The sequence below is a fragment of the Pseudomonas sp. GW821-FHT01A09 genome, from assembly GCF_058986725.1.
The window spans coordinates 1-44,240 of the sequence record NZ_JBYSWB010000036.1 but is presented as its reverse complement, the minus strand read 5'-3'; the positions used below and the strand labels follow the sequence as shown (position 1 = coordinate 44,240).

The 44,240-nt window shown below is 62.8% G+C and carries 30 protein-coding genes, 1 rRNA gene and 1 pseudogene; 14 read left to right on the top strand and 18 right to left on the bottom strand.

Annotated features, from left to right (window positions below):
• The first annotated feature begins 273 nt into the window (after positions 1-273).
• The 3 genes and pseudogenes from AC3WJP_RS26605 (at position 274) to AC3WJP_RS26595 (ending at position 1,291) form a co-directional block, all read left to right on the top strand.
• Positions 274-741 carry a helix-turn-helix domain-containing protein gene (locus AC3WJP_RS26605; RefSeq protein WP_493724284.1) on the top strand — a complete coding sequence of 156 codons (468 nt, stop codon included), beginning with the start codon at positions 274-276 and terminating at the stop codon, positions 739-741.
• Positions 738-971 (top strand): annotated as a pseudogene (locus AC3WJP_RS26600) (PIN domain-containing protein); the annotation flags it as partial. The gene AC3WJP_RS26605 and the pseudogene AC3WJP_RS26600, both read left to right, overlap by 4 nt.
• A gap of 38 nt (positions 972-1,009) precedes the next feature.
• Complete coding sequence (locus AC3WJP_RS26595; protein WP_493724285.1) at positions 1,010-1,291, top strand: addiction module antidote protein; 282 nt, start codon at positions 1,010-1,012, stop codon at positions 1,289-1,291.
• 63 nt (positions 1,292-1,354) lie between these two features.
• Here AC3WJP_RS26595 and AC3WJP_RS26590 read toward each other — a convergent pair whose 3' ends face one another.
• Positions 1,355-2,431 carry an aldo/keto reductase gene (locus AC3WJP_RS26590; RefSeq protein ID WP_493724286.1) on the bottom strand — a complete coding sequence of 359 codons (1,077 nt, stop codon included), beginning with the start codon at positions 2,429-2,431 and terminating at the stop codon, positions 1,355-1,357.
• A gap of 471 nt (positions 2,432-2,902) precedes the next feature.
• Between AC3WJP_RS26590 and AC3WJP_RS26585 the strand changes: the two genes are divergently transcribed.
• Both AC3WJP_RS26585 and AC3WJP_RS26580 read left to right on the top strand, forming a co-directional pair.
• On the top strand, positions 2,903-3,748 hold the full coding sequence (locus tag AC3WJP_RS26585; protein WP_493724287.1) for a GNAT family N-acetyltransferase: 846 nt from the start codon (positions 2,903-2,905) through the stop codon (positions 3,746-3,748).
• 161 nt (positions 3,749-3,909) lie between these two features.
• Entirely contained in the window at positions 3,910-4,185 is a 276-nt protein-coding gene (locus tag AC3WJP_RS26580; protein ID WP_493724288.1) for a hypothetical protein, read from the top strand.
• A gap of 209 nt (positions 4,186-4,394) precedes the next feature.
• Here AC3WJP_RS26580 and metC read toward each other — a convergent pair whose 3' ends face one another.
• The 6 genes from metC to cydP all read right to left on the bottom strand — a co-directional run bounded on the left by metC (position 4,395) and on the right by cydP (position 9,066).
• Positions 4,395-5,582: a cystathionine beta-lyase gene (gene metC / locus AC3WJP_RS26575; protein ID WP_493724289.1), complete on the bottom strand. Its 1,188-nt coding sequence runs from the start codon at positions 5,580-5,582 to the stop codon at positions 4,395-4,397.
• Positions 5,583-5,732: 150 nt separating this feature from the next.
• Positions 5,733-6,020: a cyd operon YbgE family protein gene (locus AC3WJP_RS26570; RefSeq protein WP_493724290.1), complete on the bottom strand. Its 288-nt coding sequence runs from the start codon at positions 6,018-6,020 to the stop codon at positions 5,733-5,735.
• Positions 6,010-6,126 (bottom strand): cytochrome bd-I oxidase subunit CydX, encoded by a 117-nt coding sequence (gene cydX, locus AC3WJP_RS26565; protein WP_493724291.1) that lies wholly within the window; start codon positions 6,124-6,126, stop codon positions 6,010-6,012. Before cydX ends, AC3WJP_RS26570 begins: the two co-directional genes overlap by 11 nt.
• 12 nt (positions 6,127-6,138) lie before the next feature.
• Entirely contained in the window at positions 6,139-7,281 is a 1,143-nt protein-coding gene (gene cydB / locus AC3WJP_RS26560) for a cytochrome d ubiquinol oxidase subunit II (RefSeq protein ID WP_493724292.1), read from the bottom strand.
• The gene (locus tag AC3WJP_RS26555; protein ID WP_493724293.1) at positions 7,274-8,872 is read right to left on the bottom strand and encodes a cytochrome ubiquinol oxidase subunit I; all 1,599 of its coding nucleotides are present in this window, start codon (positions 8,870-8,872) and stop codon (positions 7,274-7,276) included. Before AC3WJP_RS26555 ends, cydB begins: the two co-directional genes overlap by 8 nt.
• Positions 8,869-9,066, bottom strand: coding sequence for a cytochrome oxidase putative small subunit CydP (gene cydP / locus AC3WJP_RS26550; RefSeq protein ID WP_493724294.1), 198 nt, complete (start codon positions 9,064-9,066; stop codon positions 8,869-8,871). Before cydP ends, AC3WJP_RS26555 begins: the two co-directional genes overlap by 4 nt.
• Before the next feature lie 173 nt (positions 9,067-9,239).
• Here cydP and AC3WJP_RS26545 point away from each other — a divergent pair, with 173 nt between their 5' ends.
• Both AC3WJP_RS26545 and AC3WJP_RS26540 read left to right on the top strand, forming a co-directional pair.
• The gene (locus AC3WJP_RS26545) at positions 9,240-10,376 is read left to right on the top strand and encodes a YcjF family protein (protein WP_493724295.1); all 1,137 of its coding nucleotides are present in this window, start codon (positions 9,240-9,242) and stop codon (positions 10,374-10,376) included.
• On the top strand, positions 10,373-11,872 hold the full coding sequence (locus tag AC3WJP_RS26540) for a GTPase family protein (protein WP_493724296.1): 1,500 nt from the start codon (positions 10,373-10,375) through the stop codon (positions 11,870-11,872). Before AC3WJP_RS26545 ends, AC3WJP_RS26540 begins: the two co-directional genes overlap by 4 nt.
• Positions 11,873-11,990: 118 nt before the next feature.
• Here AC3WJP_RS26540 and AC3WJP_RS26535 read toward each other — a convergent pair whose 3' ends face one another.
• The 8 genes from AC3WJP_RS26535 to AC3WJP_RS26500 form a co-directional block, all read right to left on the bottom strand.
• Complete coding sequence (locus tag AC3WJP_RS26535) at positions 11,991-13,418, bottom strand: efflux transporter outer membrane subunit (protein ID WP_493724297.1); 1,428 nt, start codon at positions 13,416-13,418, stop codon at positions 11,991-11,993.
• Complete coding sequence (locus AC3WJP_RS26530) at positions 13,415-14,323, bottom strand: efflux RND transporter periplasmic adaptor subunit (RefSeq protein ID WP_493724298.1); 909 nt, start codon at positions 14,321-14,323, stop codon at positions 13,415-13,417. The genes AC3WJP_RS26535 and AC3WJP_RS26530 overlap by 4 nt, the downstream gene beginning before the upstream one ends.
• On the bottom strand, positions 14,320-14,529 hold the full coding sequence (locus AC3WJP_RS26525) for a DUF1656 domain-containing protein (protein ID WP_493724299.1): 210 nt from the start codon (positions 14,527-14,529) through the stop codon (positions 14,320-14,322). Before AC3WJP_RS26525 ends, AC3WJP_RS26530 begins: the two co-directional genes overlap by 4 nt.
• On the bottom strand, positions 14,526-16,619 hold the full coding sequence (locus tag AC3WJP_RS26520; protein ID WP_493724300.1) for an FUSC family protein: 2,094 nt from the start codon (positions 16,617-16,619) through the stop codon (positions 14,526-14,528). Before AC3WJP_RS26520 ends, AC3WJP_RS26525 begins: the two co-directional genes overlap by 4 nt.
• Complete coding sequence (locus tag AC3WJP_RS26515) at positions 16,616-17,068, bottom strand: MarR family winged helix-turn-helix transcriptional regulator (RefSeq protein ID WP_493724301.1); 453 nt, start codon at positions 17,066-17,068, stop codon at positions 16,616-16,618. The genes AC3WJP_RS26520 and AC3WJP_RS26515 overlap by 4 nt, the downstream gene beginning before the upstream one ends.
• 150 nt (positions 17,069-17,218) lie before the next feature.
• A complete protein-coding gene (locus AC3WJP_RS26510; protein ID WP_493724302.1) occupies positions 17,219-18,532 on the bottom strand; it encodes an amidase in 1,314 nt (437 codons plus the stop codon).
• Between the two features lie 116 nt (positions 18,533-18,648).
• A complete protein-coding gene (locus AC3WJP_RS26505; protein WP_493724303.1) occupies positions 18,649-18,987 on the bottom strand; it encodes a tryptophan synthase subunit beta in 339 nt (112 codons plus the stop codon).
• Positions 18,988-19,184: 197 nt separating this feature from the next.
• Positions 19,185-31,988, bottom strand: a complete 12,804-nt coding sequence (locus tag AC3WJP_RS26500) for a retention module-containing protein (protein WP_493735699.1) — start codon at positions 31,986-31,988, stop codon at positions 19,185-19,187.
• Positions 31,989-32,331: 343 nt separating this feature from the next.
• Here AC3WJP_RS26500 and AC3WJP_RS26495 point away from each other — a divergent pair, with 343 nt between their 5' ends.
• The 7 genes from AC3WJP_RS26495 (at position 32,332) to AC3WJP_RS26465 (ending at position 41,210) form a co-directional block, all read left to right on the top strand.
• Complete coding sequence (locus tag AC3WJP_RS26495; RefSeq protein WP_493724422.1) at positions 32,332-33,684, top strand: TolC family outer membrane protein; 1,353 nt, start codon at positions 32,332-32,334, stop codon at positions 33,682-33,684.
• A 45-nt stretch (positions 33,685-33,729) separates the two neighbouring features.
• Positions 33,730-35,883 (top strand): type I secretion system permease/ATPase, encoded by a 2,154-nt coding sequence (locus AC3WJP_RS26490; protein WP_493724421.1) that lies wholly within the window; start codon positions 33,730-33,732, stop codon positions 35,881-35,883.
• On the top strand, positions 35,873-37,231 hold the full coding sequence (locus tag AC3WJP_RS26485) for an HlyD family type I secretion periplasmic adaptor subunit (protein WP_493724420.1): 1,359 nt from the start codon (positions 35,873-35,875) through the stop codon (positions 37,229-37,231). Before AC3WJP_RS26490 ends, AC3WJP_RS26485 begins: the two co-directional genes overlap by 11 nt.
• A gap of 239 nt (positions 37,232-37,470) precedes the next feature.
• Complete coding sequence (locus tag AC3WJP_RS26480) at positions 37,471-38,367, top strand: TauD/TfdA dioxygenase family protein (RefSeq protein ID WP_493724419.1); 897 nt, start codon at positions 37,471-37,473, stop codon at positions 38,365-38,367.
• A gap of 76 nt (positions 38,368-38,443) precedes the next feature.
• Positions 38,444-39,463 carry an ABC transporter substrate-binding protein gene (locus tag AC3WJP_RS26475; RefSeq protein ID WP_493724418.1) on the top strand — a complete coding sequence of 340 codons (1,020 nt, stop codon included), beginning with the start codon at positions 38,444-38,446 and terminating at the stop codon, positions 39,461-39,463.
• A gap of 6 nt (positions 39,464-39,469) precedes the next feature.
• Positions 39,470-40,333 carry an ABC transporter ATP-binding protein gene (locus tag AC3WJP_RS26470; RefSeq protein ID WP_493724417.1) on the top strand — a complete coding sequence of 288 codons (864 nt, stop codon included), beginning with the start codon at positions 39,470-39,472 and terminating at the stop codon, positions 40,331-40,333.
• A gap of 16 nt (positions 40,334-40,349) precedes the next feature.
• Complete coding sequence (locus AC3WJP_RS26465; protein ID WP_493724416.1) at positions 40,350-41,210, top strand: ABC transporter permease; 861 nt, start codon at positions 40,350-40,352, stop codon at positions 41,208-41,210.
• Positions 41,211-41,316: 106 nt separating this feature from the next.
• On the opposite strand, the gene lapD is transcribed toward AC3WJP_RS26465, so the two are convergent.
• The 3 genes from lapD to rrf all read right to left on the bottom strand — a co-directional run.
• Complete coding sequence (gene lapD, locus AC3WJP_RS26460) at positions 41,317-43,263, bottom strand: cyclic di-GMP receptor LapD (RefSeq protein ID WP_493724415.1); 1,947 nt, start codon at positions 43,261-43,263, stop codon at positions 41,317-41,319.
• Positions 43,264-43,275: 12 nt separating this feature from the next.
• Positions 43,276-43,941 carry a cysteine protease LapG gene (gene lapG, locus AC3WJP_RS26455; protein ID WP_493724424.1) on the bottom strand — a complete coding sequence of 222 codons (666 nt, stop codon included), beginning with the start codon at positions 43,939-43,941 and terminating at the stop codon, positions 43,276-43,278.
• Positions 43,942-44,165: 224 nt separating this feature from the next.
• Positions 44,166-44,240, bottom strand: a 5S ribosomal RNA gene (rrf, locus tag AC3WJP_RS26450); the annotation flags it as partial.

Sequence of the window (44,240 nt, the reverse complement as noted above, 5' to 3'; positions counted from 1 at the left end):
GTTGCTTGGTCATCAGACACCTCTCTATGGCGAGCATTCTCGCCTAAATGGGTGTCCGGTTTCATTAGACCACTACAAATCCCGCCTGGTGCACCAATGAATTGAGACGAAAAAGCCCTGGCTCATGAGAGTCGGGGCTTTTTTGTGGACGGCTGGTTTTGCTGATAGCATCGTTTCGTTTATTGCGATTATCTTTGATTTCGAATATAAAGGCCTCGTAGCTGGCGAACGTGCACTCGGTCACAGCTCAATACAGCCTTTATGGAGATGATCATGTCCACCGCCGACCTCACCCGCACTGCGCTTCCTGACGCGAAGGAAATTGCCGCCGCCGTGGAGTCAAGTCGCCAGTTGGCCGCGTTCCTGTCGACCAAGCGTGAAACTCAGCAGATTGAGCTGGTCGGTGAGAGCCAGCATCGCGAAATCGTCGAACTGCCGACCTTCGCTCTGCGCTTGCTCGGCGAAATCCTCAGCGAACTGGCGCTGGGCAATGCCGTCAAGGTCGTGCCGATTCATGCCGAGCTGACCACTCAAGAAGGCGCGGACATCCTTAATGTTTCCCGGCCACATCTGGTGAAGCTGCTGGATGAAGGTGCGTTGCCCCACACGAAGACGGGCCGCCACCGCAGGGTCAAATTCGCTGACTTGATGGCATATAAGGAAAGGCGCGATCACGCAAGTCGTTCGGCAATGGACGAGTTGGCGGCGCAAGCCCAAGAACTGGGGATGGGATACGAATGAGGTGCTCGCCGTTCACAGCGGTTTATGATGCGAACGTGCTTTACCCTGCCCCTCTGCGTGATTTCCTGATGCATCTGGCGCTAACCGGCGTGTATCGCGCACGATGGTCAGAGCATATCCATAATGAGTGGAAGCGTAATCTTTTAGTGAACCGCCCTGAGCTCACCCGGGAACAGTTGGACAGGACATCCTCACTGATGGATGCAGCTGTGCCTGACGGCTTGGTCACGAAATCCATCCTCGACGACATCGAGAAGGAAGACGGAAAATGAGCGAATTAAAGGTTTTCGGCGCTTCCGACTACCTGAACAACGACGCAGAAATTGCCGAGTTCTTGAGCATTTCCCTGGAGGACCCGAACCCTGATGTTTTCCTTCGTGCCCTTCAGGAAGTCGCTGAAGCGCGAGGAATGGCTCAGCTTGCCCGCGACTCAGGTATCAACCGTGAAAACCTGTACAAGGCTCTGGCACCTGGCGCGAAACCGCGGTACGACACGGTTTTGAAGGTGATGAGTGCGCTAGGCATCAAACTGACTGCCCAGCACGTATGATCCTTGGGCCTTGAGAAACTCAGAGTAACAACGGCATTGTGTCTCAAGGCCCCACACAACCCGCTATTTGTCCTTACGAGCATCCATCGTTCTCTTATGCTCGGCCAGAAATGGCTGCTCGGCCTCATCAAAACGGTCCATACCAGCCGTGAAGCGATGCCAGTACGGATAAAGAGGCTGCCGACGTGTGATCGCCTCAATGCGTGAAGTCTGTTCAGCGGTAAGCTTCAGGTCCACTGCAGCCAGGTTATCGCGCAGGTGCGCCTCAGTCCGAGCACCTACGATCAGCGACGTAATCCCTGGCCGATCCTTCAGCCAAGCGAGGCAAACCCGGGCAACCGACACACCGTGTTCATCGCCGACGGCTGCCAGCGTTTCGATGATGTCCAGTGCGCGCTCTTGATCATGAACATAAGGTTCCGGCCAATCAGTGCCTTGGCGATGCGCTTCGGATGGTTTCTGCCCGCGACGCGTCGTTCCCGTCAGCAGGCCCTCTCCCAACGGTGCCCAGACCAACGTGCCCACCGATTGATCCAGCGCCAGCGGCAGCAACTCATACTCGGCTTCGCGCGACTCGGGCGTGTAGTAGATCTGCTGAGTGATGGGTTTCAGAAAGCCGTTGAGCTCGGCTTTGCCCAAGGTCTTCATCATCTGCCAGCCGGTGAAATTGCTGGTGCCGAAATAGCGGATCTTTCCTGAACTGACCAGGTGAGTCAGAGCCTCGAGGGTTTCCTCGATCGGCGTCACGCCATCCCAGTTATGCAGCTGGTACAGATCCAGGTGGTCGGTGCGAAGACGCTTGAGGCTGGCCTCGCATGCGCGGATCAGGTGATAGCGCGATGACCCGGAATTGTTCGGGTTCTTGTCCACTGGACTACGTCCTTTGGAGGCCAAGAGGATGTCATTGCGTTTTTCACCGAGCGCCTGGCCCACGACTTCTTCCGCGAGTCCGTGGGAATAGAGGTCGGCGGTGTCGACCATGTTTACGCCGGCGTCGAAAGCGATGTCGAACATGCGCTTGGCCATCGGGACGTCCACGGCGCCGCACTTGGCGAACTCGGCGCGCCCGCCAAACGGGACAGTGCCGAGGACTATTTCGGATACGAGCAGGCCTGAGTCGCCTAGCTGTCGATATTGCATTTGAGCTTCTCCAGGGTCTGGTTTGGGCCATTGCGGCCAGAGCAACTCCGAGAGCAGCCAACCTCGGCGCCTTGGTAGTACAGGGCGGCGGGAAGCGCTTGAAGTCGTCAGTGTCTAAACCTTTACCTTGTCGTCCAGGGGATGAAAATACCTGTGCAGAGCGTCTAGAACAGGTCGTTACGCTAGACGATGGTTGGCAAAGTGGAGTTCCATCGGATGTGCCTGGATGGAACCCTGCGAGCGCCAAAGGTCTCGAAGACCCATTCGCCCGGTCAGGCGTCTAGATCAGCAGGTCAGCTACCGGAGGTCTCTATGGGTATCAGCGTAGTCACATGGACATTGGGCATCACCGACGCCGTCGAGCTGACCAAAAAGGCGATTGAGCTTGGTCTGGACGGTATTCAATACGCGGGTGATCCTCGATAGCTTCCACATGAACATCGATGAGCGCCCCCCCTTGGATAGCCGTTAATGCGCCAGACACCTCACTATCGCCCCATGACCACCGCCGATCTAGCCAACGCCCATGCCCTATCGGCAGCGCTCAGGTGGCCGCATCGATTGGAGGACTGGGCCATGCTGCAGCGGGTGGCGCAGGGTTTCGTCGCTGAAGCCAACGGCCGCGTGATCGGCAGCTCGTTCGCTTGCCATCAGGGCGACTTCACCAGCATCGGGCTGGTGATCGTCAGCGACGACTACCAAAGCCAAGGCATCGGCCGGCGGTTGATGGACCTGGCGCTCGAAGCCGCCGGCCCGCGCACTGCGGTGCTCAACGCCACCCTGGCCGGCGCGCCGCTGTACACGAAAATGGGCTTCAAGGACTTCGGCCTGATCGAGCAGCGCCAAGGGCAAGCAAGCGTGCGCCAGACCACTGCGCTGAAGGCCGGCGAACACTGCCGCACGCTGGAGGCCAGCGATGCGCCGCGGTTGATCGAGCTGGCCAATGCCGGGAGCGGCCTGGACCGTGCCGCGGTATTGAACGATCTGCTGCCCGACGCCAAGTACGGCGTGGGTATCGAATCGGCAGGCCTGCTGCAAGGCTTCGCCCTGTTACGCCCCTTCGGGCGTGGTCTGTGCCTCGGCCCGGTCATCGCTCAGGATGCCGAGCAGGCCAGGCATCTGATCGAAACGCTGCTGAACAAGGTGCCGGGCGCCTTCGTGCGCATCGATATTGCCGTCGCCAGCGGCCTGGCACCCTGGCTGCAAGCCGCCGGGCTCAAGCAGGTCGATACAGGCACGCAGATGAGCATGGGCGCAATTCCGAGGGCCGTTGAGGGTGTCCGGCAGTTTGCCCTGTTCACCCAGGCCATTGGCTGATTTCGTATCTGGAGAAGGCGCATGTCCCATCCGATCTCGGCGCGCCTGTACTGTCCGGGTCGAGGGATCGGTCCTGCAGTCTGGATGTCGCCAAGGTGTGTTGAACTAAGTTCCGCTCTTGGATATCAACAGGTTAGTTGATAACTCACAGGCATTTTTCGATGATTAAAGTACTTTCTCTACCTTTGCTTTTGACGGCGGCACTCGGCCTGGCCGGCTGTGACAAGACGTCTGAAGACCACACGCAAGATGCCAACAAGCACCAGCAGGCCGCCGAGCAGAAACAAGCCGAAGGCAAACCTGATCAAGCCGCCGATGAAAAGGCCCAGGCCGATAAGGACTATGCCCAAGCGCACGAGGCACGCGCCACTGAAGACCGCCATCAGGCGCCGTCCTCGGCCGTGCCGGGCTATATCAAGGCGCCTGAGAAGAACTGATAGGCCGCGTGCATCGGCGCTCGTCACCTTGGCAATAGGCATTACGGCCCTGGATGCAAGTACATCTGCGCTTCGGCGCCGCCGATGCATGCGGGGCAGGCGCTGGGCTCAAGCGCTCCGCTGAACTGTCAGGGGTTGCTTGACCTCATCCCGGGAAGTCGCCAGCCCTGCAGATGTGTATGCGGATCGAAACGCCGATATCGGCTATTTCATGACTCCAAAGCCGCAAACCCACCCCGCAGATCCGCGATCAATTCCTGCGGATTTTCCAGTCCGACATGCAACCTCAACATCAACCCGCCCTTCGACCAATCCGCCACCGACCGCGTGCCGTGCTGGTCCACCTGAGTCACCAGGCTTTCATAGCCACCCCACGAATACCCCACGCCAAACAATGTCAGCGCCTTGACGAAGGCATCCACCTGGCCCTGATCTGCGGCCTTGAATTCGAAACTCAACAAGCCGTTGCAGCCATGGCAATCACGCTTCCACAGCGCATGCCCAGGATCATCAGGCAGTGCCGGGTACATCACCCGCGCCACTTGGGGCTGTTGCTGCAGCCATAAGGCAACCTGCATGGCATTGACCTGGTGCATCGCCAGGCGTGCGGACAGGGAGCGGGCGCCGCGCAGGATGAGGTAGGCGTCGTCAGGGCTGACGGTGTTGCCGACGGCGGTGCACATTTTCTTCAGTGTCGGCCAATGGGCTTCAGTGACGCTAACGCTGCCCATCATCACGTCGGAGTGGCCACCGATGTATTTGGTCAGGGCCATGAGGGAGATGTCGGCGCCCAGTTCCAACGGGCGGTAGAGCACGCCCGAGCCCCAGGAATTGTCCACCGCCAGCAGCAGGCCGCGGGCCTTGCACAGGCGGGAGAGCGCAGGCAGGTCGCACATCTCGAAGGCCAGGGAGCCGGGCACTTCGGCGTAGATCATGCGGGTGTTGGGTTTGATCAGCGCTTCGATGTCGCTGCCGTCCGCCGCGTAGTAGTCGTATTCGATGTCGAAGGCGTCGAGCAGCGTACGCGCCAGGCGCCGCACCGGGGTGTAGACGGCGTCGGTGATCAGCACGTGTTGGCCGGGGCGCAGGAAGGACTGGAACATCTGCGCGACGGCGGCCAGGCCGGTGGCGTACAGGCAGGTGCCGTGGGCGCCCTCGAGGCGGTTGATCACGTCTTCGAGGGCGAAGGCGGTGGGGTTGCCGTTGGCGCCGTAGGTGAGCGAGCGGGTGGGACCGCCGACGGCACGCTCGGCCGCGCGTATGGCCTCGAGGTCCTTGAACAGCACGGTGCTGACGCGGGTGATCGGCGGGTTGACCGGCAGCCCTTCACCGCTGCCGGCATGGCGGCCTGCCTGGACGAGGTCGGTGGCGGCGCTGCGCGGTTTTTCCTGGGACATGGGGGCTCCTGGGGGTTGGAGAAAAGGGCGGACACCGCTATAGCATAACGGCCTTGTGCCCCCGAAGGTGTAGCGGGGGGGCTTGCCCCCGATTCGATCGGTCAGCCAGATTGCCGGTGCTGACACTATTTTCGGGGGCAAGCCCCCCCGCTACAAGGGCAACAGCAGGGTGTAACCGAAGATCATCAGGCACCAGCCGAGTATCGGCTGAAACGCCAACTTCCACGCCCACGCCAGCGGATCGAAGCCCACGCCGTGCACATAGCCGATCGACACGCCCCACAACACCAGCATCAAGCTGCCATGGCTGTAGCCACCCTGCGCATCCAGCAGCAACAGCGGATGCACCAGCAGCACTACGCTGAGCGGCACGCACAACAGCAGCGACAGCACTCGGCTGGCACCGCCGCGCCACCAACTGCGCGCCTCAGTCAGCATGGTCAGTTGCCGCGTCCAGGCAGTTGGACGCCTCCAGCCACAAGGCGTTGATGATGCCGAAGCTGCAGGCCAGCAACACGCCGAGAATCCAGGCGAAATACCACATGGCAGATGCTCCTCAATAAAGTCCGTAGGGGTTTTCTTCGATATGGGCGGTGGTGGTGCGGCCCCACATCTTCACGTAACACCAAGTGGTGTAGCAGAGGATGATCGGCACGAACACGGCCGCTACCACCAGCATGATGGTCAGGGTCATGCGGCTCGACACCGCGTCCCAAATGGTCAAGCTCGCGGCCGGGTTGAAGGTCGACGGCATGATGAACGGGAACAGCGCAAAGCCCGCAGTGCAGATCGCGCCGACGATCGCCAGGCTGCTGCCCAGAAACGCCAGCCGCGCTGAACGACCGCTGGCCGCCAGCAAGGCCAGCACAGCACCCAGTACGCCCAGCAGCGGCGCCACGGCGGTGATCGGGTAGCGCTGATAATTGCCCAGCCAGCCCGGATTGCCGGTCACCACGGTCTTGTCCAGCGGATTGAGCGCGGCGGAGGGGTCGAAGCTGGAGGTGATCACCATTCCGTCGATTCCGCCCAGCGCCAGCCACAGGCCTGCCGCCAGGAAGGCGATCAGGAACATCAGCGCCAACACCTGCACCGCCCGCCGCGCGCGCTGAGCGATAGCGCCTTCGGTACGTAGCATCAACCAGCTGCCGCCGTGCATCGCCAGCATGCTCAGGCTGACCACCCCACAAAGCAGCGCGAACGGCGTGAGCAACTGCCAGAAGCTGCCGTGATAGCTGGCGCGCAGGCTGTCGTCGAGCTCCAGCGGCACGCCCAGCAACAGGTTGCCGAAGGCCACACCAAACACCAGCGAGGGCACCAGGCCACCGACGAACAGGCCCCAGTCCCAGCTCTGGCGCCAACGGGTATTGCTCAATTTGCTGCGGTAGTCGAAGCCCACCGGCCGCACAAACAGCGCGAACAGCACCAGCAGCAACGCCCAGTAGAAGCCCGAGAACGCCGCGCCATACACCAGCGGCCAGGCCGCGAACAAACCGGCGCCAGCGGTGATCAGCCACACCTGATTGCCATCCCAGTGCGCAGCGATGGTGTTGATCACCACGCGGCGTTCATTGTCGCTCCGCCCCACCAGCGGCATCAGCACGGCGGCGCCCAGGTCGAAGCCATCGGTCACGGCGAAGCCGATCAGCAAGACGCCGACCAGCACCCACCAGATCAGCTTGAGGGTCTCGTAATCAAACATGTTGCGGCACTCCCTTGAGAATGACTGCCGGGTTGTGATCGGCGCGCTGCTCGAAGTGATAGCGGCCGGTGTGCAGGCTGCTCGGTCCCAGGCGCGCGAACTTGATCATCAGGTACATCTCGATCACCAGCAGCACGGTGTAGAACGCCACCAGCGCCAGCAGCGAGCCCCAGACATCCCCCGCCGACAAGCTGGAGGCGGACAGATGAGTGGGCAGCACTTCACCGATCGACCACGGTTGACGGCCATGCTCGGCCACGAACCAGCCGGTCTGGGTGGCGACCCACGGCAGCGGCAGGCTGATCAGCGCCCATTTGAGCAGCCAGCGCTTGCGATGCTCGTTCTTGCGCGCCGAGGCGTAGAAGGCACAAGCGAACAAAGCCAGCATCAACATGCCGCTCAGCACCATCAGCCGGAAGGTCCAAAAGATGGAGGCCACGCCCGGTATGGTATCCAGCGCTGCCTGCTTGATCTGCGCGTCGCTGGCGTCCACCACCTTGTCGGTGTACTTCTTCAGCAGCAGGCCGTAGCCCAGGTCCTTCTTCACCGCATCGAACGCCGCCACGGTCGGGCCGCTATGGTCGCCGCCGCGCAGTTGGGTCAGCAGCGCATAAGCCTGCATGCCGGTGCGCACGCGTTGCTCGTGCTCGACCACCAGGTCCTTGATGCCGGTGACCTGCTTGTCCACCGAGCGGGTGGCAATGATGCCCATCACGTAGGGGATCTTCACCGCATAGTCGGTGCGCTGCTCGGCCTGATTGGGCAAGCCGAACAAGGTAAACGCGGCGGGTGCCGGCTCGGTGTCCCACTCCGCCTCTATGGCCGCCAGCTTGGTTTTCTGCACGTCGCCGATCTCGTAGCCGGACTCGTCACCGAGAATGATCACTGACAGGATCGAGGCCATGCCGAACGCCGAAGCGATGGCGAACGAGCGCCGCGCGAAGCCGACGTCACGCCCGCGCAGCAGGTAGAAGCTGGAGATGGCGAGCACGAACACCGCGCCGGTCACGTAGCCCGAGGCCACGGTGTGGACGAACTTGACCTGGGCCACCGGGTTGAAGATCAGCGCGCTGAAACTGCTGAGCTCCATGCGCAGCGTCACGAAGTTGAATTCGGCGCCTACCGGGTTCTGCATCCAGCCGTTGGCGATCAGGATCCACAGCGCCGACAGGTTCGAGCCCAGCGCCACCAGCCAGGTGACGCCCAGGTGCTGCACCTTGCTCAGGCGCTCCCAGCCAAAGAAGAACAGGCCGATGAAAGTCGACTCCAGGAAGAACGCCATCATCCCTTCGATGGCCAGCGGCGCGCCGAAGATGTCGCCCACGTAGTGGCTGTAATAGGCCCAGTTGGTGCCGAACTGGAACTCCATGGTCAGCCCGGTGGTGACCCCGAGGGCAAAGTTGATGCCGAACAGTTTGCCCCAGAATTGGGTCATGTCCTTGTACACCTGCTTGCCAGTCATGACGTAGACCGACTCCATGATCGCCAGCAGAAACGCCATGCCGATGGTCAAGGGCACAAACAGGAAGTGATAGAGCGCAGTCATGGCGAATTGCAGCCGAGACAGGTCGACGACTGATTCAGAGATCATTGCGGATTCTTCTCAGGTAAGACGGTGGGAACGCCCAGCAAGTGCTGAGCAACAGAAGCGCGTTCGTCCATGAGCGGTGCCGGGGTGGCGAACCACAGCGCGTGAATCCCCATCAGCAGTGCCAGCTTGATCAGCAGGATCACGGCGATTTCGCGAGCCAGAGGTGTTTTTAGAAAGGCGAAATGGCTGGCCATGACAGATACTCGATGAGGTGGTTGCATCTTCGAGCAACCCTTGGGCGCTTCCGTTGATCCAAGTCAAAAGGCCGCTGCACACCCCACTGCGGCATGACGCCACAGGCATCACCAATACCGGGGTCGCCACGCGCTAGAATGCCCCACGATCGCCGAGACAGGACCGCCCCTTGATGAGCTTGTTCGACCGCCTCTACCGGACCCTCAACCCCACCCAGGACCCGAACCTGGGTGCGGCTTTCGCCCATAGCGACGAACACCTGCCGACCCTGTGGCTGCTGGGCAAGACCGGCGCCGGCAAGTCCTCGTTGATCCGCGCCCTCACCGGCCTGGACCGCATCGAAGTGGGCTCGGGCTTTCGCCCCTGCACCCTGACCTCGGCGCAATACCGCTTCCCGCCAGAGACGCCGGTGCTGGCGTTCATGGACACCCGCGGCCTGGCCGAGGCCGACTATGACGCCAGCGAAGACATCGCCAACTGCGAAGCCGCCAGCCATGCCTTGATCGTGGTGATGAAAGCCGAAGATCCTGAACAGTCCCAGGTACTGCGCGCGCTCAAGCAGATTCGCCGCTCGGGCAAGGTCCGCGACCTGCTGCTGGTGCACACCGGCATCCAGCAGTTGCCGGAGGGCGACGAGCGCCAGCGCTGCATCCGCCACAATCAGCAGCAGGTGGAAGCGATATGGGGCGAGGTCGACAGCGTAGCGGTCGACTTTGTCGGCCGCGACGGCCAGCCCTATGGCCTGGCGGCCTTGACCGAGAAGCTCGGCGCGCGCCTGCCGATCATCACCGAGCTGTTCAACGATCGCGGGCACGCCAATGTCGAGGAGCAGAACTTCCAGCAGCTCAAGCGCGAGATCATGTGGTACGCCGGTGCGGCCGGGGCCACGGATGCGGTGCCGGCGCTGGGGCTGGTGTCGGTGCCGGCACTGCAGTTGAAGATGCTCCACAGCCTGGCCAACCGTTATGGGCTGGTGTGGAGCAAACGCTTGCTGGCTGAATTCGGTACGGCCATGGGTGCCGGCTTTGGCCTGCAATACGCGTCGCGCCTGGGCCTGCGCCAGTTGGTCAAGCTGATCCCGGTGTACGGGCAAACGGTGGGGGGCGCCTCGGCGGCGGTCGCCAGCTATTGCTACACCTATGCGCTGGGGCGCGCGGCGTGCCTGTATTTCTATCGGGTCAAACGCGGCGAGACGGTGTCGTCCGAGGTCATCAACGCGCAGTTCAAGCAGGCGTTCGAGCATATATTGCCGGTCGCGCGGGATGAACGACCGCCTACAGAACCGCCACACAACGAGAAGCCTTCATGAAGAGAACCGTCAACGGCCTGGCCGCCATGGCGCGGATGTCCGATCGGCTGATGCCTTTCGCCCTGCTGTCGGTGGCCATTCCGCTGCTGCTGTTGGCGGGTTTTGGTCTATACGGGCTGTTTCGCTACGGCTACTGGCTGGCGTTTCTGGTGGCGCTGCTGGTGAGCACGCTGCTGGTCAGCGTCGGTCTGTTCATCGCCCGCAAGCGCATGACTGCACGGGTGGCGCCGGCGGTCGAGCAAGCCGCGCAAAAGGCGCCGAAAATCCCCGATTACTGGCTGGCGCGGGACCGGGAGATTCACCAGCAGATGCTCCCCGAACTGCTGGAAATCCTCAAGGCAGGCCCCGAATGGCAGCAGTTGCCGGACAACGGCTTGAAGGTGGTGCGGCGCGTGGCCGAGCTGTATCGCAGTGGCGCCAAACGCGCGCACTGGGCCTTTACCGCGCCGGAGCTGCTGGCGATCGTCGAGCAGGTGAGCCGGCGTTATCGGCGCGTGCTCAAGACCCACGTGCCCGGGGTCGATCATCTGCGCCTATCGACCCTGATGACCGTCAACGAGCACCTCGATCGCTTCGGGCCCTGGGCCATGAAGGCCTTCAACACCTATCGGGCACTGCGCATGGTCACCCCGGACGGGCTGGTGGCCGAGGTGCTCAGCCAACTGCGTGGCGAGGTGTTCCACGGCCTGAGCGATGAATTGCAGGGGCGCCTCAAATACCTGCTGATGCTGGAGGTGCTGCGCGCGTCCATCGATCTGTACGGCGGGCATTTCCGTTTCGACGATGACGAATTGAAGACCAGCGACGCCGGGCGCGAGGATGCCGCACGCATGGCGGCGCCGCTGGAGCCGATCCGTATCGGCTTCATCGGCCAGGTGGGCGCTGGCAAGTCGTCGCTGATCAATGCCTTGACCGGCGGCATGCGCGCGGAAGTCAGCGCGCTGCCGGCCACCGATGGGGTGCAGGTCTATGACTGCCGTATCGATGGCGATACCGCGCTGCGGCTGGTGGATCTGCCTGGGCTCAATGGCGAGGCGAAAACCGAGAAGCTGCTGTTCGAACAGGTGCGCGACTGTGATCTGTTGTTGTGGGTGCTCAAGGCCAATCAGCCGGCGCGGGCGCTGGACCAGCAACTGCGGCGACGGCTGGAGGATTGGTTCGCGTTGCCCAAGAACCTCGACCACCGCCCACCCACAGTCATTGGCGTGTTGAGTCAGATCGACAAGCTGAGCGCCGATCCGCAGGCAGCGGTGATCGCCGAGGCGTTGGCGTTCAATCGGGAGCTGTTGAGGTTGTCACAGGTCGTGGCAGTGTCGGTGCTGCCGGCGCCGGTGAATCTGCAAGCGCTGCAGGGGATGTTGCTGGAGGGCTACAACAGCGCGGCGAATGTGCAGCTCAATCGCCGCCGGCGCGAAGCCGGAGAGTTTTCGGTGGGGCGTGAAGCGGAGCGGATGCAGAAGGCGGCGAAGGGGTTGTTCTCACTGTGGCAGAAATGAGCTATGCGGCGGACCTACCGGCCTCTTCGCGGGCAAGCCCTGCTCCCACAGGTGTACGACTGTAGGAGCAAGGCATGCGCGTTCGGCGGCGAAGGCGCCAGTCCAATCAACACACACCCTAGGGCTTGGCCGCTTGCTGCCATCCACCACCCAGCGCCAGGAACAGATTGATCTGCTGCATCGCCACTTGGGTGTTCGCCGCAGATAGCTGCGCTCGCACATCAGTGTAGGTACGGGTCGCCTGCAGATCCGCCAGGAACGACTCACGCCCGGCCATGTAGAACCGGTGCGTCTGATCGGCCGCCTGGCGAGCGGATTGTTCGGCATCGGCCAAGGCGTCGCGGCGTTCCAGCAAGGCGGTGTACTGCGCCAGGCCGGTCTGGGTTTCACGGATGGCGTTGAGCACGGTGTTGTCGAAGTTGGCCAAGGCCAACTGGGTGTTGGCCTCAGCCAGATGAATCCTCGCCCGCGCACCGTTACTGGGGATGGTCCAGCTGATCAACGGGCCGAAACCCCAACGGTTGGTCGACGGATCGCCCAGGTCCTTGAGAATACCGACGGTGCCTACGGTGCCACCGAAACTGACGTTCGGATACAACTCGCCCGTGGCCACACCAATGGTCGCGGTCGCCGCTGCCAGCTTGCGCTCGGCCTGGCGCACGTCCGGCCGCCGCTTGAGCAGCTCGGCGCCCTCGCCCACCGGCAACACCTTGGCGAGATGCGGCAGCTCGGCGCAATCGCCGGTACCGGCCGGCAGTTGCGCCAGCGGCCTGGCCAGCAGCATTGACAGTTGGAACAGGCCAGTCTGACGTGCCGCTTCATACCTGGGCAGATCGGCGCGCAAGGACTTGAATTGCGTCTGCGTTCGCGTCACCTGGGTTTCATCGCCACGACCGGCGTCACGCAGACGGGTGGCCAAGCGCACGCCTTCTTCCTGCAGATCCAGCGAATGCTGGGCGATGTTGCGCTCTTCATTGGCCGCGCAGATCTGCGTATAGGCCCGCACCACATCGGCCACCACCGTGATCCGTGCGGTATCCACCGCCGCCTGGGCGGCATCGGCGTTGGCATTGGAAGCCTCGACGCCGCGCTTGAGAGTGCCCCACAAGTCGAACTGGTAAGAAGTCTTGATCGACGCCGCACCGATATTCGACACCGGTACTTTCTCGGCCAGCAGATACGCCTGGCCTGACTCCTGCAGCCGCTGCGCCTCCACGCTCGCAGTGGTGGTAAAGCCTCCGGCGGCATTGGCCTCATCGACCTGAAACTGCGCCCGGCTCAGGTTCGCCGCCGCTATGCGCAGATTGGTGTTGGAAGCCATGGCCTGGTGCACCAGCTCGTCAAGGCGCGGATCGTTGTACAGTCGCCACCAATCGGCGGGAACCGGTGCCGACACCACGTTGCTGTCCTGCCCGGCCAGATCGCCCTGCAAGTCGGCACGGTTGATCGCCGCGTTCTTGGGCAGCACGTAGTCCGGACCGAGGCTCGAACACGCGGCCAGCATCAAGCTCAAACACAAGACACTCAGACTGCCGGCGGCTTTCATTGGGCCGCCCCCGCCGGATGCGCATCACCATGGGCATCGCCATCGGCAATGATCGACACCGTGGCCGTACGCCCGGCGATCATGCGGAAATCCTTGGGCACATCGTCAAAGGCGATGCGCACCGGAATCCGCTGCGCCAGCCGCACCCAGCTGAATGCCGGGTTGACGTTGGGCAGCAGGTTGCTGCCGGCGCTGCGGTCACGGTCTTCGATGCCGGCGACGATGCTCTGCACGTGGCCTGAGAGCCGCGTGTTATCGCCCATCATGCGGATATCGACCTTCTGCCCGACATGGATCTGCGACAGCTTGGTCTCTTCGAAATAGCCTTCGATGTGAAACGAGGTGCTGTCCACCACCGACAGCACCGCGCGGCCAGCGCTGACGAACTCGCGGGCGCGAGGGGCACGGTCGTTGAGGAAGCCGTCGACCGGGCTGCGGATCACCGAACGGTCGAGGTTGAGTTGCGCGGCATCGACTGCCACTTGCGCCTCGTTGACCGCCGATTGCGCACGCAACTCGCGCGAGCCGCTTTCTTCCAGTTGCTCGCGAGCCACGAGATTGCCAAGGCCATGGTTACGCTTGTTCTCGCGCTGCGCCTGGGCCAGGGTTTCCTTGCGGTCGGCGAGGCTGGCCTGAGCCTGACGCAGGGCCAGCTTGAAGCGTTGCTGATCGATGGTGAACAGCACGTCGCCGCGCTTGACCACCTGGTTGTCGCGCACGTCGACTTCCTCGATCAGACCAGATACGTCCGGGGCGACCTGGATCACGTCGGCACGGATATGACCGTCGCGCGTCCAGGGGGCATACATGTAGTACATGACCATGCGCCAGATCACCAGGCAGGCAAAGACCACGACGAGCAACGTAAGAATCAGACGACCTAGAGTCAGCAGGGGTTTTTTCATGTCATGAGGCTTCGGCAGATGGCATCCACTGCGCCGAGCAGCACAGCGTAGAGAGCAACGTTGAATAAAGCCCGGTGCCAGACCAGGCGATAGAAATGGGCACGGTTCAAGACGCCGTGCACCAGCAGAAACACACCGTAGGTGATCGCCATGATCACCAGCAGCGTCGGCAGGAACACCCCGCCCACATCCAGTTCACCAATCATAGGGGGGCTCCATCGAGGCCGTGGGGCGGATGTTGCTCCGCTTCCGTGGCATCGATCACGACTTCCACGCCCGGTAACAGTGCCAGGCGCAAACCACTCAGTGCATGCAACAGGTGGGGGCGCGCATCTGCGCCTTCGCTGCTGACGCCTTGCATGCTCAGCGCACGACGAGCGCGGTCCATGGTCATCAACAGCCCCATGGGCGCCGCCAGCCGCTCACGCGCCTTGAGGCAAGCCGCAAAATACCGGCCCACTTCCTTCAACACCTGACGCAACAACAGCCGCGGCTCGTTCGGCACCCGCGGCGCATAGGCCAGGATATCCAGCAGGTTGAGCGCCACGCGCACGTCACGCAAAGCGGCACCGGTGTCCTGTCCGGTCTGCGTCAGACGCGGCAGTTGCTGCATGAGACGGTCAAGCATGCGGATGCCCATGCGCCGGTGCTCGGCCAGGGTCGAGCGCTCGCTGAGGGCGACGATGTCCTTCCAGCTGAAGCGCGTCAGGCGCTTGGCCGCCAGCTCGGTACCGAACGGGCGCAGGATCATGGTCCAGCCGAAAGCGAACGCCAACCCCACCGGCCCGGCCAGGTTGGAGTTGATGAAGGTGAAGAAGTCCGCCGAGTAGGTTTCCTGCAGGCTGATGAAGGTCGAGGTGTTGACCAGCGACAGCAAGGTCGGCAGGTAGAACTTGGGCTGCAGTGTCAGGGTGCCCACCGCGATCATCGGCAGCGCGAACACCAGCACCAGCATCGGGAAATCGTGGACCGTGGGCAAGATGAGAAACAGGTACAGGCTGGCAGCGACGACCGACACGGCGGTCCAGGTCATGAAGCGATAGATCTGCGGTGCGGGGTCGTCCATGGCCGCGAAGAAACTGCACGACACACCCGCCAGGATCACGGCGCTGCCGCCGTCCTGCCAGCCCATGAAAATCCAGATCAGCGAGCCGACGATGATCGCCGAAATGGCCGTGGACGCGGAATAGAGCATCAGCCCGCGATCATAGAACGGCTTCAGGCGGCCCAGTCGCCAGTGCCGGTAGACCGCGCGCCATGGCTGACGGCTATCGGTGCGAATGGCGTATTCCAGCGTTCGGCAGTCCTGCCACAGGTCGATCCACTCGGTCAGCCGAAACAGCGCATTGGACAGCAGCAACTGGCGACGATCATCCAGCGCCTGCTCATCGGGCCGCAAGGCATCGATGCGCGCATGCAATTGCTGCCAGGCGGTTTCATCGGGGGCGGTAGCGGTCTGCTCCAGCCATTGCAGGCAATGTTCGAGTACCGGTGCCATGGCGGCAACCAGTTCCGGCGTCCGTCGCTCGATCGCCACCAGGGCGTCATCCAGCGCATCGATGACCGGCAGCAGGTGGATCATCCGCCCGCGCAGCTCCTGAATGTTGCGCAGCAACTGCGGTCGGGCACCTTCATGGGGCAACTGGCCGATCATCAGTTCCAGCGAGTTGAAGGTGGGCACCATGGAAGCGCGCAGACCGCCGACTTCATCGGCTTTCACCGTGCGGGAAAGGAAGCGCGCACTGTAGGCGGTGGCCTCGGTGAACCACTTGCCGATCGCGCCATCGACCACGGGCCCCAGGCGCCGGGGAAAGAACACCGCCCCTATCACCGCCGCGCAGACGATACCCAGGCAGATTTCCTGAAAGCGCGACGAAGCGATATCGAACACCGCGGTAGGGTTGTCCACCACCGGGAAGGCAATGAGCGGCATGGTGTAGCCCGCCAGCATGAATGCGTAGTTGTTGGCGGTGCGCACGTGCAGCGAGATGAACAGCAGCGTGCCCGTCCAGAATGCAACGACACACGACAGCAATATGGGGCTCTGACCGAATAGCGGCACGCAGACCACCGCCGCCGCCGCACCCAGGAAGGTGCCCACCGCGCGGTACAGAGCCTTGGAGCTGGTGGGCCCGACGAAGGGGCTGGAAACGATGTAGACCGTCGCCATGGCCCAATAGGGCCGAGGCATCTCCAGGCGCATGGCGATGTACAGCGCCAACATGGAGGCAATGAACGTACGCAGGCCGTAGAACCAGTCCTTGAGAGGCGGAATGTCGCTCATGAATCCTTTCAAGACAGATCCGCCAACGGGCCCGGGCTGGCCTCTTCGAAAGCGCGAACGACGCGCAGGGCCGCCTCGAGATCGGCGGGTTGGATGTCTTTGAGCACTTCGCGGCGCAAGCGCACCAGCTCGGACTCGATCGACTCGGCCAGCTCGCGGCCGGTGGCCGTCAGACTCAGGGCCTTGGCGCGGCGATCGGTCGGGTCTTCGGTGCGGACCACGAAGCCGGAGCCGCACAACTGGTCGAGCAGGCGTACCAGTGACGGGCTTTCGAGGCCGGCCGCCTGGGCCACAGCCACCTGCCGCACGCCATCGCCGAGCCGCACGATGATCAACAAAGGCACGGCGCAGGCTTCGCTGACGCCATAGTTGGCGAGCGTGGTCTGGCAGATGCGCCGCCAATGCCGCGCGGCGACCACCATGCCACTGCTGATGTTGAGCTGGAGTTTGTCGAGGTTCATGGGCAGAGAGTCATGGACAGAAAGTTGAGCGCCTATATTCATAGTTTGCTAACTATCTATATTCCGGGAAGGCAGGCTTGTAGTCAATAGTTACAATTTGCCTGCATCTTCATACCCATGCTGCATTACAGCCCGTCTATGGGACTGCAATCACAGCGTGCCCCACGTTATGTCTCGCGCCACCGCGTTTGCCACCGCCAGCAACCGGGCATCGTCGTGGGAGGCTCCTATCACTTGCAGACCAACGGGCAGCTCCCCCGATGGCCTGTCCAACGGCAGATTGATCTGCGGCAGGCCAAAGGCGGTCCAGAGCTTGATCAGATCGGAGGGCCCGGTGCTGTCCAGGCCTTGCAATGCGACGGTGGGGCAACTGACACACAGCACGGCGTCATACTCGCTGAGGATATCCGCCAGCACAGGGGCCTGCCGGGCCAGTCGCGCCTTCGCCTCGGCCTGCGTCGCCCAGGCGATCGCCTGCCCGTGCTCGATCATGTCTCGAGTGGAAGCACTGATGCGCGAGGGGTGCGCCGCGTATTCCTTGGCCAGGGAACGGGCGCCCTCGCAGTCGTTGAGCAGCGCATGGTCGCTGAAGACCGAATCGAACTGAGGTGGCAGCACCACTTCCGAAATGCGATGACCCGCATCGCGCAATCGCGACATGGCCTGGCGTGCGGCCTCGCGTACGGCCGGCGACACGCTGTCCCAGCGCGACGTCCGACAAAACCCCAGATGCAGGGCCGATGCCACGGCCGGCGCAGCGGGCAGACCGGGGATCAGCACCCGTGCGAGCAGCTCCAGGTCTCTGACCGAGCGACCATACCAACCCACTGTATCGAAGCTGGGGGCCAGCGGCTTGACGCCCTCCAGTGACACCAGCCCGAAAGAAGGCTTGAAGGCATGCACGCCACAGAAGGCCGCAGGCTTGATCAGCGAACCCGCCGTTTGCGTACCCAGCGCCAGCGGGAAGAAACCGGCCGCCATACCGGCCGCCGAACCCGCGCTGGAACTGCCGGGCGTGCAGCGCAGATCATGGGGATTGCGGGTCGGACCGGTATGCATATAGGCAAATTCGGTGGTGTGGGTCTTGCCCATGACGACCGCGCCGGCCTGGCGCAGCAGCGTCACCACATGGGCGTCCCGAGCGGGGCGGTGGTTTTGGTACAGAGGCGAGAAATACTCGGTGGGGTAATCGACGGTATCGAACATGTCCTTGACGCCTACCGTCAGCCCGGCCAAGGGGCCAGGAGCCGATTGCGCCGCCTGATGACGCACGCGATCCGCGCAAAAGCTGGCGAAGGCCTGCACACGAGATTCGTGTTCAGCGATACGTGCCAAAAAGCCCTCGGCGATGCTGCTGGCGGATTCCCGACCGCTGGCAACGGCGAGGGTGATGGCTGTCGCGTCGCGATGCGCGTCAGTCGGCAAGGACTGGGAGGAGGTTTTCTTGTCGTTGGGCGATTGCATCTACTGGCTTCCTGATAAGCACTCGGGGATGGGAGCCCGAGTTTAGGCAAGGAAGCCAAGGGGCACCGGGCCCCTTGTATTGCAATATATTTAACGCAACGGCTGCGGGCGCCGCGTCAGATCAACCCGGTCTCTTCATCATTGATCAGATGGCTCAACCCACCCAGCGCTTCCCGGGCATTGCTGCGGTCGGTGAGCTTGGCCTGGGCCGCTTCCGGCAGGTCGGTGACGCGGATCACGCCCTTGCTGGTGAGCACCTGAATCAAGTCGTCGAGTACCCGGATCATGTCCAGGTCGGACTGCTTGAGTTGCTTGAGGCTGCCCTCGATGGCCGCGTTGGCGAACCACGTCTGGATCTCATGGTGATCGGCTGGCAGCGTCTCGCTGGCTTCGGCATAGGCTGCCGCCTCCACACGCAACAACTGCCCGTTTGCGTCGCGCTGAACGTAGAACATGGCTCACCTCGGGAAGAAACTGCTGACCAGCATAGGTGTTTCTGGGACGGTCGCAAAGCCGCTGCGCCCGCTGGATGACAATCCAAAGAGCCGGCTCCCGCAGCCACCGCGCATGGCAGGGGCTGCGGGAGCCGGCCCGAAGGGTACGGCAACCGGCGCCACCCGCCCCTTTGACGGGGCGAGCGGTTTCGGGTCTATCAGTGGTGATCGACCTTGATGGTCGGATCGCTGCCGGCTACCAGCGACTTGATGGTGTCGTTGCTCCAGCTCACGTTATCGACGTGGATGGTGACATCCGCCGCAGCCGTGGCGATCTTGCCTGAGGTATTGATGCTCAGGGTTGTGCCCGAGCTGTCGGTCGTTGCCTTGATGTAGTCGGCGATGTTGGTAACGGTCGCAGTCTGCAGCAGGTCGCTCAGGTCGAGTTTATCGCCTTCGGTGGTGCTGAAATCCTTGATCACGTTGGTACCGGTGTCGCCTTTGAGCCACATGAAGGTGTCGGCGCCAGTACCGCCCCACATGGTGTTGTTACCCGAACCCGGCAGCAGGATGTCGTTGCCGGCACCGCCTTGAAGGGTGTCGCCGCCGCCCTGACCAAAGATGATGTCGTTGCCATCACCGCCCAACAGGGTGTCGTTACCACCCGTGGTCGCCACAGTGAGGGTCCCGCCCGTAGTCGCGACGGAACCGTTGAACTCGCTGATGTGATTGGTGATGTACTGGTGCAACACTTCATCAGTGACGCTGGTGCTGCTGTGCGTCGCCGAGGTCACATAGGCTCGCAGTGCTTCCGCGCCCTCCACCACGCTGCCGCTGGTTGGCGTGAAGGTTACCGTGTCGCCGAACAGAATGTCGTTGCCCGTCGAGCCGACCACGGTGTCATCACCCGCCGGTACGGGGGCTGTGGTGCTGTGGATGGCGGCTGCCAGGTCCTTGGCGCTGACGTTGTTCTGAACCACGCCATCGCTGTCGAACTTGGCCAACGTGTTGCTATCGACACTGCCGCCCAAACCGATGGCGTACACGGTGGACGCACTTTTGAGCGTGGCGAAGTCGTCGGACGCCGCGTTCACTGCAGCGGCGAGGCTGCCTTGCACTGGTGTGCCGTTGGACGACAGATACTCGTTAGGCGTGCCGTCGGTGATGAAGTAGGTCAGGTTGGTCACACCGTTAGTGGCGGTGTGCGTCGCGAACCAGGCATTGGCCGACTGGAATGCTGCTTCGTAATCGGTGCGACCGGTGGCCGAGTAGGTCGACATTTTGTTGATCAACGTGTTCAGCGCATTGGCATCCGCCAGGTTGACGCTGACGGTGGTGCCCACGTTGGTGCTGAAGTTCTCCAGGAACACGTTCACCGTACCGGCATGGTCGCCGGTCAAGCTGTTCTTGAGATCGTTGAACACCTGAGTCAGCTGAGCAATCGCGTTGGCGAGTGCACTTTTGCCGGTGCCCGCAACCGTGTCGCCCATCGACCCGGAAGTGTCGACGATGAACGCCAGGTTGTAGCTCGCGCCCTTGACCGGCTGGGTGCCACTGACATCGCCCACCATGATGGTATTGGCGCTGCTGGTGGCATACAGATCGTCGGTACCCGCCGCGCCCGTCTGGGTAGTGTAGGTCTCTGCCGCCACGTTGATGGTGGTGGTCGCGACTTGCGACACATGGTTGCTGGCAGTAGTGCCGTCATCCACGGACACGGTCACGGTACGGGTGCTGGCAGTGGCCGCGCCGCTGTCGTAGCCGTTGTTGCTGTACTTGACCGCCTGGATGGCTGCCTGGAAGTCAGCCGCCGAAGCCGAGCCGCTGGTGCTCGTGAAGGTGATGATCTTGTCGGTAGCGCTGGCACTGGTGGTGACAGTGGCGACGATGCCCGCTGGCAGGCCGGTCGCCGTGAAGCTGTCACCAGCGGTGAAGTTCTGCAGCGTGACGGTCGCGCTTTTCAGCGTGTTGGTGGCATCGGTGACGCCCACGCTGATGTCGGTATCGGCGATCGAGATCGCGGTACCCGGCGTTGCGTAGCTGGTCACATAGTCGTTGGCCGACGCAGTGCTGTCGTTACTGTCGAGATCGACGCTCGGTGCCTTGTGGTCGACCACCACGGTGAAGGTCGCGGTGCTGGTCGCCGAAGGTGCAACGGCGGTGTCGCTCTCCTTGGAGTAGGCGCTGACCGTGACCGCGTAGCTGCCGAAGCTGCCGACGGCCGTCTTCAGGTACAGCTGGGTCAGATCGAGGCTGCTGACCGTCGCCGTGCCGTTGACCACGCTGGCCAGCACGTTGCCGTTGACGTCGGTGATGGACGAGCCGGCAGGCAGGCCGCTGAGCGTGACCACCTTGGTTTCCGAACCATCACTGTCGACCAGGTTGGCCGTGATGCTGCTCAGCTTGATGATCGTGCCTTCCAGGCCATGGTTGACGGTCGAAGCGGTGTAGACGCCTTCGCCGTTGGTGCCATTGAGCGCCGACAGGGTCACGCCGTGGGCCTGTGCATCCGCCACGCTTTCGTAAGCGACCAGGCCGCTGGCCGACAAGCTGGTGGCGGTCGCGCCATTGACCGAAACGTTCAGGTTGTAGTTGCCCGGACCGCTCTGGTTGAAGTGGTAGATGCCCAGGGTGTAGAAGCCCGAAGTTGCCGGCGTGAAGCTGCTGCTGACGATCGCCGAACCGCTGGACCAGGTTTCGGTCGCCACGACCTTGCCGCCGATGGTGACCGCGAAGCTGTCGTCCGCGGTACCGCTGAAGGTGTAGGTCTTGCCCGCTTCCAGATACACCAGGCCGCTGGCCTTGGTCGCCGTACCGGCATCCACGTTGCTGGCGCTGATGTTGGTCAGCGTGCCCGCGGTGGTCGGCGTGGTCGACTGGTGCGCATTGATGTTGGCAATCAGCGTCGCCGTGGCGGCGCCGTTGCCGTTGGTGCCCAGGCCCCAGCCCGCGGTGCTGCTGTTGGTGATGGCGCTGTTCCAGGTTTTGTACGTCAGGTCGGTCGACTGGTAGGTCGGCGTAGTGACGCCCAGGGTGACACCGTTGGCCACGGCAGTGACATCTAGCGTGACGGTCTGAGTCGCGCTGTAGCCATTGTTGGTGGCGGTGTTGCCGTCGGTCGCCTGGAAGCTCAGCGTCGCATAGTCGTGACCCTGATTGCCCGTGGTACCGGTGGTCGCCTTGCTGTTGCTGGCATCGGTGCTCGCGTCGGTGACGAACTGCAGATGGCTGGCCGATGTGAACACCGTACCGGTGGAACTCGAGGTCTTCAGATCGGCAGTGGTCAGCGTTACCCAGGCGCCGGCGGCGTTCTGGTACTGGAGGGTGCCGTGCGCAGGCAACGCCGTGAACACGATACCCAGGCTCGTCGTAGCGCTGTCGACGTCTGCAACACCAAAGGTCGACCAGGCGATGGCCGTAGCGGTGCCTTCGGTACCGGTGACAGTGCTGCTGGCTGCGGTCGGAGCATCGTTGACCGCAGCGACGGAAATGACCGAGGTCGCGGTGTTCGACGTCAGGCCGTCATCGTCCTTCACTACCACAGTCACCGAGCGCGACGTGGTGTCCGGGTTGGTGCTGGTGTTGTTGAAGGTGATCGAATCGATCAGCGCCTGGTAGGCCGACTTGCTCGCCGCACCGGTCAGGTTGACGGCGATGCTGGTGGCAGTACCGGTAGCCGGGGTGCCGACGATGGTCCAGGCGATGCCGTTGGTGGTTCCCGAAGTCGCCGTCGAGTTGCCGACGCTGAGGACGTCGGACGCCTTGGCGTTGGTCAGGGTGACGGTAGCACCGCTCATGTTGGCGCTGTCTGGATCGGTGATCAGACCCGCAGGGGCGATCGCCACGGCGCCGGCCTTCTCGGTGAAGCTGGCCGTGGTGTCTGCGGTGGTGGTGTTGCTCGGGCTCAGATCCAGAGTCGGCGCATCGCTGACGGCGATGACGTCAAGGCTGACCGTCGCGGTGCTGGTGCCACCCTGACCATCGCTGATGGTGTAGGTGAAGCTCGCCTGGCCGTTGTAGTCCTTGGCCGGGGTGAATACGACGTTGCCGAGCGAGTTGATGCCGACGGTGCCGATCACGGTGGTCGTGCCGGTCGCGTAGACGTTGGCCGGCAGGTGCGCGGCGTCCGCCAGGCTGACGCCTTGCAGGCCCACCACGGTCAGTTGATCGTGCGGGGTGTCGACGTCGGTGTCGTTGGCCAGCAAGGTTGCCGGGGTGATGACCAGAGGCTGGTCTTCCAGCGTGCTGAACGTGGCGTGGGTCACGGGGGCGTCGACAGTGCCGAGCACCGTGTAGTCACCCACTTTGTTGCCGGTGACCGTGGCCAGGCTCGCTTGCAGCTTCGCGTAACCGCCCTGATCCCAGTAGACGATCTGGATATCGTGCGCGCCGGCCGTGGCGACCGTGAACTGGAACGCGTTGGTGGTCGCGGACTGGTTCTTGTCGACCGCAGCGACCTGCTTGCCGTCGATATAGACGCTGTAGCCATCGTCTGCCGAGATTTGCAGCGAGTAGGTGGCGGCTTTCAGGTTGACCTGCCCGCTCAACTCGATGATCGCGTCACTGGTGGTGGTCTGCGTGGCCGTGCCGTTGGCGTAGGTCAGCGAACGGCTGTCCGAACCCAGGAACGAACTCAGGTTGCCGCTGTGGCCGAGGTCATTACTGAACGCGGTACCACCGTAGTTGACCGACGTCGAGGTGAACGACGCGTCAGCCTGATGCGAGGCGATGTAAGCCAGTGCCTTGGCGATGGTGCCGAGGTTGCCGTTGGCGCTGGTCTCGGCGTAGCCGTAGTACTTGCCGGTCAGGCCGCCGACCAGTGCACCGTCATTGACGGCCACAGGCGCGTCGTTGACAGGGACCACGGTGACATCGGTATGGGCTACGACCGAGGTCTTCGCGTCCGAACCATTCAACGCAGCGGTGCCGGTATCGGTAACGCTGATGTCAACCGAGCGCGGTGCAGCGCTTGGATTGTCGCCAGGTGCCGAGAACTTGATCGAGTTCAGCAGTGCCTGATACTCCGCCACCGTTGCCACGCCACTGAGTGTCACAGTGGAAGTGGCCAGACCTGCAGCATTGGTGCCTGGCGTGACGGTGTAACCGATGGTCTTGCCATCGATCGCGAATGAACCCGAGGTGCTCAGCGGACCGGTCAGGTAGCTCGAGGTGAAGGTGTCACCGCTCTGGAAGTTGGTCAGCACGATGCTGGCCGCTTTCAGGGTGCCGCTGCTGTCAGTGTCAACGATGCTCAGGCTACCCGCAGTGGTGTTGCCACTGGTCAGGAAGATCGGCGTATTGGCGTCGTTCTCGGTGTAGGTGATGGCCTGTGCGTCGGTGACAACCGGCGCCTGGTTGGCGTAGTTGACGGCGATCGGCGCAGTTGCATCAGCGAACAGCGTGGCCGGTACGCTCGCGTCGGCGGCGTGCAGGCTGACGTCGGGCAGTGCCTTGCCAGCGTTGACCGCGTCCAGACCGGCTTGGGTCAGGGTGACGGTGTTGTTGGCGCCCAGGGCGTAGTAATGGTTCGGATCGTTGGTCAGCGTCACGGTCGGCAGCGGGCCGTCCGGGTCGGCTATGGTGTAGGTCGCGACGGTCTGGCCGACAGTGGCGGAGTGCTCGGTGACCGGGTTGGTGCTGACGATGCTGATGGTCGGCGCGTCCGGGGTGTTCACCACGGTGATGTCGGTGTGTGCCACGTTCGACCAGGTCGCGTCGGTGCCCGATTGGCCGACAGAGCCGGTGTCCTGCACGGAGATATCCACCGAGCGAGCCGCGGTGTTCGGGGCATCGCCCGGTACCGAGAACTTGATCGAGTTCAGGACAGCTTCGTAGTTCTGGATGCTGGTCGTGCCGTTCAGGGTCACGGTGGCAACCAGTTTGCCGGCGACGGTGGCGGTGGTGATCTGGTAGCCGATGGTTGTGCCGTTGACGGCGATCGAACCGCTGCTGCCCAGGTTGCCGTTGGTCAAGGTCGAGGTGAACTGATCGCCGCTCTGCACGTTGGTCAGGACGATTTTCGCGCCCTGCAGGGTGCCGCTGCTGTCAGTGTCAACGATGCTCAGGCTGCCCGCAGTGGTGTTGCCACTGGTCAGGAAGATCGGCGTATTGGCGTCGTTCTCGGTGTAGGTGATGGCCTGTGCGTCTGTGACAACCGGCGCCTGGTTGGCGTAGTTGACGGCGATCGGCGCAGTCGCATCAGCGAACAGCGTGGTCGGTACGCTCGCGTCGGCGGCGTGCAGGCTGACGTCAGGCAGCGCCTTGCCAGCGTTGACCGCGTCCAGACCGGCTTGGGTCAGGGTGACGGTGTTGTTGGCGCCCAGGGCGTAGTAACCATTGGAGTTGTTGGTCAAGGTCACAGTCGGCAGCGGGCCGTCCGGGTCGGCGGTGGTGTAGGTCGCGACAGTCTGGCCAACAGTGGCAGCGTGCTCGGTGACCGGGCTGGTGCTGACGATGTTGATGGTCGGCGCGTCGTCTACTGGAGTGATGCTCAGCGTGCTGTTGACGGTCGCCGATTGCGCCATCAAACCAGCGTTGTTCTCGCCGGTGTCGGTCACAGTGACGGTCACGTCGCGCGAGCCCGCAGTCAGGCCCTGATTGGTGCTGTTGAAGGTCAAAGAGTTGACCAGCTCGGCGTAGTCGGCGCGGTTGGCATCGCCGGTGAAGACGATGGTCAGCTTGCCGGTGGTGGCATCGACCGACGCGGTGTAAGTCACACCGGCGTAGGTGGTGCTGGTCACGGCGCCCGTGGTGTTGATCGAGCCGGTGAATTTGCTCGACGTCAGGCTGTCGCCAGTCGCTGCATCGTACTGGCTCAGGGTCACGGTGGCCGTGTGGATCTGCTTGCCGGCAATGTTGTTGTCGACGTCGGTGACGGTGAAGCCTTTGACCAGCGCGACGCCGCCCTGATCTTCAACGAAAGCCGCGCTACGGTCGGTGACGCCAACCACTGGCGCATCGTTGACCGGGGTCACGTTGATCTTGACCAATTGCGTGGTGGTCAGACTGGTAGCGCCCGCTGGCAGCGCGCCGCTGTTACCCAGGTCGTCGACGGTGATCGACAGATTGGCCGGGGTGGTGCTGTTGTTCGAGTCCGGGGCCGGAGTGAACTTGGCGCCTTCCAGTGCCGCGTTGATCTGGGTCAGGGTACCGGTCAGGGTCACCTGCGTGCCGTCTGGCGAAGTGGTGCCAACGTTGCCGTTCAGCGCCAGGGTGCCGCCGGTCACGTCGATGGTGATCGTCACGTTGCTGTTGCCGGCATCGACATCACCGATGCTGATCGCGTTGCCGTTGGCTTGCGAGAACACCAGTGGGGTGTCTTCAGCGGTGTTCACTGCAGTGGTCGGCGCCGCGATGGTCGGCGCGTCGTCGACCGGGGTGACATTGATGCTGATGGGCTGAGTAGCTGACAGCGCGCCGCCGGCACCGGTGTTGCCTTGGTCGTTGACGGTGATCGACAGGCCGGCGGTAGAACCGTTGGTGTCGTTAGCGTTCAGGGTCGGCGTGAAGGTCGCGCCCTCCAGCTGAGCGTTGATCTGCGCCGGGGTGCCGGTCAGCGTGACCACACCATTGGTGGTCGTGCTGGTGGTGCCGTCGGTCAGCACCAGGGTGCCGCCCGAAACGGTCACGTCGACTTTGATCGGGCTAGTGCCGGAATCCACGTCAGCCACAGTAATAGCGTTGCCATTGGCTGCCGAGAAGGTCAGCGGGGTGTCTTCGGCGACGGTCTGGCTGGTCGGTGCGCTGATGGTGGGCGCATCGTTGACCGGGGTGACGTCGATGGTGATGGGCTGCGTAGCCAACAGCGCGCCGCCGGCACCGGTGTTGCCTTGGTCGTTGACGGTGATCGACAGGCCGGCGGTAGAACCGTTGGTGTCGTTCGCGTTCAGGGTCGGCGTGAAGGTCGCGCCTTCCAGCTGGGCGTTGATCTGCGCCGGGGTGCCGGTCAGGGTCACGACACCGTTGTTAGTGGTGCTGGTGGTGCCGTCGGTCAGCACCAGGGTGCCGCCCGAAACGGTCACGTCGACTTTGATCGGGCTGGTGCCGGAGTCCACGTCAGCCACGGTAATGGCGTTGCCATTGGCTGCCGAGAAGGTCAGCGGGGTGTCTTCGGCGACGGTCTGGCTGGTTGGTGCGCTGATGGTCGGCGCATCGTTGACCGGGGTGACGTCGATGCTGATGGGCTGAGTAGCCGACAGCGCGCCGCCGGCGCCGGTGTTGCCTTGGTCGTTGACGGTGATCGACAGGCCAGCGGTGGAGCCGTTGGTATCGTTCGCGTTCAGTGTTGGCGTGAAGGTGGCGCCTTCCAGCTGCGCGTTGATCTGCGCCGGGGTGCCGGTCAGGGTCACGACACCGTTGTTAGTGGTGCTGGTGGTGCCGTCGGTCAGCACCAGGGTGCCGCCCGAAACGGTCACGTCGACCTTGATCGGGGTGGTGCTGGAGTCCACGTCAGCCACTGTAATAGCGTTGCCATTGGCGGATGAGAAGGTCAGCGGAGTGTCTTCGGCAATAGTCTGCGAAGCCGGTGCGCTGATGGTCGGCGCGTCGTTGACCGGGGTGACGTCGATGCTGATCGCTTGAGTGGTCGTCAGCGCGCCGCCGATACCGGTGTTGCCTTGGTCATTGACCGAGACCGTCAGGCCAGCGGTAGAGCCGTTGTTGTCGTTCGCGTTCAGGGTCGGCGTGAAGGTCGCGCCTTGCAGTTGGGCGTTGATCTGAGCCGGGGTGCCCGTCAGCGTCACCACGCCGTTGTTGGTGGCACTTGAGGTGCCGTCAGCCAGAATCAGGATACCGCCGGTAGCCGTCACGTCGACCTTGATCGGGCTGGTGCTCGAGTCCACGTCGGCCACGGTGATGGCGTTGCCATTGGCCGTCGAGAAGGTCAGCGGGGTGTCTTCGGCGATGGTCTGGCTGAGCGGTGCGCTGATGGTCGGCGCATCGTTGACCGCCACCACGTTGACCGTGACGATCGCGGTGTTGGAAGTCGCCTGGCCGTCGGTCACGGTGTAGCTGAAAGTCACCAGGCCATTGATGTCCTTGGCCGGGGTGAAGATCACATCGCCGTTGCCATCCAGCACCACAGTGCCCACGACTTTGCCATCGGCATCCTTCACCGCGGAAGGTGTTTTGCCATCGGTGCCTTGCAGGCTGTTGATGGTCAGCGTGTCGCCATCGACGTCGGTGTCGTTGGCCAGCAGGGTCGCGGCCTTGATCACCAGCGGCTGATCTTCGAGGGTGGTCAGGGTGTCATGCGCCAGCGCGGCGGTGTCGGTTTGACCCAGCACGCCGTAAGCGCCGACGACGCCAGCGGTAACAGGCGCCACTTCGACAGTGAGCTGGGCGAAGGTGCCCTGATCCCAATAGACGATCTGGATGTCGTGCGCGCCGCTGGTGGCGATCGAGAATTTGAAGTCGTCGGTCGTTGATGGCTGATTGGCGTCGACGGCAGCCACTTGCTTGCCATCGATGTACACCACATAGCCGTCGTCCGCGGTGATGCGCAGCGAGTAATCGCCGGCGGCCATGGTCACCTTGCCGGTCAGCTCGACGATGGCGTCCGAGGTGGTGGTCTGGGTGGTGCCGTTGGCGTAGGTCAGCGAGCTGGCGTCAGTCCCCAGGAACTTGCCCAGGTTGGAGGTGGTGCCCAGGTTGTCGCTGAAGGTTTGCGCAGCGTACGAGCCACCGTAATTGACGTTGGTCGACGAGAAGCTGGCGTTCGCCGAGTGTGAGCCGATGAAGCTCAGCGCTTGCTGAATGGTGCCCAGGTTAGGGCCATCGGTGCCTTCCTGATAACCGTAGTAGTTACCTTGCAGGCTGCCGGTGATCGTGGTGCCGATGTCGTTGTTGGCGACTGGCGCGTCGTTGACCGGGGTGACGTCGATGCTGATGGGCTGAGTAGCCGACAGCGCGCCGCCGGCACCGGTGTTGCCTTGGTCGTTGACCGTGATCGACAGGCCCGCAGTGGAGCCGTTGGTGTCGTTCGCGTTCAGGGTCGGCGTGAAGGTCGCGCCTTCCAGCTGCGCGTTGATCTGCGCCGGGGTGCCGGTCAGCGTGACCACACCATTGGTGGTCGTGCTGGTGGTGCCGTCGGTCAGCACCAGGGTGCCGCCCGAAACGGTCACATCGACCTTGATCGGGCTGGTGCCGGAGTCCACGTCAGCCACGGTAATGGCGTTGCCATTGGCTGCCGAGAAGGTCAGCGGGGTGTCTTCGGCGACGGTCTGGCTGGTCGGTGCGCTGATGGTCGGCGCATCGTTGACCGGGGTGACGTCGATGCTGATGGGCTGAGTAGCCGACAGCGCGCCACCGGCACCGGTGTTGCCTTGGTCGTTGACGGTGATCGACAGGCCAGCGGTAGAACCGTTGGTGTCGTTCGCGTTCAGGGTCGGCGTGAAGGTCGCGCCTTCCAGCTGGGCGTTGATCTGCGCCGGGGTGCCGGTCAGGGTCACGACACCGTTGTTAGTGGTGCTGGTGGTGCCGTCGGTCAGCACCAGGGTGCCGCCCGAAACGGTCACGTCGACCTTGATCGGGCTGGTGCCAGAGTCCACGTCGGCCACCGTAATGGCGTTGCCATTGGCGGACGAGAAGGTCAGCGGGGTGTCTTCGGCGGTGGTCTGAGCGGTCGGCGCGGCGATAGTCGGCGCGTCGTTGACCGGCGTCACTACCAGAGTGACGGTCTGGGTATTCGGGGTGGAGGTCGCGCCGTTGCTGCTTTCAGTGGTGTACGAGCTGATGGTCAGCTGGATGTCACCGTTCACCTGGCTGTTGTAGTTCAGCGGCGGCGTCACGGCCAAGGTCGCCAGGTTGGCGTCGGTGATGTCCGTGGTAGCGCCGTCGGCGGCCACCGGCTTGGTGATGGTGACGCCGGCAGCGTTCTGGTAGGTGATGACCGAACCGGCAGGCAAGCCGCTGACTGTGGTGGTCAGGGTTTCCGAGCCGTCGGTGTCGACCAGTGCGGTGCTGACGCCGGTGATGGCGATCGGCGTATCTTCAGCGCCGCTGACGGTGCCGGGCGCGGTCAGCGTCGGCGTATCGGCCACCGCATTGATCACCAGGCCGATGCTGGCCTGAGCACCCACCAGCGGGTTGGCGGAAGTGGCGTTGTTGACCGGCTGGAAGTCGATCGCGCCGTACAGGTCCTGCACGCTGCCCGCGCCGGTTCCGCTGCTGGCGGCGTTGGCGGCCGGGGTGAACACCAGCGTGCCGTTGTCGAGTTCGGCTTTGGTGATGATGTCGCCAGCGGCAACGGTGGTCGAAACACCATTGACCGTCAGCACCAAGGTGCCGTTCGGGATGCTGGTGATCCTGACGCCCAGATCCGGCGTCTCGCCCGCAGCGGCCTGCTGGACGTTGAAGTTGCTCCAGCTCAGGTTGATCGGCGTGTCTTCGGAACCGACCACCGAGTCGCCGCCCGCGCCCGTAGTCGCATTGCCGCCAGTGCCGGTGGCCGTCGGCACGGTCTGATCAACGATATCGGTGCTGACGGTGCTCAGCGCGCCATCGACGGTCGGGTTTTCCAGACCGCCACCGGTGACGCCGGTCAGCGTCAGGGTCAGGCCTTCGGTGCCTTCGAGCTGGCTGTCGGTCAGAGTGCCGAGGGTGAAACTGTTCTGCCCGGCCGGCAGCACGACCGTGACGGTAGCGGTGGTGATGCCGGTTTCGGCGTTGGTCACGATGTTGCTGAAAGTGACGTTGCTGCCGCCTGGGGTGACGTCGGTATTGCCAGCGCCAGCGGTGCCGGGAATGGCGGTGCCGCTGTAGCTCAGCGTCAGGGTCAGCGGCGCGGTGGTAGTCGGTACGTTGACGGTGTAAGTGGCGGCCGAGCCTTCGTTGACGGAGGCGGTGTGGTCGCTGAAACCAATCTGGGTCGGGGTGGCGTTATCGACGATCGAGGTAGTGACCGTGGCGCCGGTCGTCACCACCGATTCCAGGTTGCCATCGGCGCCATTGGCAACACCGGTGACGGTCAAGGTGGTGGAAGTCGTGCCTTGAGCATAGATGTCATCGCCACGGCCGCCATGGTTGGCGTCACCGACATTGACGGTGTAATCGACCGAGGTCTTGCCCGCGGCGATGGTTACGGTGTTGCCATCGGACAGGGTCAGCACCAGGTTGGTCTGCGGCGCATTGGCGACGCTGATGGTGTAGGTCACCGAGCTGCCTTCGGTCACGGTGCCGGCCGGTGCAGTGATGGTGACTTGAGTCGGGTCGATGGTATCGGTGACCAGGGTGGTGGCCGGGGTCGGGTCGGTGGTGAGCACCAGACCCTGACCGCCAGTGGTGCCGGTCACGGTCACGGCAACGGTGTGCGCATCGATGTAGGCATCGTTGGTATCGGCGAAGGTGACGTTGACCGAGCCGGTCAGCTGACCCGCAGCGATGGTGATCACCTGGCCGTTGGACAGGGTGATGGTCAGCGGGCTTACCGGGGCCTGGGTCAGGGTAGCGGTGTAGGTCACCACGCCGCCGGTCTCGGCCACCGAACTGGTCGCGCTCAGGGTCAGGGTCGAGGCACGCAGCGGCAGTGCGTCGGTCTGCTCGGTACCGGCAGCCGCGCCATTTTCCAGGCCAGCGGTATTGAAGCCGATAGTCGGCGCCACGGTCGCCCCGGTGGCATCCAGCACCACGAAGGAATGGCCACCACCGGCTTCGCCGCCAGGGCCGACATCAGTGACCTGGGTCACGCCGGCTGCCGGCGCTTCGAAGGCTTTGGTCGGGTCGACGCCGTCAGCGATGGCTTGCTGCAACTCGGCGGCCGAAGGCGCGTGCGTGGCCGCGACCTGCTCACCCTCACCGACTTGCGTGCTGATCTGCGGGTTGGCCGCGCTCCACTGGCTGTCACGACCAACGTCCAGCACCCGGCCATCGGCCAATTGCAGCGATACGGCACCCGAGGCCCCGGTCTCGATGCGCTCACCGGCGAGCAGATGGTCGCCCTCGACGAGTACGCGCTTGATCCCTTCAGGGGAAATTGCAATGACTTGACCAACAATGCTTTTGACGATGGCAACAACACTGCTCATTGGGACTCTCCGGGGGTGCCGTTCTGTTTGCTCTGTGAACTTATCGACATTTCTTGTCGTTTCTTCAATGAGCGATGCTAAGGGTATGAAATTTAATGACGTCAAAACATTGTCGGTATTTCTACCCAATTAACTTCGTGACAATCTATTGACCTTCGTCGCGCCATCCTAAACAATCCGCCGCGTAATGTCACATTGATATTTAAGTGGCATTACCGGCCTCCAAAATTCGTGATCAAGTTCCGCTTGGGATATCCGATATACGGGTTGCAAGGTTGCCAATTACAAATCCCTACGGGCTTTTCCCGGGGGTGCACACGTCGTCTTCGGGAAGTAACCATTCATGCGCGCGAACATCCTTTTCACCGCCATCCCCTTTGCTCTGGCGGCCGGCTACGCTCAAGCACAAACCCTGCCAGAAGCCATGCAACAGGCGATTGAGGTCCATCCAGAGATCCAGGCGGGTGTCAACGCGCGCATTGCGGCCGACTACCAATTGCGAGCGGCAAAAGGTGGCTACTTGCCGAAGGTTGACGTACTGGCAGGTTATGGCCGCGAGGGTTCCGACACCCCCACCACCCGTGCCGAAACCGGCCGTGATGGCAACACCACCCTCAATCGGGGTGAATCAAGCGTCCGACTCACTCAAATGATATTCGACGGTTTTGCGACGCAGAACGAAGTCGGGCGTCAACAAGCCACCGTCAATTCCCGCGCCTATTCCTTGCTCGGCACCAGCGAGCGGACAGCGCTGAACGTGGCCCAGGTCTATCTGGACGTGCTGGTTCGTCGTGAATACGTGCGCCTGGCTCAGTTGAACCTCGACAACCACCAGCGCATCTACGATCAGATCCAGCTGCGCACCTCCCGTGGCGTCGGCCGTACCGCCGACCTCGACCAGGCCGATGCGCGTCTGGCCCAGGCCCGCAACAACCTGATCACCGAACAGACCAACCTGACCGATGCCGAAACCAACTACCTGAGCGCCGTAGGCACACCGGCCGACCAACTGAGTGCTCCAGCACCATTCGCGCAGATGCCGGCATCCCTGGACGAGGCTCGCCATCAACTGGTCGAAAACAGCCCGGTCCTGCGCTCTGCCGAAGCCGACATCTCCGCTACCGAGAAGCAGTACTCCTCGGCCCAGTCGGCCTTCTATCCGCGATTCACCGCTGAACTCGAGAAGAACGCCGACAACAACGTCAGCGGCGAGAACGGCCACTACAACGGCTGGCAGGCCATGGTTCGCATGAGCTTCAACCTGTACTCCGGTGGCGCCAACAAGGCGGACCTGGAGTCCAAGTCGTACCTGTCCAACCAGGCGCTGGATATTCGCAACAACGCCCTGCGTCAGTTGAACGAAGAACTGGGCCTGGCCTGGAACGCCTACAACAACGCCAACCAGCAGTTGCCGATCGCCAAGTCCTACGCCGAGCGCAGCAACCGTGTGCGCACCGCTTACCAGCAGCAGTTCAGCCTGGGTGAACGTACCCTGCTGGACTTGCTGGACAGCGAAAACGAAACCTTCACCGCCGAGCGTCGCGTAGCCGAAGTCCAGAACCTCAAGGACTTCAGCCAGTACCGCATCAAGGCCGTGATGGGCCAACTGCTGCAAAGTGAGGGCGTTGTGGCGCCGATGGCATCAGTTGTGCAAAACGAAACGAAACCGACAGTAAAACTGCCGGGCATGAACTGATTCTTGACGGAATCAGCTAGCTAACCGTTCAAGTGAGAGTGCAGCGTGGAATCAGAAGCCAGTCGAGTTCAACTCAGTCATGATCCACGCAGCCAGCACGACGATCCGTTACTCGATGGTCTGCTGACGCTCTGCTACCTGCATCAGAAGCCTGCGAGCCGGGCGATGCTGACCACTGGTCTGCCGCTGCCCGATCAGCGCTTGAGCCCCGACCTGCTGAACCGCGCCGCCTCGCGCGCGGGGCTGCAGGGCCGGTTGCTGGTGCGCAAGCTCGAGCAGATCCCTTCAATTGCCCTGCCTGCCCTGCTGCTGTTGCGCGACGGTCGTTGCGCCACCTTGCTCGGCTGGGAAGGCGACACTGCGCGCCTCTTGTTGTCGGAAAGTGACGGCGGCGAAGTACACGTCGACCGCGCGTTACTGATCGAGGACTACAGCGGTCGGGTATTTTTCGCGCAGCCGCAACACAAATTCGACGTTACCCACGGCTCGCTCATCCCCCGCGCCAAATCCTGGTTCAAGGACACCCTCAAGCGCTCGCGCTGGCTCTATATAGACGCGATCGCCGCCAGCCTGATCATCAACATCATCGCCATGGCCGCTCCGCTGTTCGTGATGAACGTGTACGACCGCGTGGTGCCCAACCAGGCCACCTCGACGCTGTTCGTGCTGGCGATCGGCATCAGTGGCGCCTACCTGTTCGACCTGCTGCTCAAGGGCATGCGCAGTCTTTGCCTGGATCTGGCCGGCAAGAAAACCGACCTGATCATCTCCGCCACGCTGTTCGAGCGCATCGTCGGCATGTCGATGAAGTTCCGCCCTGCGCGGGTCGGCAGCTATGCGCAGAACATTCATGAATTCCAGGGCATGCGCGACTTTTTGACGTCGCTGACCCTGACCAGCCTGATCGACTTGCCCTTCACCCTGCTGATTCTGCTGGTGATCGGCATTCTGGGCGGCAATCTGGTGTGGATTCCGGTGGTGGCCTTCCCGCTCGCCTTGGGCATCGGCCATTTCCTGCAAAAGCCGCTCACCGAAACCCTGCAGCGCACCATGGCGCTGGGGGCCGAGCGTCAATCAAGCGTCATCGAAACCTTGTCGGGGCTCGACGGCATCAAGGTCAATAACGCCGAAAGCGAGCGCCAGTATCACTGGGAGCAGACGATCGGCACCATGAGTCGCCTGGAATTGCGCGTCAAGGTTCTGTCGGGCCTGGCCATGAACCTGACCTTCCTGATCCAGCAACTCGCTGGTGTGGTGCTGATCTGCTTCGGCGTGTTCCAGATCATCGCCGGCAACCTCAGCATGGGCGGCCTGATTGCCTGCTACATGCTCAATACCCGCGCCCTGACGCCGCTAAGCCAGTTGTCGGGCCTGCTGACCCGTTACCAGCAAGCCAAGGTGACGATGGTCTCGATCAACCAGATGATGGACCTGCCCCAGGAGCGCAACTTCGACGAGCGCCCCATGAGCCGTCAGGTGCTGCAGGGCGGCATCGAATTCCGCAACCTCGACTTCACCTACCCGAATCAACAGAACCAGGCGCTGCGCGGCCTCAATCTGTCGATCCGTCCGGGCGAACGCATCGGCATCATTGGCCGCAGCGGCTCGGGCAAGAGCTCGCTGGCCAAGCTGATCGTCGGCCTGTACGAAGCCGACAGCGGCGAATTGCTGGTGGATGGCGTCGATGTGCGCCAGATAGACATCAGCGAGCTGCGCCACAACATCGGTTACGTGCCGCAGGATATTCAACTGCTGGCCGGCACCCTGCGCGACAACCTGGTGACCGGGGCGCGCTACGTCGAGGACGAGCAGGTGCTGCAGGCGGCGGAGTTGTCGGGCGTGCATGAATTCGCCCGGCTGCATCCGCAAGGCTACGAGCTGCAAGTCGGCGAACGTGGCCAGAACCTCTCCGGCGGCCAGCGGCAGAACGTCGCCCTGGCGCGGGCATTGCTGCTTAACCCGCCGATTCTGCTGCTGGACGAACCCACCAGCGCCATGGACAACACCGGCGAGGAGCGCCTTAAGGCGCGTTTGCAGGCCGTGGTCGAACACAAGACCGTCGTCCTCGTTACCCACCGTGCTTCGCTGCTGTCGCTGGTCGACCGCCTGTTGGTGATCGACCGCGGGCAAATCGTTGCCGACGGCCCGAAAGCCGCCGTCATGGAAGCACTGAAGAAGGGGCAGATCAATGTTGCTTAAGTCCGATGGTTTTGGCGCCTATTTCAAGGGCAAGCCTTCGCTCGAAGGCCAGCCGATGCCCGAGGTCAACAAGGCACTCATCGATGACGCCCCGCGCATCGTGCGCCTGACCATCTGGGCGGTGATCGCCTTCTTTACCTTCCTGGTGCTGTGGGCGCACTTCGCCGTGGTCGATGAAGTGACCAAGGGTGAAGGCAAGGCCATCCCCTCCTCCAAGATCCAGAAGATCCAGAACCTGGAGGGCGGTATCGTTGCGCAGATCTATGTGCACGAAGGCGAGATCGTCGACGCCGGCGCGCCACTCATTCGCCTCGACGACACGCGCTTCAAGTCCAACGTCGGCGAGACCGATGCCGACCGCGTGGCCGCCGAGCTGCGGGTCGAGCGCCTGAGCGCCGAGGTCGATGGCCGGCCGCTGAACTTCACGAACGACGTGCGCCAGCGTGCGCCCAAGCAGACGGCCGACGAAGAGTCGCTGTACCAGAGCCGCCGCCAGCAACTGGGCGACGAAATCGGCGGGCTGCAACAGCAGTTGGTGCAGCGCCAGCAAGAACTGCGTGAATACCAGTCCAAGCAGGAGCAATACCGTAACAGCCTTGGCCTGCTGCGCCAGGAGATCGGCATGTCCGAGCCGCTGGTCGCCCAGGGCGCGGTGTCGCCGGTAGAGATGCTGCGGCTCAAGCGCTCGGAAGTCGAAACCCGCGGGCAGATGGACTCCACCGGGCTGGCGATTCCGCGCGCCCAGGCGGCCATCAACGAGGTGCAGCGCAAGATCGACGAGACCCGCGGCAAGTTCCGTAGCGACGCCCTCACTCAGCTCAACGAAGCGCGCACCAACCTCAACAAGGCTCAGGCCACGTCCAAGGGCCTGGAAGATCGGGTCAGCCGGACCATGGTTACCTCACCCGTGCGCGGCATCATCAAGCAACTGCTGGTGAACACCGTCGGCGGCGTGATCCAGCCGGGCAGCGACCTGGTGGAAGTGGTGCCGCTGGACGACACCTTGCTGGTGGAGGCGCGCATTCGTCCGCAGGACATCGCCTTCCTGCACCCGGGCCAGGAAGCGGTGGTCAAGTTCAGCGCCTATGACTACACCATCTACGGTGGTCTGAAGGCCAAGCTGGAGCAGATCGGCGCCGACACCATCCAGGACGAAGACAAGAAGAACACCTACTACGTGATCACCTTGCGTACCGAGAAGAGCCACCTGGGCACAGACGACAAGCCGCTGCTGATCATCCCCGGGATGGTGGCGTCGGTGGATATCATCACCGGCAAGAAGAGCGTGCTGAGCTATCTGCTCAAGCCGATCATCAGGGCTCGGGCCGAGGCGCTGCACGAGCGCTAGAACACCGCTGTATCAACCCTGTAGTGAGGGGGCTTGCCCCCGAAAGAGGTATCAGCCCCGGCAATGAGGTCTGATTCGCCATTTTTCGGGGGCAAGCCCCCTCTCTACATTGGGCGGACGGTGGTTTTTGGTTTTATGCTTAGCGCCAATCGGTATTTATTTTCCATTTTTTAGATCGTTATAGTTCTCCTCACGTAGCGTACCTTGCCCCGGGTCGCGCAAGTTTTTGGAGAATGATCATGTCTTCGGCTTCTGTGGTTGCGCCAGCCTTCCAAGGCGCGCAGCAAGCGTTTGAAATCCGCCCCCTGGCCGGCAACGTCGGCGCCGAGGTCATTGGCCTGGACTTGAGTCTGCCGGTCAGCGATCAGGACTTCGCGCGCATTCATCGCGCCCACCTCGACTATCACGTGGTGGTATTCCGCGGGCTGCAAATCACGCCGCAGCAACAGATCGACTTCAGCCGCCGCTTCGGCGTGTTGCAGATCCACGTGCTCAAGCAGTTCCTGCTGGCCAACCACCCGGAAATCCTCATCGTCTCGAACATCATCGAGAACGGCCAATCCATCGGCCTGGGCGATGCCGGCAAATTCTGGCACTCCGACCTCTCTTATAAAGAACTGCCGAGCCTGGGCTCGATGCTGTATGCCCAGGAGCTGCCTGCCGAAGGCGGCGACACGCTGTTCGCCGATATGCACAAGGCCTACGACGGCCTGCCGGACGCACTGCGCAAGGCCATCGAGGGACGTAAAGCGTCACATTCCTACACGGCGCGTTACAGCGAGACCAAATTCGAAGGCAACTGGCGCCCCACCTTGACCCCAGAGCAACTGGCTCAGGTGAAGATCGTCGACCACCCGATCGTGCGCACCCACCCGGAAACCGGCCGCAATGCGCTGTTCGTCAGCGAGGGCTTCACCACCAATATCGTCGGCCTGCCGGAAGACGAGAGCCAGCAGATCCTCAGCGAACTGTATGCCCACAGCGTGAAGCCGGAAAACATCCACCGCCATCAGTGGCAGGACGGTGACATGGTGTTCTGGGACAACCGTTCGCTGATCCACCTGGCGGCGGGCTGCCCGAGCCATATGCGGCGCAAGCTGTTTCGCACCACCATCCAGGGCGACGCGCCGTTCTGATTCGCGACCCTCGAGCATTCCTCATTCTTTTTTACCCCGGCCTGCATGCCGGGGTTGTCCCGTTCAGGAGCTAACCATGTTCAAACGTATCAATCGCCTGGCAGCGACCATCGGCCTGGGTGTCAGCCTGGTAGCCGGCAGCCTGGTGGCGCCCGCGGCCGCGCAGGCCGAGGGTGAAATCCGCATCGCCGAGCAGTTCGGCATCGTCTACCTGCTGCTCAACGTCGTGCGTGACCAGCACCTGATCGAGAAGTACGGCAAGCAGGAAGGCATCGACATCAAGGTCGACTGGATGCAGCTGTCCGGGGGCTCGGCGGTCAACGATGCGCTGCTGTCCGGTTCGATCGATATCGCCGGTGCCGGCGTCGGCCCGCTGCTGACCATCTGGGACCGCACCCACGGCCGCCAGAACGTCAAGGCCGTGGCCTCGCTGGGCAACTTCCCTTACTACCTGCTGAGCAACAACCCTGACGTCAAGACCATCGCCGACTTCACCGAGAAGGACCGCATTGCCGTGCCGGCCGTAGGCGTCTCGGTACAGTCGCGCTTCCTGCAATACGCTGCCGCCAAGCAATGGGGCGACAAGGAATACGATCGCCTGGACAAGTACACCATCGCCCTGCCACACCCGGACGCCAGTGCCGCGCTGATCGCCGGCGGCACCGAGCTGTCGGGCCACTTCTCCAATCCGCCGTTCCAGGACCAGGAACTGGCCAACCCCAACGTGCATGTGGTGCTCAACACCAACGATCTGCTGGGGCCGAACTCGCCGACCGTACTGTTCGCCACCGAGAAATTCCGCGAGAAGAATCCCAAGACCTACAAAGCCTTCGTCGAGGCGCTCTCCGAAGCCGCCGACTTCGCCCAGAAAGACAAGTCCGCAGCCGCGGATACTTACATCCGCGTGACCGGCGCCAAGATCGACCGCGCCGCGCTGCTGAAGATCATCGACAACCCGCAGTTCGAGTTCAGCATCACGCCTAAAGGCACTTACCCGCTGGCCGAGTTCATGTACCGCATCGGCGCGATCAAGAACAAGCCTGAATCCTGGAAAGACTACTTCTTCCAGGACGACAAACCGCTGCAGGGGAGCTGATCCGTCATGAACGCACCTGTGCAAGGCCACGAGGCCAGCATCGCGCCAGGCACCAGCACGCAAGCGCTGTTGCAAGTCGACAACGTCAGCCTGCAATACCGCACTGCTCACAGTGTGGTGCAGGCCACTCACCAGGTCAGCTTCGAGGTCGACCGCAGCGATCGTTTCGTGCTGCTCGGCCCCTCGGGCTGCGGCAAGTCGACCTTGCTCAAGGCAGTGGGTGGCTTTCTCACCCCGACCGAAGGCCAGATCAGCCTCGACGGCCAGCGCGTCGACGGGCCCGGCCCGGACCGCATCGTGGTGTTTCAGGAATTCGACCAGCTGCCGCCGTGGAAGACGGTCAAGCAGAACGTCATGTTCCCCCTCCTCGCTTCGCGCACCCTCAAGCGCAAGGAAGCCGAAGAACGCGCTCTGCATTATCTCGACAAGGTCGGCCTGGGCGGCTTTGCCGATGCCTATCCGCACACGCTGTCGGGCGGCATGAAGGCCCGGGTCGCCATTGCCCGGGCTTTGGCCATGCAACCCAAGATCCTGCTGATGGACGAGCCCTTCGCCGCACTGGACGCCCTGACCCGGCGCAAGATGCAGGAGGAGCTGCTGCTGTTGTGGGAAGAGGTGCGTTTCACCCTGCTGTTCGTGACGCACTCGATCGAAGAGGCGCTGGTGGTGGGCAATCGCATTCTGCTGCTGTCGCCCCATCCCGGCCGCGTGCGCGCCGAGGTCCACAGCCACCAGTACAACATGCACAGCCTGGGCGGAGATGGCTTTCAGGCCACCGCTCGACGCATTCACCGGCTGCTGTTCGATGAGGATCAGGCCCCCGCGCCGGAAACCATCGAGAACTTCGCCGACATCCGTATCGCTTACTGACAGGGGAGACCTGACCATGACCCATCCCCTGAGACAGGAATACGAGATCGTTCTGGAGCCACTGAGCGGCGTTGCCCTGGAACGCGAGATCAGCTTCTGGCAGCGCTTGTGGCAACAGGCCTGGCTGCGCAAGAGCCTGATCCTGGTGCTGCTGGCCATCGCCTGGGAGATCGCCGCACGCTACACCGACAACGACCTGCTGCTGCCGAGCTTCCTGCAGACAGCCAAAGCCCTGGCCGAGGGTATGTGGAGCGGCGAGCTGCCGGCCAAGGTGGCCGTGTCGCTGGTGGTGCTGATCAAGGGCTATCTGGTTGGCATCGTGCTGGCGTTCGGTTTGACTACGCTGGCGGTGTCGACCCAGTTCGGGCGCGACCTGCTGGGCACGCTGACGTCGATGTTCAACCCGCTGCCCGCCATTGCCTTGCTGCCATTGGCGCTGCTGTGGTTCGGTCTGGGCGATAACAGCCTGATTTTCGTGCTGGTGCACTCGGTGCTGTGGACCATGGCGCTGAACACCTATACGGGCTTTCTCGGGGTATCCGATACGCTGCGCATGGCCGGTCGCAACTATGGCCTGAAGGGTGTGCGTTTCGTCGCGTTGATCCTGGTGCCGGCGGCGCTGCCGTCGATTCTGTCGGGGCTGAAGATCGGCTGGGCATTCGCCTGGCGCACGCTGGTGGCGGCCGAGTTGGTGTTCGGTGCCACGGGCGGCAAGGGCGGGCTGGGGTGGTATATCTTCCAGAACCGTAACGAGCTGTACACCGACAAGGTGTTCGCCGGGCTGGCGGTGGTGATACTGATCGGGTTGCTGGTGGAGAACCTGGTGTTCGCTACCTTGGAACGCATCACTGTGAAGCGTTGGGGTATGCAGCGCTGATCAGCGCGTTGACCTTGCTGGCCTCTTCGCCAGCAAGCTGTGCTCCCACAGGATTGATTCACGCTGTGGGAATGTAACTTGCTAGCGAAGCAGGCGACGCGGTCTCTCACTGCCAGGGTGCAGGCTCGCCGATCAGGCGGCCCTGTACACCCTGGATACCCATCTCGCGGATCACCTGCATCTCCCCTTCCGTCTCCACGCGCTCGGCAATCAGCGGCAGGTCGATGCTGTGCGCCGCGCGCTGGATGGCTTCGATGAACAGGCGCTTGTGGCTTTCCTCGTCGATGGCGCGGATGTAGCTGCCATCGATCTTCAGGTACGCCAGGCCCAGGTTGGCGAGGTTGCCGATCATGCTGAAGCGCCCCCCGAAGCGCTGCAAGCTCAGGCTGTAGCCTAGGCTGCGCAGGCGTTTGGTGATCTGCTCGAGCGCTGCTTGCTCGGGCACCTGTTCTTCGCCCACTTCCAGCGTCAGACGCTTGCCCAGGGCGGGATAGTGGGCCAGCAGATCATAGACGCGGTTGAGCGCATGCGGGTCGGCCAGGGTAGCGCCAGACAGGTTCAGCGCGACTGCGTGATCGTGCTCTTGGAGGTGCTTGAACACCAGCTCGATCATCATGCGGTCCAGGCGCGCCGACCAGCCGAAGCGTTCGATCCAGGGCAGGAAGCGGCCAGCGGCAACCGTGCCGCCCTTGCCGTCACGCAGACGCGACATCACCTTGTGGTGCATGACCTGCTGCGGGTCAAGGCTGTCGACCACCGGCTGGAAGTACAGGTCGAAACGGCCGTGCTCCAGGGCGTGATCCAGGAGGCTGTGCCAGGCGTGATGGTCTTCGATGACCGCCGGCAGGCTGTCCTGGGCCAGGCATACCCAGTTGCTGTCGCCCTGCGCCTCGGCCTGAGACAGGGCCTGATCCGCCAGTGTCAGCAGTTCCTGGATCGAATCGCCAGGGTTGTAGGGTGCCAGCCCCAGGGAGGCCACGCGCGCCATGTCGGTAGCGCCGGTCTCGTGCAGGCTGGTGAGCGAAGCATCCACCAGTTGCGCGAACTGCCGGGCCTCGGCGCGGACCATGCCTGGAGCCAGTACGGCGAACTCGCCACCGCGGCTGCGGGCGACCAAATTCTGGGTTTCCGGGTATTTGGCGCAGGCGCGGGACAGATGCTCGCCGACGGCCTTGATCAACTCGTCGGTGCGCTGGCCGCCGAGGCGCTGGTTGAGCCCGGCCAGGTCGGTGACGCGCAGCAACAGCAGGTACCCCGCACGGGCCTCTTCGATATTGCTGACGTGGGCGGTGAGCTGCATGTCGAAATAGCGGCGGTTGGCCAGGCCGGTGAGGCCGTCCTGATAGGACTCGATGCGCAGCTTCTCGCTGCGTTCGCTTTCCTCGCGAAACAGCGCCTTGAGCTTCTCGACCATCTGATTCATGGCCTGTACCACGCGGGCCAGTTCCGGCGTGCGCGGCAATTCCTGCAGGCTGAGGAATTCACGCCGGGCGATGGCGTGGGATTGCTCGACCATGTAGTCCAGCGGCTTGAGCTGGCGACGCAGCAGCAAGGCCCCCAGCACCGCACTGACGGCGCCGCACAGCAACAGCCAGCCGAGGCTGCCCAGGGCGCTGTCCCACAGCTTGGCGAGGGCGAACATCGGATGGCTGACCACCTCGACGCGCGCGGCCTGCTGCCAGCCGCGGCTGACGATAGCGTCGCCGCCGGCCGGATCGAGGCCGATGAGTTTGACGAACCAGTGGGGGACCCCGCCTTCGCCGGGTTCGGCATGCCGCTCGGCCATGGTCTTGTTGTTGCTCAGGTCGATTACCTTGATGTCAGCGTAGTAACCGCTGTCGAAGATCGAGCTGACCATCAGCTCGACCATGGCCGGGTCATCGATATTGGGCGTCAGCGACAGGGCCAGAGCCGTGGCGGCGTCCTGGGCGTGAGAGCGCAACTGGTTGACGTACTGAGCGCGCGAGCTCTCCAGGCTGACCATGAAGCTGCCACTGAAGGCGACAATCAGGAACAGGCAAATGGCGATGAGCAATTGTTTGAACAGAGACATCAGTGCTCCTGATTAATTTTCGGGTTCAACGGGGAAGCCCTCTGCGGTCATCTTCTTCAGCACATCCTGCCAGCGGGACAGGCGCTTGGCATCACCGACCTTTTTATCACCCGCGGCACCGGTCAGCCATAAACCTTCGGCATTGAAGGAGTAGACCGGCAACAGGTCCGGGCGCTGGTTGGCGAACTTGATATCGTCCATCAGGCTGTCGAGTACCAGCGGCATGGCGGTGGGGCTGGAATAGTAGGTCAGTACCATGTGCGCACGGTTCTGCTGCAAGGCCTTGACGTAGGTGATGCGCAATTTGTCGCTGGGGATCCCCAGGTGGCGGAGGCTGAAGTACTTGGCGATGGCGTAGTCCTCGCAGTCGCCGGCGCCTTTCCACAAGGCCTCGATGGGGGTCGCCCAATAATCGTCCACATGCCAGACGTCGATGTCTTCAGCGTAGCGAATCTGGTGGTTGAAGAAGAGGTTCACTACCTGCAAACGCTGTACTTCGCTCAACTGCTTCTGCGTAGCCAGGAGCTTCTGCCAGGCATCGATGCGCTCCTTGCCCTGTCCTAGCGGCCCATATAGAGCTTCGGCACGGCGACTGATCAGGGAGAAGTCCCAATCGGCCTGCAACCCACCGAGCAGCAGTGTGCCGAGCAGCACGGCGAGCCCAAGGCGGCGCAGCATCCAGCGCAGGTTAATACGGCTCGCCAATGCAATCAGTCCGAGAAAGCAGGGATCAGGAACGGCATGGTGCAGGGTCGTCGGGTAAAAGACAATGGCACCCTGCAATCACTCTAGTGTCGTTCTACTTACCACTATCGGCTGTAGTGGGCGCGAGCTTTAGGCCTGACGGTCGCCAGAAAGACAAAACCCCCGCCTGCGTTGGCAGACGGGGGTTTCGGAATGAATCTTGACGATGACCTACTCTCACATGGGGAAGCCCCACACTACCATCGGCGATGCATCGTTTCACTGCTGAGTTC

Coding starts and splice junctions, on each gene's coding strand:
- AC3WJP_RS26605 (WP_493724284.1), top strand. CDS start 274: ATGTCCACCGCCGACCTCACCCGCACTGCGCTTCCTGACGCGAAGGAA.
- AC3WJP_RS26595 (WP_493724285.1), top strand. CDS start 1,010: ATGAGCGAATTAAAGGTTTTCGGCGCTTCCGACTACCTGAACAACGAC.
- AC3WJP_RS26590 (WP_493724286.1), bottom strand. CDS start 2,431: ATGCAATATCGACAGCTAGGCGACTCAGGCCTGCTCGTATCCGAAATA.
- AC3WJP_RS26585 (WP_493724287.1), top strand. CDS start 2,903: ATGCGCCAGACACCTCACTATCGCCCCATGACCACCGCCGATCTAGCC.
- AC3WJP_RS26580 (WP_493724288.1), top strand. CDS start 3,910: ATGATTAAAGTACTTTCTCTACCTTTGCTTTTGACGGCGGCACTCGGC.
- metC (WP_493724289.1), bottom strand. CDS start 5,582: ATGTCCCAGGAAAAACCGCGCAGCGCCGCCACCGACCTCGTCCAGGCA.
- AC3WJP_RS26570 (WP_493724290.1), bottom strand. CDS start 6,020: ATGCTGACTGAGGCGCGCAGTTGGTGGCGCGGCGGTGCCAGCCGAGTG.
- cydX (WP_493724291.1), bottom strand. CDS start 6,126: ATGTGGTATTTCGCCTGGATTCTCGGCGTGTTGCTGGCCTGCAGCTTC.
- cydB (WP_493724292.1), bottom strand. CDS start 7,281: ATGTTTGATTACGAGACCCTCAAGCTGATCTGGTGGGTGCTGGTCGGC.
- AC3WJP_RS26555 (WP_493724293.1), bottom strand. CDS start 8,872: ATGATCTCTGAATCAGTCGTCGACCTGTCTCGGCTGCAATTCGCCATG.
- cydP (WP_493724294.1), bottom strand. CDS start 9,066: ATGGCCAGCCATTTCGCCTTTCTAAAAACACCTCTGGCTCGCGAAATC.
- AC3WJP_RS26545 (WP_493724295.1), top strand. CDS start 9,240: ATGAGCTTGTTCGACCGCCTCTACCGGACCCTCAACCCCACCCAGGAC.
- AC3WJP_RS26540 (WP_493724296.1), top strand. CDS start 10,373: ATGAAGAGAACCGTCAACGGCCTGGCCGCCATGGCGCGGATGTCCGAT.
- AC3WJP_RS26535 (WP_493724297.1), bottom strand. CDS start 13,418: ATGAAAGCCGCCGGCAGTCTGAGTGTCTTGTGTTTGAGCTTGATGCTG.
- AC3WJP_RS26530 (WP_493724298.1), bottom strand. CDS start 14,323: ATGAAAAAACCCCTGCTGACTCTAGGTCGTCTGATTCTTACGTTGCTC.
- AC3WJP_RS26525 (WP_493724299.1), bottom strand. CDS start 14,529: ATGATTGGTGAACTGGATGTGGGCGGGGTGTTCCTGCCGACGCTGCTG.
- AC3WJP_RS26515 (WP_493724301.1), bottom strand. CDS start 17,068: ATGAACCTCGACAAACTCCAGCTCAACATCAGCAGTGGCATGGTGGTC.
- AC3WJP_RS26510 (WP_493724302.1), bottom strand. CDS start 18,532: ATGCAATCGCCCAACGACAAGAAAACCTCCTCCCAGTCCTTGCCGACT.
- AC3WJP_RS26505 (WP_493724303.1), bottom strand. CDS start 18,987: ATGTTCTACGTTCAGCGCGACGCAAACGGGCAGTTGTTGCGTGTGGAG.
- AC3WJP_RS26500 (WP_493735699.1), bottom strand. CDS start 31,988: ATGAGCAGTGTTGTTGCCATCGTCAAAAGCATTGTTGGTCAAGTCATT.
- AC3WJP_RS26495 (WP_493724422.1), top strand. CDS start 32,332: ATGCGCGCGAACATCCTTTTCACCGCCATCCCCTTTGCTCTGGCGGCC.
- AC3WJP_RS26485 (WP_493724420.1), top strand. CDS start 35,873: ATGTTGCTTAAGTCCGATGGTTTTGGCGCCTATTTCAAGGGCAAGCCT.
- AC3WJP_RS26480 (WP_493724419.1), top strand. CDS start 37,471: ATGTCTTCGGCTTCTGTGGTTGCGCCAGCCTTCCAAGGCGCGCAGCAA.
- AC3WJP_RS26475 (WP_493724418.1), top strand. CDS start 38,444: ATGTTCAAACGTATCAATCGCCTGGCAGCGACCATCGGCCTGGGTGTC.
- AC3WJP_RS26470 (WP_493724417.1), top strand. CDS start 39,470: ATGAACGCACCTGTGCAAGGCCACGAGGCCAGCATCGCGCCAGGCACC.
- AC3WJP_RS26465 (WP_493724416.1), top strand. CDS start 40,350: ATGACCCATCCCCTGAGACAGGAATACGAGATCGTTCTGGAGCCACTG.
- lapD (WP_493724415.1), bottom strand. CDS start 43,263: ATGTCTCTGTTCAAACAATTGCTCATCGCCATTTGCCTGTTCCTGATT.
- lapG (WP_493724424.1), bottom strand. CDS start 43,941: ATGCTGCGCCGCCTTGGGCTCGCCGTGCTGCTCGGCACACTGCTGCTC.